Annotated in this window: 47 protein-coding genes, 1 other RNA gene and 2 pseudogenes (1 of these 50 only partly in view); 25 read left to right on the plus strand and 25 right to left on the minus strand. The window is 39.9% G+C overall.

Annotated elements, in window-relative coordinates; all coding sequences use genetic code 11:
* The 7 genes from lptB to FTU80_RS03720 all read left to right on the plus strand — a co-directional run.
* Positions 1-91: the end of an LPS export ABC transporter ATP-binding protein gene (gene lptB, locus FTU80_RS03690; protein ID WP_078188759.1), read on the plus strand. 653 nt of this gene lie to the left of the window's left edge; the window shows 91 of its 744 coding nt (coding positions 654-744); its start codon lies beyond the left edge, outside the window; the stop codon is at positions 89-91.
* Positions 92-257: 166 nt separating this feature from the next.
* Complete coding sequence (locus tag FTU80_RS03695; RefSeq protein WP_180084350.1) at positions 258-1,781, plus strand: TolC family protein; 1,524 nt, start codon at positions 258-260, stop codon at positions 1,779-1,781.
* Positions 1,778-3,904, plus strand: a complete 2,127-nt coding sequence (locus tag FTU80_RS03700; protein ID WP_180084284.1) for a type I secretion system permease/ATPase — start codon at positions 1,778-1,780, stop codon at positions 3,902-3,904. Before FTU80_RS03695 ends, FTU80_RS03700 begins: the two co-directional genes overlap by 4 nt.
* Positions 3,905-3,907: 3 nt before the next feature.
* Positions 3,908-5,098 (plus strand): HlyD family type I secretion periplasmic adaptor subunit, encoded by a 1,191-nt coding sequence (locus tag FTU80_RS03705; protein ID WP_078193562.1) that lies wholly within the window; start codon positions 3,908-3,910, stop codon positions 5,096-5,098.
* 102 nt (positions 5,099-5,200) lie between these two features.
* On the plus strand, positions 5,201-5,800 hold the full coding sequence (locus tag FTU80_RS03710; RefSeq protein WP_180084285.1) for a YigZ family protein: 600 nt from the start codon (positions 5,201-5,203) through the stop codon (positions 5,798-5,800).
* Positions 5,793-6,410, plus strand: coding sequence for a DapH/DapD/GlmU-related protein (locus FTU80_RS03715; protein WP_180084286.1), 618 nt, complete (start codon positions 5,793-5,795; stop codon positions 6,408-6,410). The genes FTU80_RS03710 and FTU80_RS03715 overlap by 8 nt, the downstream gene beginning before the upstream one ends.
* A gap of 130 nt (positions 6,411-6,540) precedes the next feature.
* On the plus strand, positions 6,541-7,383 hold the full coding sequence (locus tag FTU80_RS03720) for a universal stress protein (RefSeq protein WP_078193559.1): 843 nt from the start codon (positions 6,541-6,543) through the stop codon (positions 7,381-7,383).
* Between the two features lie 211 nt (positions 7,384-7,594).
* Here FTU80_RS03720 and FTU80_RS03725 read toward each other — a convergent pair whose 3' ends face one another.
* From FTU80_RS03725 to FTU80_RS03785, 13 genes are all read right to left on the minus strand, one after another.
* Positions 7,595-8,260: an O-methyltransferase gene (locus FTU80_RS03725; protein ID WP_180084287.1), complete on the minus strand. Its 666-nt coding sequence runs from the start codon at positions 8,258-8,260 to the stop codon at positions 7,595-7,597.
* A 131-nt stretch (positions 8,261-8,391) separates the two neighbouring features.
* On the minus strand, positions 8,392-9,114 hold the full coding sequence (locus FTU80_RS03730) for a D-Ala-D-Ala carboxypeptidase family metallohydrolase (RefSeq protein WP_180084288.1): 723 nt from the start codon (positions 9,112-9,114) through the stop codon (positions 8,392-8,394).
* A gap of 138 nt (positions 9,115-9,252) precedes the next feature.
* Complete coding sequence (gene fdxA / locus FTU80_RS03735; protein WP_004651686.1) at positions 9,253-9,576, minus strand: ferredoxin FdxA; 324 nt, start codon at positions 9,574-9,576, stop codon at positions 9,253-9,255.
* Between the two features lie 384 nt (positions 9,577-9,960).
* Entirely contained in the window at positions 9,961-12,591 is a 2,631-nt protein-coding gene (gene mutS / locus FTU80_RS03740) for a DNA mismatch repair protein MutS (RefSeq protein WP_180084289.1), read from the minus strand.
* Between the two features lie 1,503 nt (positions 12,592-14,094).
* Positions 14,095-16,101 carry a triacylglycerol lipase gene (locus FTU80_RS03745; RefSeq protein ID WP_180023823.1) on the minus strand — a complete coding sequence of 669 codons (2,007 nt, stop codon included), beginning with the start codon at positions 16,099-16,101 and terminating at the stop codon, positions 14,095-14,097.
* 128 nt (positions 16,102-16,229) lie between these two features.
* Complete coding sequence (locus FTU80_RS03750; RefSeq protein ID WP_078193555.1) at positions 16,230-17,144, minus strand: ABUW_2363 family tetratricopeptide repeat lipoprotein; 915 nt, start codon at positions 17,142-17,144, stop codon at positions 16,230-16,232.
* Between the two features lie 105 nt (positions 17,145-17,249).
* On the minus strand, positions 17,250-18,059 hold the full coding sequence (gene cysE / locus FTU80_RS03755) for a serine O-acetyltransferase (RefSeq protein WP_111883774.1): 810 nt from the start codon (positions 18,057-18,059) through the stop codon (positions 17,250-17,252).
* Positions 18,052-18,894: an RNA methyltransferase gene (locus FTU80_RS03760; protein ID WP_180084290.1), complete on the minus strand. Its 843-nt coding sequence runs from the start codon at positions 18,892-18,894 to the stop codon at positions 18,052-18,054. The genes cysE and FTU80_RS03760 overlap by 8 nt, the downstream gene beginning before the upstream one ends.
* Before the next feature lie 51 nt (positions 18,895-18,945).
* Complete coding sequence (dnaE, locus tag FTU80_RS03765) at positions 18,946-22,518, minus strand: DNA polymerase III subunit alpha (protein ID WP_180084291.1); 3,573 nt, start codon at positions 22,516-22,518, stop codon at positions 18,946-18,948.
* A gap of 129 nt (positions 22,519-22,647) precedes the next feature.
* Positions 22,648-23,154, minus strand: coding sequence for a hypothetical protein (locus FTU80_RS03770; RefSeq protein WP_257221418.1), 507 nt, complete (start codon positions 23,152-23,154; stop codon positions 22,648-22,650).
* 361 nt (positions 23,155-23,515) lie between these two features.
* On the minus strand, positions 23,516-24,211 hold the full coding sequence (locus FTU80_RS03775; protein WP_078188742.1) for a methionine ABC transporter permease: 696 nt from the start codon (positions 24,209-24,211) through the stop codon (positions 23,516-23,518).
* Entirely contained in the window at positions 24,208-25,233 is a 1,026-nt protein-coding gene (locus FTU80_RS03780) for a methionine ABC transporter ATP-binding protein (protein ID WP_180084292.1), read from the minus strand. Before FTU80_RS03780 ends, FTU80_RS03775 begins: the two co-directional genes overlap by 4 nt.
* Before the next feature lie 75 nt (positions 25,234-25,308).
* Positions 25,309-26,181, minus strand: a complete 873-nt coding sequence (locus FTU80_RS03785) for a MetQ/NlpA family ABC transporter substrate-binding protein (protein ID WP_180084293.1) — start codon at positions 26,179-26,181, stop codon at positions 25,309-25,311.
* A gap of 656 nt (positions 26,182-26,837) precedes the next feature.
* On the opposite strand from FTU80_RS03785, the pseudogene FTU80_RS03790 reads away from it, so the two are divergent.
* Positions 26,838-27,157 (plus strand): annotated as a pseudogene (locus tag FTU80_RS03790) (pyrimidine/purine nucleoside phosphorylase).
* Between the two features lie 247 nt (positions 27,158-27,404).
* Here FTU80_RS03790 and FTU80_RS03795 read toward each other — a convergent pair.
* Positions 27,405-27,959 (minus strand): GNAT family N-acetyltransferase, encoded by a 555-nt coding sequence (locus FTU80_RS03795; RefSeq protein WP_180084294.1) that lies wholly within the window; start codon positions 27,957-27,959, stop codon positions 27,405-27,407.
* Positions 27,960-28,082: 123 nt separating this feature from the next.
* Between FTU80_RS03795 and FTU80_RS03800 the strand changes: the two genes are divergently transcribed.
* A complete protein-coding gene (locus tag FTU80_RS03800; protein WP_180084295.1) occupies positions 28,083-28,793 on the plus strand; it encodes a hypothetical protein in 711 nt (236 codons plus the stop codon).
* A 41-nt stretch (positions 28,794-28,834) separates the two neighbouring features.
* Here FTU80_RS03800 and purD read toward each other — a convergent pair whose 3' ends face one another.
* From purD to FTU80_RS03840, 8 genes are all read right to left on the minus strand, one after another.
* On the minus strand, positions 28,835-30,118 hold the full coding sequence (purD, locus tag FTU80_RS03805; protein WP_180084296.1) for a phosphoribosylamine--glycine ligase: 1,284 nt from the start codon (positions 30,116-30,118) through the stop codon (positions 28,835-28,837).
* A gap of 132 nt (positions 30,119-30,250) precedes the next feature.
* Positions 30,251-31,825: a bifunctional phosphoribosylaminoimidazolecarboxamide formyltransferase/IMP cyclohydrolase gene (gene purH / locus FTU80_RS03810; RefSeq protein WP_180041125.1), complete on the minus strand. Its 1,575-nt coding sequence runs from the start codon at positions 31,823-31,825 to the stop codon at positions 30,251-30,253.
* Positions 31,826-31,920: 95 nt separating this feature from the next.
* Positions 31,921-32,190 (minus strand): DNA-binding transcriptional regulator Fis, encoded by a 270-nt coding sequence (fis, locus tag FTU80_RS03815; protein WP_001086304.1) that lies wholly within the window; start codon positions 32,188-32,190, stop codon positions 31,921-31,923.
* 392 nt (positions 32,191-32,582) lie between these two features.
* The gene (locus FTU80_RS03820) at positions 32,583-33,467 is read right to left on the minus strand and encodes a DUF3426 domain-containing protein (RefSeq protein WP_180084297.1); all 885 of its coding nucleotides are present in this window, start codon (positions 33,465-33,467) and stop codon (positions 32,583-32,585) included.
* An 18-nt stretch (positions 33,468-33,485) separates the two neighbouring features.
* A complete protein-coding gene (gene prmA, locus FTU80_RS03825) occupies positions 33,486-34,388 on the minus strand; it encodes a 50S ribosomal protein L11 methyltransferase (protein WP_180021694.1) in 903 nt (300 codons plus the stop codon).
* Positions 34,389-34,514: 126 nt separating this feature from the next.
* Positions 34,515-35,402, minus strand: a complete 888-nt coding sequence (locus FTU80_RS03830; RefSeq protein WP_180084298.1) for a bile acid:sodium symporter family protein — start codon at positions 35,400-35,402, stop codon at positions 34,515-34,517.
* Between the two features lie 75 nt (positions 35,403-35,477).
* Positions 35,478-36,356, minus strand: coding sequence for a bile acid:sodium symporter family protein (locus FTU80_RS03835; protein WP_078188732.1), 879 nt, complete (start codon positions 36,354-36,356; stop codon positions 35,478-35,480).
* 148 nt (positions 36,357-36,504) lie between these two features.
* Entirely contained in the window at positions 36,505-36,855 is a 351-nt protein-coding gene (locus FTU80_RS03840; protein WP_180084299.1) for a hypothetical protein, read from the minus strand.
* A gap of 253 nt (positions 36,856-37,108) precedes the next feature.
* Between FTU80_RS03840 and mnmG the strand changes: the two genes are divergently transcribed.
* The 3 genes from mnmG (at position 37,109) to FTU80_RS03855 (ending at position 40,980) form a co-directional block, all read left to right on the plus strand.
* Entirely contained in the window at positions 37,109-38,989 is a 1,881-nt protein-coding gene (mnmG, locus tag FTU80_RS03845) for a tRNA uridine-5-carboxymethylaminomethyl(34) synthesis enzyme MnmG (RefSeq protein ID WP_180003879.1), read from the plus strand.
* Positions 38,990-39,333: 344 nt separating this feature from the next.
* The gene (mhpT, locus tag FTU80_RS03850; RefSeq protein WP_180010134.1) at positions 39,334-40,539 is read left to right on the plus strand and encodes a 3-(3-hydroxy-phenyl)propionate transporter MhpT; all 1,206 of its coding nucleotides are present in this window, start codon (positions 39,334-39,336) and stop codon (positions 40,537-40,539) included.
* 114 nt (positions 40,540-40,653) lie between these two features.
* Positions 40,654-40,980 (plus strand): hypothetical protein, encoded by a 327-nt coding sequence (locus FTU80_RS03855; protein ID WP_078193710.1) that lies wholly within the window; start codon positions 40,654-40,656, stop codon positions 40,978-40,980.
* Between the two features lie 70 nt (positions 40,981-41,050).
* Here FTU80_RS03855 and glnG read toward each other — a convergent pair whose 3' ends face one another.
* Positions 41,051-42,526, minus strand: coding sequence for a nitrogen regulation protein NR(I) (gene glnG, locus FTU80_RS03860; RefSeq protein ID WP_180084300.1), 1,476 nt, complete (start codon positions 42,524-42,526; stop codon positions 41,051-41,053).
* Positions 42,516-43,622, minus strand: a complete 1,107-nt coding sequence (gene glnL, locus FTU80_RS03865; RefSeq protein ID WP_078193537.1) for a nitrogen regulation protein NR(II) — start codon at positions 43,620-43,622, stop codon at positions 42,516-42,518. Before glnL ends, glnG begins: the two co-directional genes overlap by 11 nt.
* A gap of 352 nt (positions 43,623-43,974) precedes the next feature.
* On the opposite strand from glnL, the gene rimO reads away from it, so the two are divergent.
* The 12 genes from rimO to lpxA all read left to right on the plus strand — a co-directional run bounded on the left by rimO (position 43,975) and on the right by lpxA (position 56,309).
* Positions 43,975-45,318, plus strand: a complete 1,344-nt coding sequence (gene rimO / locus FTU80_RS03870) for a 30S ribosomal protein S12 methylthiotransferase RimO (RefSeq protein ID WP_111883759.1) — start codon at positions 43,975-43,977, stop codon at positions 45,316-45,318.
* Positions 45,319-45,363: 45 nt separating this feature from the next.
* A complete protein-coding gene (pyrH, locus tag FTU80_RS03875; RefSeq protein WP_078193535.1) occupies positions 45,364-46,092 on the plus strand; it encodes a UMP kinase in 729 nt (242 codons plus the stop codon).
* Positions 46,093-46,171: 79 nt separating this feature from the next.
* Complete coding sequence (frr, locus tag FTU80_RS03880) at positions 46,172-46,726, plus strand: ribosome recycling factor (protein ID WP_078188724.1); 555 nt, start codon at positions 46,172-46,174, stop codon at positions 46,724-46,726.
* A gap of 6 nt (positions 46,727-46,732) precedes the next feature.
* A complete protein-coding gene (uppS, locus tag FTU80_RS03885) occupies positions 46,733-47,488 on the plus strand; it encodes a polyprenyl diphosphate synthase (RefSeq protein ID WP_180041113.1) in 756 nt (251 codons plus the stop codon).
* A complete protein-coding gene (locus FTU80_RS03890) occupies positions 47,489-48,313 on the plus strand; it encodes a CDP-archaeol synthase (RefSeq protein ID WP_078193533.1) in 825 nt (274 codons plus the stop codon).
* Positions 48,314-49,510 carry a 1-deoxy-D-xylulose-5-phosphate reductoisomerase gene (gene ispC / locus FTU80_RS03895; RefSeq protein WP_180084301.1) on the plus strand — a complete coding sequence of 399 codons (1,197 nt, stop codon included), beginning with the start codon at positions 48,314-48,316 and terminating at the stop codon, positions 49,508-49,510.
* Between the two features lie 3 nt (positions 49,511-49,513).
* On the plus strand, positions 49,514-50,869 hold the full coding sequence (gene rseP / locus FTU80_RS03900; RefSeq protein WP_180084302.1) for an RIP metalloprotease RseP: 1,356 nt from the start codon (positions 49,514-49,516) through the stop codon (positions 50,867-50,869).
* Positions 50,870-50,954: 85 nt separating this feature from the next.
* Complete coding sequence (gene bamA / locus FTU80_RS03905; RefSeq protein WP_373423558.1) at positions 50,955-53,417, plus strand: outer membrane protein assembly factor BamA; 2,463 nt, start codon at positions 50,955-50,957, stop codon at positions 53,415-53,417.
* A 41-nt stretch (positions 53,418-53,458) separates the two neighbouring features.
* Positions 53,459-53,959: an OmpH family outer membrane protein gene (locus FTU80_RS03910; RefSeq protein ID WP_180084303.1), complete on the plus strand. Its 501-nt coding sequence runs from the start codon at positions 53,459-53,461 to the stop codon at positions 53,957-53,959.
* A gap of 3 nt (positions 53,960-53,962) precedes the next feature.
* Entirely contained in the window at positions 53,963-55,033 is a 1,071-nt protein-coding gene (gene lpxD, locus FTU80_RS03915) for a UDP-3-O-(3-hydroxymyristoyl)glucosamine N-acyltransferase (protein WP_180084304.1), read from the plus strand.
* 5 nt (positions 55,034-55,038) lie between these two features.
* The gene (gene fabZ, locus FTU80_RS03920; RefSeq protein WP_171263789.1) at positions 55,039-55,524 is read left to right on the plus strand and encodes a 3-hydroxyacyl-ACP dehydratase FabZ; all 486 of its coding nucleotides are present in this window, start codon (positions 55,039-55,041) and stop codon (positions 55,522-55,524) included.
* A complete protein-coding gene (gene lpxA / locus FTU80_RS03925) occupies positions 55,521-56,309 on the plus strand; it encodes an acyl-ACP--UDP-N-acetylglucosamine O-acyltransferase (RefSeq protein ID WP_180023806.1) in 789 nt (262 codons plus the stop codon). Before fabZ ends, lpxA begins: the two co-directional genes overlap by 4 nt.
* Before the next feature lie 59 nt (positions 56,310-56,368).
* Here the strand turns inward: lpxA and FTU80_RS03930 are convergent.
* Positions 56,369-57,230 (minus strand): annotated as a pseudogene (locus tag FTU80_RS03930) (YbgF trimerization domain-containing protein).
* A gap of 291 nt (positions 57,231-57,521) precedes the next feature.
* Between FTU80_RS03930 and ffs the strand changes: the two are divergent.
* Positions 57,522-57,618, plus strand: an RNA gene (gene ffs, locus FTU80_RS03935) — signal recognition particle sRNA small type.
* Positions 57,619-57,671: the final 53 nt, after the last annotated feature.

A 57,671-nucleotide genomic window follows, 5' to 3' on the forward strand; every position in this document is an offset into this window, starting at 1 on the left:
AGGTTCAGTGATTGCAGAAGGTACTCCAGAAGAAGTCCTTGCGGATGAAACTGTACGTAAAGTTTATCTTGGTGATGATTTTACCGTTTAATTGAATAATATAAGAAATTTCCCGTTGAATGGCGCTAGTTTCATTCAGCGGGTTTATGTTATTGTCTGAAATGACAAAAACTGAGCGATTAATCTAAAAAATTAACAAGAATTCAGTATACTTTAAACTAAAAATACGACCTGCAAAAATCATGCGATTACGAAAGATGAATGGTCCAGAAGTTGGGCGTCCGCGTAAAAATAAGTGCAATTTCTTTTGTATATTATTATTACCCTTTTCCATTGGTTCAGTGTATGCAGCAGATACCGGCACTGCACAAAGTACCATTCAAAAGACATTAGATAAGATTTTTTTACCTAATAAGCCGAAACCTTCTGCCGAAAAAATTAACATCACAGAACTCAGTAAATATAATTTAGATACCTCACGTGTCCAAGAAATGCCAGCCGTTGCTTATGGTCGAACGCAACAAGGCAGCTATAATCCAAACACAGTAGCGAAGAATCTAAGTTTTATTGATGCGATACATATCGCCGTCCAAAGACGTCCAGAAATCACGCAAAGTATTGCTACAGTCGCATCGCAAAACGCTAATATTGACCTAGCGAATGCTGCATATTATCCCCAAATTTCAGGTGGATTGAGCACTGCAGATCTGACTAAAGGCGAGCGTGGACGTCAGTTGGTATCTTTAAATGCGACGCAGATGTTATATGACTTTGGTAAAACCAAAAGTGCAGTAGGCATTGAAGAAGCAAAAATGTTACAAGAGCAGGCTAATGTACTTGTAAATTTAGATGAAGTTTCTTTTGATGTTGCAAATGCAATTATCAACATTAAACGATATCAAGAAGTGGCTAAAATTGCGCAGCAGCAAATTGCCGGTGTGAGTCGGATTGCTGAGATTGCTAATCTACGTGCAACCGCAGGGATCAGTAGTCAAGCAGACCCTATTCAAGCCAAGTCAAATTTAGAAGCTGCAGAATCAAATTTAATTGTGCAAGAAACTCAACTTCGACAGTACCAACAGCGACTTCGTACCTTGTTAGGTTTTGATGTAAGTCAGATCAATTGGGTGATACCCGATCGGATCTTAACTGCAGCGGCTTTATATGATGATCCTGACTTCAAGATGATTCCAAGCATGATGCAAGCGCAGGCTGGGGTTGAAGTTGCCAAATTGCAAAAGCAACAGTCAAAATTAAGTGCATATCCAACACTTAATGTCAAAGGCAGTCTGAGTCAGGCGGTGAATGGCCGTAATCCAAATAATGACGAAGATGATGGTTTGTATAGTTCAATCATGTTGGAAGCGACCAGTAATTTTTACCAAGGTGGAGCAATCGCAGCGCAAACACGTGCCGCAAGCTATGCTGAAGAAGCAGCTAAAGCACAAGTGAATACAGTGTATTTGGATGTGATTGATCAAGTCCGAATGATTCGAGAACAAATCGAAAATAAAAAGCGTCAAATGTCGATATTGGTGCAGCGCCGTGAAACAACGGTAAGAACCAAAGAGCTGTATCAAGAACAATATAAATTAGGAACTCGAACGGTTGTCGATCTACTGAATGCAGAGCAAGCCATACATAGTGCCGCACAAGAAATTGTGACATCGCAATATGATATCTACTCAGCACTTGCACAGTACATCCAAGTGACAGGGCGTTCACGAAATATCTATGAACTTAATAATATATCTATTCAGGGGTTTGAAGTTCAGCCATGAGTAATACAATAAATTATCAACCGTGGCTACAAGCGGTTCTGAATATTGCAAAGCATTATCGAATTGAACCCTCTGAAGAACGTATACGGTTGCAGTTGGATTGGGATCAACACAAAAATGCCGATGAACTGGTTGCAGTCATGGCACGCCAAATTGGACTAAGTGTTCGAAAAAATAAATATGACATAAATCTGCTCAATCCATGGCGCTTACCGGTATTGGTTGAGTTTATTAGTGGTGAAGTGGGTGTGGTAGAACGCATCGACGTAGACGGTAATGCCAGTGTTCAACTAAGCGGTGATGAAGGCCTATCTCAAGTCTTCTCTATTGAACGATTGAGCCATGGCGTTCGCAATATATATATTTTGCGTCCAGAGTCATCTGTACCCGATGCACGTGTCGATGAATACATCAAGCCGTTTGAAAAAAATTGGTTCTGGTCGATCGTTTTAAAAGACTGGAAACGTTATATAGACATAATGTTTGCTTCATTAATGGCAAATATCTTGGCCCTAGCCACTATTTTATTCTCAATGAATGTGTACGACCGTGTAATTCCATCTCAATCTGTGCCGACTTTATGGGTACTTGCGGGTGGGGTGTTAATTGCAGCGATATTTGAGTTTGCACTACGTGTTTCACGAATTTATTTATCGGATATTATTGGTAAACGTGCCGATTTGAAAATTTCCGATCGTGTATTTGGTCATGCATTAAGAATTAAAAATAGCGAACGTTCAAAATCAACGGGTACTTTTATTTCACAAATTCGTGAATTAGAAGGGGTACGCGAAATGGTCACTTCGACGACTGTTACCGCAATTGCCGATTTACCGTTTTTCTTCTTGTTCCTGTTCATCTTCTGGTTAATTGGCGGCAATCTATTTTGGGTCATGCTGTTGGTTGTTCCTTTGATGATTATTCCAGGGATTTTGGCGCAAAAACCATTGGCTAAACTTGCACAAATGGGTATGCGCGAGTCTTCGATTCGTAATGCATTATTGGTTGAATCTGTGCAAGGTATGGAAGATATCAAATTACTTCGTGCTGAATCACGCTTCCAAAACCAATGGAACCACATGAATGAAGTGTCTGCTGATGTCAGCATGCGTCAACGTAAAATCGTGGGCTTAATGTCGGCATGGACACAAAAAATTCAGGGTCTAACGTTTGCAATCGTCGTACTTGTCGGCTGTTTTGCTGTGATGAAAGGTGAAATGACCACAGGTGCTTTGGTGGCTTGTTCGATTTTGTCCTCACGAATGTTAGCACCGATTTCTGCATTGGCAGGGGTATTAGGTCGTTTACAACAGGCTAAAGTGGCAAAAGCCGGTCTTGATGAGCTCATGAAGAAACCTGTCGATCAACCGGATTATTCTCACCTTATTCATCGACCATCAATTAATGGTCATTATGAACTCAATGGTGTGTCATTTAAGTATGGTGAAGATGATCCACGTCCAAGTCTTTTAATTCCAAAACTGGAAATTAAGGCCGGAGAAAAGATCGCAATTTTGGGCCGTAACGGTGCTGGTAAGTCGACGCTACTCCAATTGTTATCGGGTATGCAAACGCCAGTACAAGGCAAAGTTAAATTAGATGGGATTGAACTGTCTTTAATCGACCCCGCAGATGTGCGTCGTGATATGGGGCTATTGAACCAAAATGCACAGTTATTCTACGGTACGATTCGTGAAAACTTGACCTTGGGTGCTCCGTTGGCTACGGATGAACAATTGATTGAAGTACTGAAAATTACGGGTGCAATTCACTTTGTTCAAGAGAAAAAAGAAGGGTTAGACCATATCATTTTAGAAGGTGGTGTAGGCTTCTCTGGCGGTCAACGCCAAGCTTTGTTGCTTGCACGCTTATTGATTCGTCAACCCAATATTCTATTGCTTGATGAACCTACAGCAGCGATTGATGACGTATCTGAGAAACAATTGATCGATCATTTAAAAGATTATTTACAAAACCGAACTATGGTGGTAGCAACACATCGCCGTGCGGTACTTGAGTTGGTTGACCGCATTATTGTGGTGAATGAAGGTAAAATTGTCATGGATGGGCCTCGTGATCAAATTCTGAATCAGAATGCTCAGAAAAAAGTAGCTGGGGCTTAAATCATGAGTGAAAATAAACAAGAAATACAACGCTCGACCAAAGTCAGCTTTAAAGAGCCACCATTACCGAAATCGAGTTTAATCATTTGGATTATTACGATTGGTCTGGCAATCCTTTTAGTTTGGGCTTGGTTGTTTAAATTAGAAGAAGTCTCTACAGGGACAGGTAAAGTGATTCCATCTTCGAAAGAACAAATTGTTCAGTCGCTTGAGGGAGGTATTTTAACCAAGTTGAATGTGAAGGAAGGTCAAATTGTTGAACAAGGTCAAGTCCTTGCGCAACTCGATCCAACACGCTTCGCATCAAATGTTGGTGAAACCGAGTCTTTACTTGTGGCATCTCGTGCGACAGCAGCACGTTTACGTGCAGAAGTGAATGGTACACCATTAACCTTTCCTGAAGATGTTCAAAAGATTCCAGCTTTAGTGAAGGAAGAAACAGCTTTATATCATTCACGTCGTGCAAACTTGGAAGAATCTGTTGCCGGCTTAAAACAGGCATTGGTGTTAGTTCAACAAGAATTGGCCATGACTGAGCCGCTCGTTGCTAAAGGGGCAGCAAGTGAAGTTGAAGTACTTCGTTTAAAGCGTTCAGCGAATGACTTACAAAATCAGTTAAATGATGTCCGTAACCAATATTTGGTAAAATCACGGGAAGAATTGTCGAAAGCCAATACTGATATTGAATCACAGCAACAAGTGGTGAAAGGCAAATCAGATACACTCAGCCGTACCGTTTTTAAATCTCCAGTTCGTGGTGTGGTCAAAGAGATTGATGTGATGACATTGGGCGGTGTGATTCCGCAAAATGGTAAATTGATGACCATTGTACCTTTGGATGAACAGCTTTTGGTAGAAGCACGTATTTCACCGCGAGATATTGCTTTTATTCGTCCGGGTCAAGAAGCCTTAGTGAAAATTACGGCATATGACTATTCGATCTATGGTGGTCTAAAAGGTAAAGTGACCGTCATTTCACCAGATACTTTACGTGATGAAGTGAAACAAGATCAGTTCTATTATCGTGTTTATATCCGTACAGATAGCGATAAATTAAGCAATAAAGAAGGTAAAAGTTTTAGTATCACTCCGGGTATGGTGGCGACAGTTGATATCCGTACCGGCTCGAAAACTGTACTTGAGTACTTAATCAAGCCATTCAATAAAGCAAAAGAAGCACTTCGCGAACGTTAATAGCGCAGTGCCAATCAAGCCTCCAGCATTGGGGGCTTTTTTGTGGATGTAAGTCTTTCAAAAAACGCTATAATATCCGCTGATACAGGATCTAAAGACGTTATGCCATTTACACTCGCCGCACAGTTTGAATATGAAGAAGACATTAAAAAAAGTCGTTTTCAAGCCATCGCAGTTCCTGTGGAAAATGAACAAGCCGTTAAAGAATTTCTCGAAGCCCATAAAGATATCTCAACAACACATCAGTGTTGGGCATGGAAAATTGGACATACCGTACGTTTTAATGATGATGGTGAGCCTTCAGGCACAGCAGGTCGGCCCATTCTAGCAACCATAGAAGGGAATGACCTAACCAACGTGTTGGTCTTGGTTAATCGTTGGTATGGCGGAATTAAGCTCGGGACAGGGGGATTGGTACGTGCCTATGGTGGCTGTGCAGGTCAATGCCTTTTACAAGCTGAAAAAATTGAACTCATTGAGAAGAAAAAAGTGCAATTTAGTTGTCAGTTTAATGAATGGGCAATTTTCCAATACGAACTCAATCAGCAGCAAATTGAATTTCAGGAAGAATATACAGCGCAGGGCGTAAATGTACTTGCATCATTGCAAATTCATCAAATCCAACCGCTACAGTTAAAGATTCAAGATGTAACTCGCGGACGTGAACAATTGCATATCGTTGAGGTTGCTGAAGATGAATGAACAAGATCCATTATTGAAATATCGAGAGCAACATAAGCATCGTCTGAATTATATGCCTTGGTTGTATTGGTCACTCAAACCGAAAAATCGTGGTTGGGCCGAAGCTTGGCAACAGGAATATCAAGACTATCTCAAATCGATGGAAACTGTTGAAATTGGTGAAAACTGTTTTATATCGCCATTGGCTCATATTTTTGCCGAACCGGGACGTAAGATTGTCATTGGAGATAACAGCTTTATTGCGGCGGATTGCACCCTGCATGGCCCAATAGAAATTGGCAATGAAGTGGCGATCAATCATCACTGTATTTTAGATGGTGGGCGCGTGGGCATCAAAATTCACAATCAAGTCCGTATGGCGGCGTATTGCCATTTATATGCTTTTGATCATGGAATGGATGTCAATCAACCGATCTATCAGCAAGCTGTACGATCACAAGGGATTGAGATAGAGCATGATGTTTGGTTAGGTGCGCATGTTGGAATCAAGGATGGTATTCACATTGCTGAGCAGGCTGTAGTCGGCATGAACAGTATGGTGACGAAAAATGTTGAAGCGCGTGCAATCATTGCGGGAAATCCTGCAAAATTCATTCGATATCGTGAATAAATAATCGCCAAATAGGTCATAAATATTTTTTATGCTTACACAAATGCATGCACAGTGAAACAGAGTTGTGATAAGTTAAAAATAACAAACAACATTTTATAGCCAAGCAATAATAAAACGAGGGCTAATCATGAAACGAGTTATCGCCTGTATCGACTCTTCTCCATGCATTAATGCACTAGCTGATGCTGCTGCTTGGGTTGCTAAACAAACTCACCGTGAGTTGGTTTTACTGCAAATACTTGATTACTATCCGGCAAGTTATCACTTAGGTGAAATTAGCGGCGTGATTGGGTTTGAAAGTAATGCCATGCTCTTAAAAGAACTCGCGGAGTTAGAACAAAAACAAAGTGATTTAGCGCTAGATTATAGTAATAACTTGCTCAAACACATTTCTGAAATGATCCAAGATAAGCATGGTATTCAAACCACCCATATTCAGGAAAAGGGTGACTTCTTAGAGCAAAGTTTTAATATTTTGCAAGATGACGATATTGTTTTAATTGGTCGCGTTGGTGAACGTTCAGCAGAGCGTAATAAGCCGCTGGGTAGTAATGTTGAAAACTTTATTCGTGGTGCAAGTTGTACAGTTATGACCGTAGGACCAACGTTTAAACCACCGACTCGCTTTATTTTTGCCTATGAATATTCGCCTAAATGCGTTGAGTTAATGAAGCGTGTGGCACAAAGTGATCTACTCAAACTCTTACAATGTCATTTGGTTTATGTTGGAGATCACCCACAAATCTTGGATGATCCAAAAAATTATTTAACCAATGCCGGTCTAGATGTGGTGACGGAATACCGTTATGGCGATGTTTCGGAAAATATTCTGGACTATCAACAAGAGCATGGCATTCAGTTAATCGTACTTGGCGCTTTTAGCCACAGTAAAATCCATCAGTTCTTCTTGGGCAGTATCACCACCAGTATTTTCAGAAATTCGAGTGTTCCATTGTTGGTTGTAAAATAAGTTGAGCAAACGAACAGAGTTGATTTAATAGACGGACAATTACGAGTAAATAAATAATAAGTTGTTGATTTAAAAATAATCAGAGTTATCCTCAAAAATTGTGGATAACTCTGTGTGTAGTATTCGTAGGTAATTGTTTTTAAAATAAAATATTATATTGATTGTTTTTTATACCTTTATTCGAGGTGTTTAAAAAACACCTCGATTGAGATTATTTAACGATTGCAATCGCAAAACCATCATGACCTTTACAACCAACAGTTTGAAGTGCTGTGCAAGATAAAATTTTTGGATGATTTTGCATAGCTTTGAACATATCACGGATACCTTCAATGCTTGGTTTATGGTTTTCAGCGTTCAGAATCTCGCCTGCACGAATCACATTGTCTAAAACAATCACTGTACCTGAATGAGATAAATTTAAACTTAATTCTAAATATTCAGGGTAGCTCTGTTTGTCTGCATCGACAAAAATAAAGTCAAAAGGTTCGGTATCTTCAGGAAGGGCACGTAAAATATTTGCTGCACGACCACATTTCAGTTCTATCGTTTGTGCAAGCTTTGCATTATCAATATTTTCTTGACCGAGGGCAGCATGTGTATCACGACCTTCAATGGTCAGAATATAACCATCATCAGGTAATGCGCGTGCTAGCCACATGGTGCTATAGGCTGCAAAAGTTCCAAGTTCTAAAACGCGTTTACACTTGTTCATTTGGATTAACATTTGTAGCAACATGCCTTGATTGGCCGCTACAGCAAGATGATCAGGAAAGCCACGTTCATCTGTATGTTGAAGTGTTTGAGTCAGTATTGGATCTTCAGGAATTAAATGTGAATCGATGTAAGCATCAATGTCTGTCCACATTTGTTGCATGTTGTCGCACCTCGTGATTGATGCAAGCATTTTAAACCTTTCCACCAACATCGCAATTTATTGTTCTATATTTGAATATTTTATGTACAAAAAAGACCTCCGAAGAGGTCTTGATATGATGATGTAATGTTTTAGTAATTACACATTGATGAGCGACTTGAGTGATCAGGCCCCCAAGTACGGTAGCCTTGAGTATCAATATGAATTTGTCCGCTGGCATATAAACCTAATCCCATATTGAGACTCTGCCCGTGTTGTGACCAAAATTGGCATAAACGGAACTTGGTATTTTCAATATAACTGTAGTCTTCGGGCTGCGGGTACGCAGGTCCAATACGGAAATCAATCGCCGAGTTATATAGGTGACGAGATGAACTTGCACCACCGGCACATTGGTTCAAAGGCAAATCACGATAAACCGAAGTCACTTCAAAGTCCGTTAAGATATTGGCCGCAACTAAATATTTAAAGACACGTAAGGTCGCAATTTGGTTTTGCCATAATTCACGGTTAGGCACCATATATTCTGAGCGACCACATTTTTGCCAATCACGTGCAGTACGCATCAGCTCAAATGATGGAATGATATTGCCTACACCATTTTTCTCTAAAAAGACTTCATAGTCTCGGACACGACGTAAATTATTGACAGACGCGACCCATGAGTTGTATGCATAAGGCACCACTTTAGGCGGGGCTTGTCTGATGGTCGTCACTTTTTCTTGAGGTATGTAAATACGTTTACCGTCGGGAGTTGTAATAGTGTGACCTTGTTTTTGTGGTGTAGTTGTACAACCAATGAAAACAAGAGGGAATATTGCAACGGACAATAATCCCTTGATTAAATGCTTCATTATAGAAATCAATTATTTATAAACTCGTTCTATTTTAATCCAATTTGATTGAGAAAATTTGAATAATTTGCAATGAAATGTGTGCTTTAAGTATAAAAAAAGATCAGCATGTGCTGATCTTTTCATGAAAGCGTAAAATTACTTTTCAAGATATTGTAATTTATCAGCTTTACCGTTCCATTCTTCACGGTCGGCAGGTTGATCACCAATTTGAGTGATGTTCGGCCATTTTTGAGAAAGTTCAGTATTAAGTTCGATAAATACTTCTTGACCTTCAGGTAACTCATCTTCAGAGAAAATCGCGTTAGCTGGACACTCAGGTTCACATAGCGCACAGTCGATACATTCATCTGGATTAATAACAAGGAAGTTTGGACCTTCATAGAAACAGTCAACAGGGCAAACTTCTACGCAGTCTTGATATTTACATTTAATACAGTTTTCAGTGACAACAAAGGTCATGGCGACAGCTACCTAAAAAATATGGTTCTAATAAACTAATGGTGTATTTTAGGCAAAAAATAGGGTAACTAACAATTCCTTTTATTGATAATTATTATATGCAGTGCTGTTAAAATCACTAAAAACTGAACAATTTATGTAAATTTCACAATGAATGAGAATCATACTCAAAAACTAATTAAATTACATCTGTTTATCGAACAATATTTTTATGTGCATTTTAAGCATGAAACATTTTAGAACATTAATTTTTTATCAATTTATTGCTGAATAGCCGCAGTGGTAGATAGCAAACATTCACTAATTTACGCGTTTGAATGGTGTCAATGCAAAGAACACCTTTATAGGTGCTCTTTGCGTTTCTTATCTATCGTTTCTGCTTAATTAGATCTTAAGTAAATCTTTCAAGGCGTAAAGTTGTTGTAGTGCTTCACGTGGACTTAAGTTATCGACATCTAAATCTGCTAAGGCATCAAGTACGGGCGATGTTTTTTCAACTTCAACTACGCGTTCGATGACTTCAGGCTCTGCGAGTGCCGAGAATAGATCGGTTTGTACAGCCGTATTGAGTTGCTGTTTTTGCTGAGTTTCTAATATACGAAGGCGATTTTGCGCTTCTTTGATCACAGCTGCAGGAATCCCCGCAAGCTTTGCTACTTGTAGACCATGACTTTGACTCGCAGGGCCTTGTTGAACTTTATGCAGTAAGATCAGGTTGCCATTAAGCTCACGAGCAGTTACATGATAGTTATCGATATTAGCGTCTTTACCTAATTCAGTGAGCTCAAAATAATGCGTTGCAAATAGGCATAAACATTTAATACGACGCGTGAGATCGAGCACACATGCCCACGCCAAAGATAAGCCGTCATAGGTACTCGTACCACGCCCAACTTCATCCATCAGTACCAGTGATTGATTGGTCGCATGATGTAGAATCTGTGAGGTTTCAGTCATTTCCACCATGAAGGTTGATTTGCCTGTAGACAAGTCGTCGGCAGATCCTATACGGGTAAATATCCGATCGATCGGCCCTAATACGGCAGATTGGGCAGGGACAAAGCTACCACAGTAGGCTAATAAGCTGATTAAGGCAGTTTGGCGCATAAAGGTCGATTTACCGCCCATATTTGGCCCTGTGATAATCGCCATACGGTGATTAAAGTCCAAACTAGTATCATTTGGAGTAAATGCTGATTTGCTCAGAGATTCCACAACAGGGTGACGTCCGGCTTTGATTTTGATACCAACTTCAGGGCTATATTCAGGACGTGACCAATTGCGTAATCGCGCTTGATGGGCAAAATTGGCCAATAAATCAATTTGCGCTATAGCGGCGCTCATCATTTGTAAGTTGCCAATATCTGCACGTAATTCATCGAGTAATAGTTCAAAAAGCATTTTTTCGCGCGCTAATGCACGTGACTCACTTGAAAGCACCTTATCTTCAAAGGATTTAAGCTCAGGGGTAATGTAGCGTTCCGCATTTTTAAGGGTTTGGCGGCGAATATAATGATCAGGTGCTTGTTCAGCTTGTGCGCGAGTCAGTTCAATATAGTAACCACTAACTCGGTTATAACCAATTTTTAAGGTTGCAATGCCGGTTTGTTCACGCTCTTTAATTTCAAGATCAATGAGGAATTGTCCCGCATGGTCACGAATTTTACGTAGTTCATCAAGTTCAGTGTCGAAACCCTCGGCAATCACATTTCCATCACGTAAAAGCACTGGCGGGTTTTCTACGATGGCAGACATGAGACGCTCATGTAAGCCATGAAAATCACCCATTTCATCATTTAACTGAGCGATCAGCTTAGATTGGTGTGACTGAATGATCGGTTCAAGTGCATGTCGAAGATAGGGAATTTGTGCACAAGTTTGACGTAACTGAACAAGGTCTCGTGGACGAGCACTGCCGAGAGCTACACGAGATAGCACACGTTCAATATCACCAATTTCTTTGAGAACTAAGCGGATCGGAGACTCATGATAGCCTTGCAGCATCGCTTGTGATGCATCTAAACGTGCATCCAATAAAGCGGTATCTCGTAAAGGCTGCATCAAGGTACGACTCAATAGGCGGCCGCCCATCGCAGTTTGGCAATCATTGATTAGTTGGAACAGGGAAGTACCATGTTCAAATAGGGGGTCAATCAGTTCTAAGTTACGACGAGTGACGGGGTCGAGCGCCACAAAATCACTACTTTGTTCGAGTTGAATGCTGCGGATATGTGGTAAAGCAGTTTTTTGAGTCACTTTTGCATAGTGAATCAAAGCCGCTGCGGCAGCTTTCGCCAAAGGTAAATGGTCAATACCAAAACCTGAAAGTGTGGCAACTGCAAATTGGTCACACAGCGTTTTTTGTGCGTTATTTAAATTGAAGTCGACGTTTGGACGTTTAGTGACAGGGCAGTCTAATTGACGTTTAATTTGCTCGACAATATTCGGATCAATAAGATCTTCATCAATCAAAATTTCGCTCGGCATTAAACGAGAAAGTTCGATTGCCAATTGTTCCAGTTGATAGTCCATTTGCTGAACTTTGAAAATACCTGCACTGAGGTCTAGTAAAGCAATCCCGATTTGATTTTGTTGTAAGCAGATCGCGACTAAATTTGAACTTTGATGGGAGGCAATCAGTGCATCGTCCGTTAATGTCCCCGGGGTAATGATACGGACAATTCCGCGCTCAACCGGCCCTTTGCCTGTCACTTCACCAATTTGCTCGCAGATCACCACCGTTTCCCCTTTTTTTACAAGGCGGGCTAAATAGCCTTCAGCTGCATGGTACGGGACACCCGCCATAGGAATAGGCTCACCATTGGCTTTACCACGATGTGTTAGTGTAATTCCTAAAAGTTTTGCTGCCTTATGCGCATCTTCAAAAAAGAGCTCGTAAAAATCACCCATCCGATAAAACATCAGTGAATGCGGATTTTGCATTTTGACTGACATGTACTGTTGCATCATCGGGGTCAGGGTTGAAAGGTCAACTTTGGAATTATCAGCTTGCATGAAACGAAATACCTTAAAATAAAAATTTGTGCGCTGCTAAACGAATAACACTGTTTTGATGAAAATTGGATTTAGAAAAAGTCCTTATATTTATATTGTCTCTTCATTCAAAACCACAGGTGTACGTTAACAAATCGTGTTGCTGATTCTAGCAAAAAAAGTGGTAGGAAAATGCCAGAAAAGGTTTGTCTGCATGTAAAAAAAGCAGACTTGAGTATTCTTTAAAACACTAAAATATCTCAGTATAAATTCAAAAAGCTTAGACTGACTCAAATACTAGGCTATGCTTCAGCCTGAGCTAATCGATATTGGTTGCGATCGCTACCTTATGCAAGGTAAAGTGCACGATCGGCAGCCTATATAAATTTCTGAATTTTATAAGATTTAGATGGAATGATCGTTTCCGTACCGATGCTAATCTTCACAAATTCAGACATATGGCTGGCTGGATGTGGAAGTTCGAGTGATTAAGTTCTGCATAATAAATCGGCTGCCAAAGGTTCAATTTTCAGCTTCAGTTAACACCCTAAAGAGGAGTAAAAACTATTCGCTGCCATTGTGTGCAGCTAACTCACTATTTCGATTGGTGATTTGAGCCAAAACCTCTGCAATTTGGGTCAGGCAGATGTCAACCGCCTGATGATCTAAATGATCAGTTTAATTTTCAAAAATTCGATATCGATCACCATGATGCTTAAAGGCTGTTGATGGCGTAGGGCATAATGCCATAGCTATTCTAAAGCTCCTTATAATGGACGACAGTCAGTGGTCATGTTCTACCAACCCGTAACCATGGCAATATAAAAACGCATACCAACAAAGGCATAGATGATGACCACGGCATACTTCATGGCTGCATGTAATAGCGCATCATTGTGATCATTACAAATCATAGTAAAGATGATAAATATGATCGCAACAGCGCACATCGAGCCTAGACAAGTATAAACATTAAAATAAGGGGTTAATGCGGAAAAAAAGAAAAATCCCATGCGATCAGAGTGATAAACACTACCCAAATATACAGAGGAATCTACAAAACTGCGTTATGGAATCACTTGATAAATCCCCGTACATGACAGGGCATACAGGAGAAAAATAATGATTCCGCGAAAACAAAATTTTTTCGCCGCTTCATCGCGGTAGAGCGGTTGATAAATGGATTATAAACTTGACGTAAAATATACTTAATTTTATATAGTTATGATTAGACCCTTAATTTCACAGAAGAAGTGACTTAAAGCCTTAAAATTTCATAATTCGATATGCTCATAAAAAATTAGGAAATGGGCACAATATTTTGAATTTATTTTACAATAATTTATCTCCAATATAAGGTTTATGTAAAGTTTAACGAGTGCCTTTGAGTTTTAAAATAATTAAAAAAAAGCTTATATAGTAATTACCTGAATAATGGCATATTCAAGTAAATGCAGAAATAAAAAAAAACCGATCCTGAGATCGGTTTTAAAATATGTAGATCGATTTAAATGCTGTATTGCCTTATGGTTTATAGAGGCCAAGTTCAATCAAATGCAAACGTAATATACGGCGTAGTTCGAGTACAGCTTCAGGGGTTTCTTGAATCGAATGACCCCCTTTAATGATTTTTTCTGAAACAGCACCCTCTAGATGAGCACTAGTGTATGGTACGATATCATCCGTCATAATATTTTTATCTTGACTGTTGGTGTTATTTCCCATAATTGAATGAAACTTCAAACCCTTACGCGGCTGAATATCTTCAGTGAGCGCGATAAATTTTGATTGATGACTTAAGTCACTTGGTCCATTTTGGATCAAGCCATGGTCAATTTCACGAAATAAATCTTTCAGGTCTTCTTCTTGAGTTAACACATCACCCATGGCCGATAAAAAAGCTCCTGGGAGTTTAATAATTTTTCGAGCGGCTTTGGTAAACCAGCGATCTGCATATTCTGTACCGCGATGAGGTGCAGCTAAAAAAATTGCGCGGCTGAAATTTGGAATATCTTCAATCACCATACGTTGCTTCACTACTGGAATATTTCGGTACTGATTTAATTGACGTGAATTCATCATTTTCAAAGCTGCTTGTGTGGTATCGGCTTGGCTGACCAGTAGTCGTGCAATAATGCCGCCCATACTATGACCGACTAGAACAGCATCTTTTTTAGCTGCGGCATTGGCGTCTACTTTGCTAAAGGTCTGAGTCAAAATGGAATAAATTTGGAAGCGGCTTTCAATAATCGGCATATTAGTTGAATAGAAGACTTGCCACACTTGATAATGTTCACGTAGCACTGAATCGCCCATAATATCGTTAGTCAGACGAATCCATGCTTCAGGGCTGCTAGCAAGGCCATGTACCAAGACGATAACTTTCTTGTCAGGATTATATGGTTCAAGCATGTAGAGATGCGGCATCGTCAGTTTTTCATCTCGGTCAATCAGTGATAAATAAGCTGCCTTACCCAAGTTATTTTGTGCTAACCAAAGACCATATGGAGCGGAAAAATTGGCAGCAAGCGCATAGTTTTTATTGGCAATATTGACCTGTTCATACTTATACGGGTCGTAAGCTTTAATTTGAAACTCATGTTGATTCAAAATTTGATCAACTGTAGTTGTAGCGCTTAGTGGTTCAGCCGTTAAGGTTGCAGCTAAATAGCGCGCTTGATGGATATTAGGATTTGAACCAGACGGATATTTAAAATCAATCGGGTTGATAATATATTTTGCTTTGCCTGTTTCAATCGTATGTTCTTCCGGTAAAACTACAAGAAATTCGGAGCCAAAACCATCTCGGCGGGTAATTGAACGTAAACCTGAGAAGTTAAGATTATAGGTTGACATCAATTGTTCAATTTTACGATTTTTGAGTTCTGGGTAGTGGCTGAAGTCTATGTGATAGGTGGTTTGTCCGACTTTAATCTGTTGGGTGACTTCTTGCGGCTTATAACGTAGTGCATAGCTGCTAACCAATTTGGCAATCCCTTGATTATAGAAATCACGGATTTGAACTTGACGGTTATCAAAAATACGATCAGCAGGCGCACGTTTGGTTTTAAACATGTACGCATAGCTATAGCGAATACTTTTATCGAGAAGTATCAATTGTTGATCTAAGCACTTATTATAAGTGTCTTGTTCAATTTTTTGTTTTTCTTCAGATTTGTGACTACTGAGCACACCTAACTTGCAGGCTGAAGAAGATTCATATTCTATAGCTTTAGCTAAATATAATTCACTTGCTGTAGAAAGTAATTGTTCATCTTGAATCTGAGGAATTTGTTGTAACTCATCAACACAGGCTTTCGGGTCTTCTGTGCAGGCTTTGGCTTCCCGACCTGTCATCGACAAGACATTTAAACTGGCTTCGCTAAGTTTGTTTCGAGAAATAATACTTTCACGTTCATTGGCAATCGAAACATTGAGTTTTTGATTTTTGACACTGACGACCTGACATCCACTCAGTACGCTTGTACTTATGATTCCAAGGAGCAGTATTTTTTTAATATTTTGCTGCATAAAGAGGCCGCGCATAAGGTTAGGTATCTTCAAATCATACGATAATTGTCAGGATTTTCAATTCACCTTAAATGAAAAAAGACCGTTAAAACGGTCTTTTTTCAAAAGAATTTTCTAAATCGTCAGATTTAAGACGCAGCTTTAGGTGGATTTAAAACTTGCCAAACATTCCAGCGACCTTGCTTTTCAATTTCTTGAATTAAACGATCAGCAACTTCTGCTTCTTGTGGATATTTAACTTTATAGTTCTTTAAAACCTGAATGGCGTTCTTTTTTTGTTCCATGGCAATATAGTTATTTGCTGCAGAAAGATACGCTTCTTGAACACCGGCTTTCATTGCTTTGTCTAAGTATGGAATCGCTTCACGTTGACCACCACCTTCAGATAAACCAAAACCGAACCAGAAGTTTGCTTCTGCATCATCTTGGTTGATTTTTAAAATACGTTGTGCGTAAGTTAATGATTTAGTTGTGTACACAGAACCCAAATCAAGGTTACGTGCCATCACACTGGCTTTAAATGCACGAACTAAAATATCAAAAGAAGCGTTGTCTTTAGACGCAAGCGTATCTAATTTTTGCGTAACTTCCTTGAGTTTAAGCTCAAACCCTTTGCGTTCTTGGCGTTGAACAAAACGTGGTGGATAGTGACGTGCTTTACCTTCAACAAGCTGTAAGAAATCATCAATTTCAGTAATGTCGATTTCATTGTCACCTGCTAAAGCAGCAAATTTCATCGAACGTTCTTTGCTGTCAACAGTGGGGATAATCAGGCGGTTTTCTTCAAGGGTTAATTGCTTAGATGGGTCGGTTGGGCTAGTTACCACCATCTTAGTCACAGGCTGTGCTGCAGCTTTTTGTAAATTTAATTCAAAAGGAGGTGGTGCATCGTAGTTAAATGGGTTGAGTGCGTAGAAAGGTGGAGTCAGTTCAGGCTCTACAAAAATCATGGCATCTTTAGGAGCATTATTTTTAGTTGGGGCGCTTCCACAAGCGGCAAGGGTTAAAGCAATACAAGCAACTGCCAAGGGCTTAAGCGTCATATGATTCATCCATTAAATTTATTTTATAAAAAAAGCATGTTGGTCAGTCTAAAAAAACTCTGAACAACATGCAAGTTAAAGGCAATTTATTCTGATTGCTTTTGGTTAAGCTTTAGATTGACTACTTTGAGCTTCGCATTCGCGGCGCACATCTTCAATGATTTTAAGTTCTTCCTGACTAAAAGGTTGTTCATTAAGCTGTTGCTTTTTGAACGTTGGGTCAAGGAGAGACAAACGCTGACACAAATTATTCATACGTTTTTCATTGTGCTGAATACGATCTAACAATACACGCATACCTTCTAACATCGGGTCAGTTTGGTCTTGGGTTGCAGCATAAGGCTGGAAACCAATACTTTCTGCATAGTCGCGACGACGTGTTTCCGCTTCATCTTTTGGTTTATCTTTGGTGATAAAGCGTGCTGGATTGCCCACAGCAGTAGTATTTGCAGGAACTTCCTTAGTCACGACGGCATTTGAACCGACTTTGGCATTTTTACCCACCGTAAATGGGCCCAAGATCTTTGCACCAGCGCCAACCACTACACCATCTTCCAAAGTTGGGTGACGTTTGCCTTTGTTCCAAGTCGTGCCACCTAAGGTCACACCATGGTAGAGGGTGACATCATCACCAATTTCAGCTGTTTCACCAATCACCACACCCATACCGTGGTCAATGAAGAAACGACGACCGATTTTCGCACCCGGATGAATCTCAATGCCTGTGGCAAAGCGGCTAAAAGAAGACAATAAGCGGGCTGAGCCTTTACACTCTTTTTTCCAAAGTTCATGTGCCATACGATGCATGATCAAGGCATGAATTCCTGGATAAGTCGTTAAGACTTCGAGTGTATTTCGTGCAGCAGGATCGCGCGCGAATACAGCCTGTATATCTTCTTTGAGCTGCTTAAGCATTAGATTGATCCTCATTGTCTGTAGATTTTTTCCATGTTCCGTTATTTAAAGCCTGTACTCGGCTAAAGATGCCACGTAATAAGTGGTATTCCATACGATCTAATTGTATACGTCCAAATAGGCGGCGCAAGCGTAAAGGTAATAATCTTGGATTTTTTGGATCCATAAATTCAATCTCTGCCAGCATTTTTTCAATATGCGGGTAGAACTGTTCCATCATTTCATGGGTCACCAAAGGTTCGTCCCATTCCATATCGATGTCATCGGTAACATGCATATTGGCATCAGGATTTGCAGTTAACTCAGTATGTGCAAGGGCGGCCATGCGCATTTCATAGCAAATGACTTGAATCGCTTGGGCAACGTTTAAGACGCCATATTCAGTATTTACTGGAATAGTGACGTGATAATTGGCCATTGCCAATTCTTCATTGGTCAAACCACGGTCTTCACGGCCAAACACCACGGCAATTTCTTGCTGTTGTTCACAGACCGCTTTGAGAGACATTTCGGCAGCAGGGCGAGCGTCGAGTAATGGCCATGGGATGGTACGACTACGCGCACTAGTACCAAAGACAATATGACAATCTTTAATGGCATCTTCTAATGATTCAACGATTTCAATTTGATCAATTAAATCGACAGCACCGGCAGCCAAAGCATTAATGTCAGGATGCGGGTGAGTCTTCGGTGCAACTAAGACCAACTTTGAAAGTCCCATGGTTTTCATGGCACGTAATGCACTACCAATATTTGCGGGTAATGTTGTATTCACCATGACAATACGCACATGAGAGAGATGTGCTGAAACCGCAGCATTGTCAGTTTGATTCATGATATTTCCAATATGTTTATTTAAAAAAGCAGTTCAAACAGCGTTTAAACTTTAAGAAAATTGATTGGCTTCTGCTTGGTATAAATCCATGGCATCATCCATGCTCATCCCATCTGGCGGTGGCGGAACCTGCGCAGGAATAGAGGCTTGTTCATAACTTACCGCTTTGGCAGCTTTGGATTTGACATGATATTCGACATGCAAAGATTCTTTGCCGAAGTAGTCACGCAGCTTAGACAGTAATTCATCTAGTGGGGCAACTTTCCAGTTTAAGCCCAAATGAATGTCGGCCGTCGCATATGGATAGTCAATATATAACTGCACAGGGATATGCGTACACATATCGACATTGCAAAAAGGCAGTAAAATATTTTGGATATCGCGTGATAGCGTTTTACTAAAATGTTCAGGTGTTAATTTAATTTGAATGGCATTGGCACGTTTTTGACGGATTTCATTCAAACTGAAGGCTTTAGTTAAGCGACCCATTGGCCGATCAAAACCTTCACGTTCGTAAATTTCACCTTCAATGACCACCACTTTTTCGTTTTGAATCACATCTTTGAAGCGGTTAAAACGTTCGTGATTCGCAGACACTTCTATACGTGCAGTACCATCATCGAGCGTCACCATCATGCGGTTCGGGAAGTTGGCAATATCGACGACTAGGCCTGCAAATACTGTAGTGACACCACGTCGTGTAGGCGTAAGCTCATTAATGCGCTGTGAAATAAAGGCTTTTAGCTCTGATCGATACACATCGATCGGATGACCTGTTAGATAAAGCCCAAGAGTATCTTTTTCACCTTTAAGACGAACTTCATCTGACCACGGTTTAACAGGTTTAGAAGGTTTACGTTGAACTTCTTCAACTTCACCAAATAAATCCATCATCCCTGTTTCGCGGTTTGTACGGGCTTGGTCAGCCGCTTGTACAGCTTCTGGCAATTGCGCCATCAAGTCAGCGCGTTCTAATCCTAAACAATCCAATGCGCCACCACGAATCAATGCTTCAAGCGTGCGCTTATTGATTTTTTTTAGGTCAATACGATGACAGAAGTCAAACAAATCTTTATATGGGCCATCTTGGATACGTGAGTCAATCACAGACTGCATGGCAGCTTCACCGACACCCTTGATCGCACCTAAACCATATACGATGGTTTTTGGATCGCTGGCATGGAAATTATATAAAGACATATTGACCGAAGGTGGCAAGACTTCAAGACCATTAATACGACAGTCATCGATCAAGAACACCACGTTATCGGTATTCTGCATTTCCGAGGTCATCACTGCTGACATAAATTCAGCAGGGAAATGTGCTTTTAACCAAGCGGTTTGATATGCAACAAGGGCGTAGGCTGCGGCATGGGATTTGTTAAAACCATAGCCTGCGAATTTTTCCATATAATCGAAGATATGGTTGGCCGTATCTGCATCAATACCTTTGGTTGCAGCACCTTCAGTAAAGATCTGACGGTGCTTAATCATTTCTTCGACTTTCTTTTTACCCATGGCACGACGAAGTAAATCCGCGCCACCCAAGCTATAGCCAGCACAGAACTGCGCTGCCTGCATTACCTGTTCCTGATACACCATAATGCCGTATGTCGGTTCAAGGACACTTTCTAGTAATGGATGTAAGTATTCAAACTCGCCACCATGCATACGGTAAATAAAGTCAGGAATCAGATCCATCGGGCCTGGACGATATAAAGACACGAAAGCAATAATTTCTTCGAACTTACTTGGACGTGCCTCTTTCAGCATTTTTTTCATGCCGACGGATTCAAACTGGAAGACCGCTGTGGTATTTGCATCTGCGAACACAGCATAGGCAGGTTTGTCATCCAAAGGAATCAAGGAAATGTCGACAGGTGTAGTGATATCTGGACGGGCATTAATGTGCTTAATGGCATCTTCAATTACCGTTAAGTTACGTAAGCCCAAGAAGTCGAATTTAACTAGACCTGCAGCTTCCACATCGTCTTTATCGAATTGGGCTACACGGTTAGTTCCATCTGCATCACATAGGACAGCCGAATAGTCAGTTAACTTAGTTGGTGCAATAACCACACCACCGGCATGTTTACCTGTGTTACGGGTAATGCCTTCAAGTTTGAGTGCCATTTCCCAAATTTCGGCTGCATCGTCGTTATCTGGGTTAGATGGATTAGTGACAATGTCTTTGAGTTGTGGTTCGGCCTCAATGGATTCTTCCAAACTTAAACCTAAAGGCTTGGTCGGAATCATTTTAGAAATACGGTCAGCCAAACCATAAGATTTACCCAAGACACGGGCTACGTCACGAATTGCACCTTTTGCCGCCATGGTACCGAAAGTTGCAATCTGAGAGACCGCATCTCGACCATAAGTGCGTGCAACATAGTCAATAACACGGTCACGACCTGCAATACAGAAATCGACGTCAAAGTCGGGCATTGATACACGTTCAGGGTTTAAGAAACGTTCGAACAGTAGGTCATAACGCAGTGGGTCTAGGTCAGTAATTTTTAAACTATAGGCAACCAAGGAACCTGCACCCGAACCACGGCCTGGACCAACAGGGACGCCATTACCTTTAGACCATTGAATAAAGTCCATGACAATTAGGAAATAACCTGGGAATTGCATGGTCAGGATGATCCCAACTTCATAAGCCAAACGTTCATCATAAGGCTTACGAATTTCTGGCCAGTCGTCACCACGTTGTTCGACAGGGTACAAATGCGCTAAACGTTCTTCTAAACCTTCTTTTGATAAATGTTCAAAATAGGTGTCAATTGTATGACCTTCAGGAATTGGATAATCGGGAAGGTCATGGAAGCCTAAACGTAATGACACATTACAGCGTCGTGCAATGTGATAGGTATTTTCTATAGCCGTTGGAATGTCTGCAAACAGCTCCGTCATTTCCTCGGCAGTTTTAAAATACTGTTCAGGACTGTAATTTTTAGGGCGACGATTGTCACCGAGGACATAGCCATCGGCAATACAAACGCGTGCTTCATGTGCCTCGAAATCTTCTTTACGTATAAAATGCACATCGTTATGAGCAACCACACCAATGTTAAATTTCTTCGCAAGTTTTACTGCTTCGTGAATAAAGTCTTCTTCACCCGAGCGCTCAGTTCGTGTAATCGCTAGATAAACACGATTGCCAAATTTTTCGACCCATTCAGCTAACAGTGGTTCAGCTTTTTGCGGGTTGGAAGAGCAAAGCATTTTGCCGACATCACTTTGCATACCCAGTAAAACAATCAAGTCTTGGTGTTGATTTAAAATCCAATCTTTTTTTACGCAAGGAATATCAAGCTGTTGACCAGAAATATAACCTTCAGAAACCAACTCTGTTAGACTGCGCCAACCTTTATTGGTCATCGCTAGAAGAGTAGCTTTGTGTTCAGCATCATTCAAACGAATGGTTGAACCAAATATGGGTTTAATGCCTTTATCTAAGCACTTTTTATAGAATTTTACAGCAGCATGTAGATTTGAAAGGTCAGTAATGGCCAGAGCGGGCATTTCATCTGCAGCTGCAGCTTTTACAAGATCAGGTATACGTACAATAGATTCAGTAATGGAAAATTCTGTAAAAATACCAAGATGTACAAAGTGCATAGATGAGTCCCTGCGAAAACAGCTGATGATTTTAGCATGCTCTGAGATCAAACTTGCGTTTATTGCATGGCTTTATGCAGATTTATAAATTCACTGTTTAAGCAATAAACGCTGTATGACAAGCACCATTTAGCAAGCAATACCTTGATTCACTGAAAAGGCAGGTAATTTGCCATTTTTAAAGTTGAAGGCTAGATTGCCAATATAGGGTAAATCATAGTTATGCGGCTCTTTCAGTACGGATTTTGCATGAGTCGGTGAGAGTAAAATCACATATGCAACTTCATTTGGATTGGCTAATTTTGCACTTTTGGGAAAGTCTTTTACAAATTGTTGATAGTTATATTGGCTTGTCAGATGTTTTGACCCAATTTGAATTTTATCGCGTATTTGAGTGGATTTATGCCATTCCATCCAAACATCCCCTTTGGTCTGTCCAAGTTGGGCGAAGCTGCTTTTATTTTTATAGAATGAATCATTCTTAACTTGAGGATTGTCCTCTGCATAAATTTCAAATTTTAGAAATTTACCTTTTGATGTGACATGAAATTCAGTATTGCCGGTACATTCTGAATATTCATATTTAAGCTTTACTGGATTTTTGCTGATTAATGCATTTGCTTTTGATGCAGGCAAGGGTCAGGCTAAGTCAACATCATTTACCTTAATACTAGTGACATAGTCATAATCAGCAATGGATGCAGATGCTGCTGAAGTGATCAATATCTCAGTTGTGAAAAAAGTTAAGCGGAAAATTTGTGCTGGCAGTGTAGTTTCCATAGGGAATATAAAATCCTGTTCTTTTGATGTTTTGTCGTAATTCAAGTTTTTGGAAACGTAATATTGAAGGTTATATTTTAAATTTTATGGTGTTGCTAATTTGCCGTCAAAGTAATTTAGGGTCAAAGAAATCTTGGTTTTAGTTCTGCATTAAAAACTAAATTTTAAACACTAAAAAGCCCTCCGAGGAGAGCTTAAATATATGAATTATGCAGGCTTAGCGCAGTTTTGATAACCAGTCCCCCAGACTTTGAACAATTTGTACTAAAATCAACAATACAATGACGGTCATGATGACCACGCTACTATCAAAACGTTGATAACCATAAGAAATGGCAAGATCACCGATACCGCCTGCACCTACTGCACCCGCCATGGCTGTTGCACCAATTAAGCTAATGGTTGCAGTCGTTAAGTTTAAAATTAAAGAGCTACGAGACTCTGGTAGGACAAATTTAGTAATGATTTGCAGCGGAGATGCACCCATCGCTTGAGCAGACTCAATGATGCCGTCATTCACTTCAAGCAACGAAGTTTCAATCAAACGACCAATGTAAGGACCAACATAGATTGTGAGAGGAACAATTGCAGCCCAAGTACCAATTGAAGTACCCACAATGACTTTGGTCAAAGGGATGACCGCAATCAGGAGGATAATAAATGGCAATGAACGCAGCGCATTCACAATCGGGTTCAAACCATGGTAGATGACACGGTTAGGCAAAATGCCTTGTGGACGTGAGACATATAAAATCACGGCCTGGATAAAACCCCAAATACAGCCAAAGAGCATGGCAAAGAACACCATGTGAAAAGTTTCTTGTAGGGCAGTGACGAACTGATCCATAGACAAAGAACTTTTCCAAAAGGGTGCTGTAATTTGAGTCAGCCATTGAACAATTAAATCTCTCATTGCTGAACTCCTGCTTGAGTGACTTCAACGCCATGTTGTTCTAAGAACGCCACCGCTTGTTGAATCAATGCTGCATCACCTAATAGCTGAACGAACATTTGTCCAATCACCGCACCATTAATTTCAGTCATATTGGCAAACAAAATATTCAGGCTAATATCAAACTGTTTAATTACCGCTTGAATGACGGTTTCCTGTGCCGAACTGCCCAGAAATTTTAAACAATAAATACTGTTATGGTTTTGATTTTCTAGATTATTTAAAATATTAACAGGAAGCTGTTGCTGCAATACAGTTTGAATAAAGTTTTTGGTTGTATTGTGTTTTGGCTGACTAAAAATCTCTAAGGTTGAGCCGTGTTCGATGATTTTCCCTTGTTCCATCACCGCAACATAATCACAAACAGATTCAATCACATCCATTTCATGGGTGACCATCACAATAGTAATGCCTTGTTCTTGATTGATTTTCTTTAATAACGCCAATACCGATTTGGTAGTTTGCGGATCGAGAGCTGATGTTGCTTCATCACACAGTAAAATTTTAGGATGATTGGCAAGCGCACGGGCAATCCCGACACGTTGTTTTTGACCACCAGAGAGCTCATCTGGATAGGCATTTTTCTTATGTTTTAAGTCAATAAATTCGAGCAACTCTTCTAAACGTTTATGGCGTTCAGCTTTAGAAACACCTAAAAGTTTAAGCGGCATTTCAATATTTTCTGCAACAGTTTTGGTTTGCAGTAAATTGAAGTGCTGGAAGATCATGCCAATATTGGTTCTTTCTTGACGTAGCTCTGCCGAATTTAAAGCAGTAAAGTCTTTATCATGAATAATAATTTGCCCTTCACTAGGACGTTCTAGCAAATTAATTAAACGGATTAAGGTACTTTTGCCTGCACCACTGTAGCCAATTAGACCGAAAATACAGCCATCTGGAATGTCCAGATTAATCTGATCCAGTGCTGTAACGGTTTGGCCTTTTAGCTCAAAATGCTTGGAGATATTTTTAAATTGGATCATAGCGTCAAAAAAGGGTTCAAAAATGAAAAAACAGGCAAAGTAAACTTTGCCTGTTTATTTGAAGAAATTATATTACTATTTTGCTTCAGTGAGGTAGCTAGTTGGTTTGTTTACATCAATTTTAGTACCACCAAAATGTTCATCGATGTAAGCTTTAACTGCTGGAGTGTGATAAAGCGCGCCTACTTTTTGTAGAACTGGGTCATTTTGACGGTCAGCAGCAACAGCAAGAATGTTCACGTTCATTTTTGTACTTTGGTCGATTGGCTCATAGTAAACCGCATCTTTCAGTACGTTTAAACCACCTTCCATCGCAAGGGTATTACCCAAAACAATCGCATCAACTTCGTCTTTAACACGAACCGCAGTCGCCATTTGAATTGGTTTGATTACGATTTTCTTCGCATTTTCAGTTACGTCAGCAGGTGTACCTTTTACATCGTCAAAATCAGCTTTAAGTTTGATTAAGCCAGCAGATTGAAGTAGTAACAATGCACGTGATTCGTTTGCGCCATCATTTGGAATCGCGATTGTTGCACCTGTTTTGAACTCTTCAAGTTTTTTGACTTTGCTTGAATAGATACCCATTGGCTCTAAATAAGTAGTCGAAAGCGGTGCGATTTTATCTTTATTGTTGTCATTAAACGCAACCATATAGGCATATGACTGGAATGCATTAACATCAATTTCTTTGTTCGCTACAGCAGTGTTCATAGACACATAGTCAGTAAAGTTTTTCACTTCAAGTTTAATGCCAGCTTCTTTGGTTTCAGGAAGCGTAGCAATATAGCGCCAAATATCAGCATCTGAACCAGTCGAAGCCATGGTAACAGTTTGCACTTCTGTAGTGTCTTTTTGTTGTGCGGCGTCAGTTGCAGGAGCTTCTTGTTTACCACAGCCTGAAAGGCCAACAGATAAACCGAGAACTAATCCTAGGAGCTTTTTCATATATTCACCCGAGTAAATTTATAAAATTAATAAATTCACAAATCATATTATGGAGAGATTTACTTAAGTCTTTTATCAGACAGGCTGATAGATGCTTAATAATTTAAAATGCTACACAGACTTATACAATTAGATCTGAGTCTATTTCCAAATGGGAAAAGATAGCCATTGCAAGCTGCTGTAAACAAAAGATTTAATAAAGCAAATCTCTATATTTCGCTAGGCATCATATCAATTTTTTATTATTCAATATAGTGATTTAAAAAGTTATGCTTAGCACCAAAATTGTATATGGAATATGTTTAATTAAATAATTTAATAAGTAAAAACAATATATTATTTATAATTAAACTATTTCAGTACATCATATATATAAGTTTAGGTCTATATAACAAATTTTAAAATGTATTGCTGAAAAAATGATAAAAATGAAATAAGTCCTGTCATACACAAAATTTGTAACATTCATATGTGAAAATAACGAAGTGCTCCAATCTAATCTGCATTGAAATCTTTATTGATACATTTACAGTTCAACTCTGATTCATGGTTTTTCAAAATCTTAGATCTAAATCTGAGGAAGATTGAATCCGCTACATTGTTTAATATAAGCTGCTTTATAATTGATCATAATAAATTGCTATGTGCGGCACGCTATGTTAAATCAGTTTGATTTCGTCTCAATTGTAAAAAGCCTACAGTACATTATGGCGGTAGATCGGTGAGCCATGTTTTAAAAGTGGAAGATGGTAGTCAAAAAACCATCGGTGTATTTTTACCTTCAGAGCAACCCATGACGTTTGAGGCGCATGTGAAAGAACGTGTTGAAATCACATCGGGGTAGTGTGTTGTGCAAATTGGGGAGCAGGGCGAGTTTGTTCAATATACGTCTGGCGAAAGCTTTATTGTTCCACAAGATTCTATTTTTAAAGTGCAATGTACTGATGTCGTTGATTATGTATGCCATTTTGATTAAGCATGCTCAGACAGGTTTACAGTTGCTTTAGCATTGTGACTTATGATTTTTACTTCCAAAGCCATAGTAATTGATATGTTTAGAGTTTAAACCCCGCACTTAGCAGGGTATTTTATATGATTCAATGAATGATTTAGCTTTCTTATACGAAATCCTACGGTAACTATATTTAAAGTATTTAACATCACCTATAACCACTGTTTGGCAGAGTTAATGTGCTTTGGTTTTGCCGTGAATAATTATTGAATTAGCAAAATGGAATGTGCAAATAATCACTGCGCTGAATTTCATAGAGTACATGACGGTTTAATGGATGATCCGCTGGTACAAGCGGATGATTGAACTCGTGGACTTTTTGCATGCCAATGCGCTGCATCACACGTTCTGATGGTGTGTTCAAACTTGCAGTGAAGGAAATAACTTTATCTAATCTTAAGTTTCTAAAAGCATGTTTGAGTACAGCTTTTGCTCCTTCGGTGGCATAGCCTTGATGCCAGTATTGCGGCAGTAAGCGCCAACCAATTTCTGGTGCATCGGCCATTTCAAACTCAGGGGGATGTACATGTAAGCCGATAAAACCAATAAATTCGCCTGTGGCTTTCAACTCAACGGCATATAAACCCCAACCGCGTGTTTCGATTGCATCACGTAGGCGTTGCATAAATGCAGTGGCTTCGGAAGCATCAAGTTTGTTAGGGAAATAGCGCATGACGCCATCATCTGCACACAAGTGGATGAATGGAGCAGTGTCGGAGTCTTGCCATTGGCGGAGGATAAGGCGAGGGGTTGTTATTATGATCATTCTAAATAAATTGAATTGAAAGTTGCTAATTCGAAGATAATATTAAATATGGAAATTAGAGTATAAGTGTTTTTATTACATTATTGCCTCCTTTTTTATTATGAATTATAGAGATATAAAATTATGAACGCAAAAGTCATGATGTGTAATCAAAAAAAGAATATTTATAATTTAAGTTTCGAAAATTATTGTTCATTAGCTAATCCTACAGATTTACAGTGTAAAGATACCGAGAAAGCTTTTTACAATGTACAAGAGCTCTTAAGGATCAGAGAGTGGAGTGCATTAGTTGGGGATAGGTATAGTTGGTATTTCATTGAAAGTTTAGTAAAACTTAGAAAGAAGAAGGAGTTTATATCTGAAATAATAAATGAAATAGAATATTTAGAAGATTCTGTTAATAAAAAAACATCGACAAAAATCCAAACTCAATTTAAATATGAGCCGCTACTAGGTCTTTGGCATAAACATTATCACATAGGTAATTTTGACAATATTAATCACCTAATAATAAAACCTCTTTTAAAAACAAAAAAATGGAATAGAGTCAAACAGGAGTTGAGAGTTCGTGAAAAGCAGATTGGAAGTAATGCTAGAAATGTTAAAATGGTCATTTCAGTTTTGAAAAAATTCACAATTGATGAATATGATAGGAAATTAAATAATAGTGAATTAACAGGTGAATGGATAATTTATCACGAATATAAAGGTCAGAAATATTATCTAGGATTATGGCATCACCAAGATGATGAAATGGCAATTGCTAACCATATTATTAAAATTTTTAATGATGAATTTCCTGAATTTGCATATCAATTACCTATATTTAGTTAAAAAAACCCCGCACTTAGCGGGGTTTTTATTCTTAAATCTAATTAAGCATTTTCACGTGCAATTGCGCGGTAACCAATATCTTTACGGTATTGAACGCCGTCAAACGTTACTTTTTGGCACAGCTCTAATGCTTTCGCTTGCGCTTCGCCAATCGTGTTGCCTAACGCAGTCACACAAAGAACACGACCACCTGCAGTCACAATGTCACCATTCTCAAGTGCTTTAGTACCTGCATGGAATACTTTCGCATCTGCCATTTCTGTGTCTAAGCCAGAAATTACATCGCCATTGCTAGACGTTTCTGGGTAGCCCTTAGACGCAAGTACGATCCCTACAGTCTTACGCTCATCCCATTCAGCTTCCGCAGGTAAATTGCCTGCAATACCTGCTTCAACGAGGTCAACTAAAGATGACTTTAAACGCATCATAATTGGCTGAGTTTCAGGGTCGCCAAAACGACAGTTGAACTCGATCACTTTTGGTTGACCTTGTTCATCAATCATTAAGCCTGCGTATAAGAAACCTGTATAAACGTGACCGTCTTTTTTCATACCTTCAACGGTAGGACGCATCACTTCATTCATGGTTTTTTCAAATACATCAGCTGTCACAACAGGAGCAGGAGAGTAAGCACCCATACCACCCGTGTTTGGACCTTGGTCGCCTTCAAAGATACGTTTGTGATCTTGTGAAGTCGCCATCGGCAAGATGTTGTCGCCATCAATCATACAAATGAAAGATGCTTCTTCACCCGCAAGGAATTCTTCAATCACCACACGTGAGCCAGCATCACCAAATTTGTTGCCTGCAAGCATGTCATCAATTGCATCAAATGCTTCTTGATTGGTCATGGCAACGATTACGCCTTTACCTGAAGCAAGACCATCAGCCTTAATTACAATTGGCGCACCATTTTTTTCTACAAATGCTTTCGCTGCATCTACTTCTGTGAACACGTCATAGAAAGCAGTTGGAATATTGTGGCGTTTTAAGAAGTGCTTGGCAAATGCTTTAGAACCTTCAAGCTGCGCAGCAAATTGAGTAGGACCCCAAATTTTTACACCCGCTTCACGGCAAGCATCTACAACGCCATTTACAAGCGGTGCTTCAGGACCAACCACGATTAAATCAACGGCATTGTTTTTTGCAAAGTCGATAATCGCTGCATTGTCCAAAATGTTAAGCGCAACATTTTCGCATTTATTTTCAGTTGCAGAACCTGCATTGCCCGGTGCTACAAATACTTTTGCGACTTTGTCATCTTGTGCGATTTTCCATGCCAATGCATGTTCACGACCGCCATTACCCAAAACTAAAATATTCATCGGTTCATACTCCATGAATCGAAAATGACATAAAGTCCTCAACCTGAAAGCAGGAGAGGACTTTATGCAAGATTAGAAATCTAATGTATTAAGCAAAAGACTGTGCTTAATTGTCATGATCAAGTCGCCAACTTAGTGACGGAAGTGACGCATGCCAGTGAAGACCATTGCAATACCCGCTTCATCAGCAGCAGCAATCGTTTCTTCATCACGCATAGAACCACCCGGTTGGATAATGCATTTGATACCCGCTTTCGCAGCGTTATCAATACCATCACGGAATGGGAAGAATGCATCAGATGCCATAACAGCGCCTTCAACCACTAAACCAGCATGTTCAGCTTTGATTGCAGCAATACGAGCAGAGTTCACGCGGCTCATTTGACCTGCGCCGACACCAATCGTTTGACGGCCTTTCGCATAAACAATCGCGTTAGATTTAACGTATTTCGCAACTTTCCAAGCGAAGATCAAGTCATCAATTTCTGCTTCAGTTGGTGCACGCTTAGTCACAACTTTAAGGTCATCTTTAGTGATCATACCTAAGTCTTGGTCTTGAACCAATAGACCGCCATTTACACGTTTGTAGTCAAGCTGTGCTTTACGCTCAGTGATCGCAGGAAGCTCGCCGCATACAAGTACACGTACGTTTTTCTTCGCGCCAGTCACTTCAAGCACGCCTTCAGCAACGCTAGGAGCAATGATTACTTCAACGAATTGACGGTCAACAATGGCTTGAGCAGTTGCAACGTCTAATTCACGGTTGAATGCAATGATACCGCCGAATGCAGATTCAGGGTCAGTTGCGTACGCAAGGTCATAAGCAGCTTGGATGCCATCTAAAGATACTGCAACGCCACATGGGTTTGCGTGCTTAACGATTACACAAGCAGGTTTAGCGAATGATTTTACACATTCTAGTGCTGCGTCAGTATCTGCGATGTTGTTATAAGATAATTCTTTACCTTGTAACTGTTTTGCAGTTGAAACAGATGCTTCAGTCGCTGTGTCTTCTACATAGAAAGCAGCAGATTGATGCGGGTTTTCACCGTAACGTAAGTCTTGAACTTTGTTCAATTGAGTATTGAAAGTACGCGCAAATTTATCTGCTTGACCTTCTTCCTTACCTACGCGAGCGCCTAAGTAAGATGCAATCATGCCGTCATACTGTGCAGTATGTTCAAATGCTTTAACCGCAAGGTCAAAACGAGTTGCATGTGATAATGCGCCTTCAGCTTTTAACTCTTCAACAACAGTTCCATAGTCAGATGCATTTACTACGATACCTACAGATGCATGGTTTTTCGCAGCAGCACGAACCATAGTCGGACCACCGATATCGATGTTTTCAATCGCATCAGCAAGTGAACAGTTTGGTTTTGCAACAGTTGCAGCAAACGGATAAAGGTTAACAACAACTAAATCGATTGCATCGATGTTGTGTTCAGCCATCACAGCTTCGTCTAGACCGCGACGAGCTAAGATACCACCATGAATTTTCGGATGTAGCGTTTTTACACGGCCGTCCATCATCTCTGGGAAACCTGTGTGCTCTGAAACTTCAACTACGGCAACATTATTGTCTTTCAACAATTTGTATGTTCCGCCAGTAGATAAAATTTCTACCCCTAGAGCAGCAAGTTCTTGTGCAAATTCAACAATTCCAGTCTTGTCAGACACAGAGATTAAAGCGCGTTTAATAGTCATGATCTTCGTCACAGTTTTCAAGGAACAGATTAAAACAAAATTAGCAAAATGCAGGTTAAAAAAAATGCCTGCGGAAGCCGCAAGCATTTTATCATTTATTCACTCATTAAACCGTGAGCTTTCAACTTTTTACGTAAAGTACCACGGTTTAAGCCGAGAATCTCAGCAGCACGGGTTTGATTACCACGTGTATATTCAAGAACTACAGATAGAAGAGGCTTCTCCATTTCCGCCAGCACCATATCGTATACCTGAGATGGTTGCTCGCCTTGCAATTGTGCAAAGTAATGGCGAACTGCGCGATCTACGTGAATACGAAGAGCGACATCAGATTGTGCAGTAAAAATAGGAGATTTGCTATTCATGCGAATTAATCCGAAAAATCAAATATCACTTGGGTAAAGTGATTTGTTAAAAGTGGTCTATAAACTTGAATGAACTCCGTTTTAGTTCCTAATGCGGAGTTCTAAAACTTGTACATTACTTGTAGCTTGACACAACTCGCAAAATTGTTCGAAAAATAAGCGTAACAATAGATTAATAATTGTTACAGCCTAAAAAACAAACAAAAAATCTACTCAATACGCAATAAATATTAAAGCGCACGGTTGGGATTGTATTTGTTGTGAAAAATTAGCGAGGAGTTTGCAGCACAAAGCTTTCGTGGCGCGTATCATACCATTGTCTAGGAAAAAGTGAGCAAGAAAACTGCATTTTTTTTATGTTTTTTTTACTTTTTTAATAGTTTTTTCCAATATTAGGGGCGAATCAACTCAATTGAATAATTATCGAAGCTTTTGCGTGCAATTGGTAGACTAAATTGGAATTTAAAAGGACTACTTTTTGGGATCCGTTGGATGCCATGCAGACTTTTGTCCAAATACTCTTCAGGTAAAAGCGTATAGTTTGCTATTTCAGTACCATTTTCTTTTAGTGAAATTTTCATATTGGGTAAGGCAAGGCTACGGTCATGAAAATTGATCATTTCACCTGTAAAACGTGTTTCATTATTTCCAATGCTACGAATTTTGACTTTTTTGGTACTAATTAAACTGTAATGTTCCTCTAGACGTGAACAATTGAATACATCACAGACCGCAGTAAATGCAGCACCCATCACTGGACTATTTTTTAAATATTGAGGATTGAACCAGAAAAACTGGAATATAAGTGCACCAAATAAGAAAGCATTAATACAGAACCACATAAAATAATTCAGTGGTGTACGTTTTTTATCTTTTTCAGCCTGTTCTGCCCAATTTACAGCAGGCAGGTTGCCGATCGGTTCGGTGCTGAAATAATTTAAGTTATTTAAATAAGTTTTTAGATCGATATTAGAGTTTTCGACTTTTTGATCAAATAGTTTTAATAAATGGTGGGTTGGTGTTTCTTCAATAGTCACTGGTGTAAGCGTATTATTAAATTCGCTGACATTAATAATAGTATTGGAGTTTTTCTGCGGTGCATTTTCTTGCTCAGGGGGAGAAAAAGACAACGCTTTATCTACCACCAAATGAGACAGTGCATTAAAAGATGTAGAGCACTTTGGGCAACAAACCATGCCCTGAGCGACAGTAAGCTGCGGAACAGTTACTTTATATGTTGTAAAACAAGTTGGGCAGTTAGTTAATTTGTCGCTCATAAGTACACATTTTAAATTTTAATACTGTTGGCGTTTACCCGAAATTCGGCACCATGTTTCGTCACGTTTTTCTACGTCTAATATATCAAAAAATTCAGAATAAACACTAGAAACATCAGAAACTTGCTCTTCAATTACACCTGCAAGTGCGAACTCGCCCTCAGATTTAATTAAAGTTGAGAATTCTGCAGCCAAGGCCATTAGAGGGCCTGCAAGAATATTAGCAACAAACACATCGGCTTTTTGTCCAGCAAGCTCTTGGTTGAACTCTTCAGGTAGGCCTACATACAAATTCTCGAGCACACCATTCAATTCGGCATTTTGTTGTGTTGCTAAAACCGCTTGTGGGTCAATATCAGTGGCATAAACTTTTTTTGCACCCAAAAGTAAAGCGGCAACACCTAAAATACCAGAACCACAACCGTAGTCGATTACGATTTTATCCTTTAGATCAACTTTACCTAACCATTGTAGGCATAAGAATGTTGATGCATGGTTGCCAGTACCAAATGCCAGACCTGGGTCTAGTTTGATGTTTACGGCGTCTGCTTCTGGCGCTTCCATCCATTCTGGTACGATCCAGTATTTTTCACCAATTTGGATAGGCTCGTAAGCATCCATCCATGTGCGTTCCCATTCTTGGTCTTCAATGAATTCGCTACGCATTGGCGCATCAGGAAGTTGAGCTTTAATAAATGTTTCTAATGCTGCAACATCAATTTCTTCATCATCTTCTTGTGCATATATACCAGTTACGATCACTTTATTCCAAAGTGGTGTTTCACCTGGAAGTGGTTCAAGTAAATCCTGATTTTCTGCATCATCTAGCGTGACACTGACTGCACCTAAAGAACTGAGCAGCGTTTCAGTGTAATCAACTTGAGCTTTTTCAACAGTAATATGAATTTGTAACCACTTCACGGACATAACCTAAATGAGTTTTATAAAAAGCTATTGTAACGGAACTCGGCAACTTGCAGCTAGCGATTATCAAAATTGACAAAAAATAAAAGGATGCACGTGGCATCCTTTTAACTTTTCAGTGCCTTAACTTTTAATTGTTTCGGTTGTCGTTGTCGAGATTGGTGCAAAACGTGTAATTAGGAAGCCAAATACAGCGGCAAAGATGTACATAAAGATTGAATATACTGCCGCAGGCATTGCAACTGCAGAGCTGGCCATCACTGTTAAGGCAATGGTCATGGCCAACGTGCTGTTATGAATCCCGATTTCAAATGCACATGCACGTGCCTGAGCACTATTGATACCGAAAAGTCGCGGAACAAAATAACCGATACATAAGCTGAAGATGCAGAATAGAACCGTTGCTAAGCCAACTTGAGTTAGATAAGCCGCAATATTTTGTCGTTCAGAGTAAATAGCACCGATAATAATTAAGATGAGAAAGACCACAGCAAAGATACGGAGTGGTTTATGCAGTTTCTCAGTCAGTTTAGGTGCATAGTGACGAAGCAGCATGCCTATACCGACAGGGATGATAATGATGCCGAAAACTTGGAGGATTTTTCCAAACTGCAGACTGATTTGTTGCCCTTCTTGCATGAAGTGCATGATCGAAAAATTCACGATCAATGGAAGGGTTAATGCTGCAATGACAGAGTTGATGGCAGTCAGGGTAATATTTAATGCCAAATCACCTTTAAATAAATAACTAAATAAGTTAGCTGTACTACCACCGGGTGAGGCTGCGAGTAGCATCAAGCCGACTGCAAGGAGTGGTGGCAAGGCCAGCAGTTTACATAATAAAAAGGCAACGCCGACAAGTAACACGAGTTGGCAGAATAAAGCGATTAACACGGCTTTAGGATGTTTGGTGACACGTGCGAAATCTTTGGGGGTAAGTTCTAGCCCAAGCCCGATCATAATAAAGGCCAGTGCTAATGGCAAAAGAACCGTAATAATTCCAGAATCCATCGTATTTATTCTCCTTGAGCATATTTAATGGTTTTTCACCAAAGTCCTTATGGTGATTGCGTTAGAAAAAATAGTTTATGTTTTCACTTGTTGAATCAGGTGGCTGCCACGGCGCGTCAAAATAAAACCAAATAAGGTCGCCAATAAATACATAAAAATAGAATAAACACCGGCAGGTATCGCCACTGTGGTGTTTTCAAGCACACTCAGTGCGATAGTTAACGCGATACTGGTGTTATGAATGCCGATCTCAAAGGTACACGCACGTGCCTGCTTTTCCGGTACACCTGCGAGGAATGGAATTAAGTAACCCAAAAATAAGCCACTGAAACAGAGTAAACAGGTCGCAATGCCGACGCTGGCAAAATACGTAATGATGTTGGATTGTTCACGCAAAACTGCGAGTGTAAAGATAAGAATTAATAAGAAAATAGACAACATTCGCATCGGTTTGTTGATGTGATACGCAATGGTCGGAAAGGAGTTGCGAATAAACATACCGAAACATACCGGTATCAAAATAATCAGAAATACATGGGTGATCTTGTCGATAGGCATACCAATGCTAGTGCTTTCACCAACAAAATGCAAAATGGATAGGTTGACGATAAAAGGCAGTGTAAAGCACGAAACAACTGAGTTGATGGCTGTTAAGCTAATGTTTAATGCAACGTCACCTTTATATAGGTAGCTAAAAAGGTTAGCAGTGGGGCCGCCGGGTGAAGCCGCAAGCAACATGAGCCCGACCGCGAGTAAAGGGGGTAACTCAAGCAACTTACACAGGAAAAAAGCAATACTGGTCAGTAGAATAAGCTGAGTAAATAAAGCGATGAAAATAACTTTTGGATAGCGTCCAACGCGTAAAAAGTCTTTGACTGATAGTTCAAGCCCCAAACCCATCATCATGATGGCTAAAGCAATGGGCAGAAAAAATGCAAATAATCCCGAATCCATGGAATTTCCTGATATTTTTATCCTTATAGTATTTTTTGAGTTTATCTCAGTTTAATAAATAAGCAATAAATAAAAGCGAGTAAAAACTGATGTTTTACCCGCTTTATTTTTGATCTGTTAATTGGTCGATATTTTCATTGACAACTGTTTATTTAGGACGAGGGGGAGTGAACCCTAAAGCACATTTTCCTTTAATTTCTTGTCCATTAATCGTTGCAGTAGTTGCTTTTGCATCTGCACTACATGTGCTTAATAATTCGGCTTCTTCGCCATGAAGATTTGCATTTTTGGAAGAGCTAAAAAATTGTGGTTCGCAGGTACCATTCCAGATAATACCGCGATAGGCAAATGATACTTGAGCGCCTTGGCTTTTACCTTTACAGACTTGTTGATATCGCTGTGCATCATACACTTTCTCAACTTTATCATTGGCTGAGGCAGCAAATGGTGATAAACATAAACCGCATAAAACCGTGGATAGCAAAATATTCTTATTCATGCTTATGGTCCTTATGATTCTCATGGGATCTATAACAGAATAAAAAATCATCAGAATAAAACAACAATCTTCGAGTAACATTTGCTTGAGAAATGTATATTTTTATGTGGAATATGCAAAGTATGTATGTTCATAAAGAAATATATAGGCATAAAACAGTAGCCAATAACAATAAAATCGAGTTAATCAGTCAACTTATCGGTGAATTTTTGCTATAATCTTCCGTCATCCTTTTTTAATCTCCTTTACCACTATGCATTATCCTAAAGTTTACGATGTCATTGTTATCGGCGGCGGTCACGCGGGTACTGAGGCAGCTCTTGCTGCGGCACGTATGGGTCGACAGACTTTACTCTTAACTCATAATATTGAGACTTTAGGGCAGATGAGCTGTAATCCAGCCATTGGTGGTATTGGTAAATCACATTTAGTACGTGAAATTGATGCGCTTGGCGGTGCAATGGCATTGGCTGCCGACAAAGGTGGTATTCAATTCCGTATTTTAAACTCACGTAAAGGTGCGGCTGTTCGTGCGACTCGCGCACAGGCTGACCGTATTCGTTATAAAGCTGCGATTCGTGAAACCTTAGAAAATCAAGCGAACTTGGATATTTTCCAACAAGCAGCTGACGACTTAATCGTTGAGGGCGATACTGTAAAAGGTGTGGTTACTCAGATGGGTATTCGCTTTGATGCGAAAACTGTTGTATTGACTACAGGTACATTCTTGGGTGGTGTAATCCACGTAGGTCTAAATAATGCGTCAGGCGGTCGTGCGGGCGATCCTCCTTCAATTTCATTGGCTGCGCGCCTTCGTGAATTGAACTTACCTGTAGGTCGTTTAAAAACAGGTACACCGCCACGTATCGATGCACGATCAGTTGATTTCTCTGTGATGACGCCACAGCCGGGTGATTTCCCATCTCCGACTATGTCGTTCATGGGTGATGCATCGATGCATCCTGAGCAAATCAATTGCTATATCACACATACCAATGAAAAAACTCACGATATCATTCGTGGCGGCTTAGACCGTTCACCAATGTATACCGGTGTGATTGAAGGTGTGGGTCCACGTTACTGCCCATCGATTGAAGATAAAATTCATAAATTTGCCGATAAAGATTCGCATCAAGTGTTCTTGGAACCCGAAGGTTTGGACACACATGAGCTTTATCCAAACGGTATTTCGACTTCTTTACCATTCGACGTTCAATTTGAATTGGTTCGCTCGATTCGTGGTATGGAAAATGCGCACATTTTGCGTCCAGGTTATGCGATTGAGTACGATTATTTCAATCCACAATCATTGAAATTCTCTTTAGAAACCAAATCGATTAATAACCTGTATTTTGCAGGTCAAATTAACGGTACAACGGGTTATGAAGAAGCGGGTGCGCAAGGTTTGCTTGCAGGCTTAAACGCAGCACGTCGTGCATGGGATCAAGAGCAATGGACACCAAAACGTGATGAAGCGTACATGGGCGTGTTGGTTGATGACTTGATTACTCTCGGTACTAAAGAACCATACCGTATGTTCACGTCACGTGCGGAATACCGATTGATGTTGCGTGAAGATAATGCAGATCAGCGTTTAACAGCAATTGGCCGTGAAATGGGTCTTGTGGATGATGCGCGTTGGGATTCGTTCTGCCAAAAAATGGAAGCAGTTGAAACTGAAAAAGGTCGTTTACAACACCTTTGGGCAGCGCCAAACAATCCACTAGGCAAAAAATTCGTTGAAATGACTGGTGATGACCTGTCTAAAGAAACCAATGCGATCGATTTGCTCAAACGTCCAAATATCAACTTTGCGCAAATTGCTGAATTGACTGGTTCAGAAGTTTCAGCATTTGTTGGAGAGCAAATTGAAATTGCTGTGAAATATGCGGGTTATATTAACCGTCAGCAAGAAGACGTTGCGCAAATGAAACGTTTGGAAGATACACGTATTCCTGCTGATTTTGATTACGATGTAGTTTCTGGTCTTTCACGTGAAATCACCATGAAGCTGAAAAATGTATTGCCTGAAACATTGGCACAAGCAAGTCGTATTCCAGGTGTAACACCTGCGGCTGTTCAATTGGTGATGATTACGATTCGTAAGAATAACCAAGCGAAAAAATCTGCATAAGATTTTGAGTTAAATAAAAAACCCGCTCAGTTGCGGGTTTTTTTATTGCTTAAAAATTATTGGCTGTTGGTATTTGATCGGATTAAATGAATATTTTGATCATCATTAGTTTTAGCTATGGTTTGATTATTAAAATCTTTCATAAACCTAAGTGATTGATAATTAATTATAAATACAAAAAATAAGATCTAAAAACTATTGATATACAAAGTTTTAGGTCTTAATGGTGGGCTTTTGGTCGTGTGAATTCCGACCTTTGTAGTGGTATTTATTCTACCCAATAAAGCCGAAACTTCAGGGCATGGCGTACAAGTGGGTTTACGCTACATGAGTGGAGTTCGATTATGGCAAATCAACAATCGGGAAAAATGCAAAAATTTCTAACGGTATTTTTGTGTTTCTGGGTAGCATTTTTTGAAGGTTTTGACCTGCAAGCGCCCGGTATCGCAGCAAAAGGAATCGCAGCGACATTTTCCTTAGATCAAGTGCAAATGGGCTATGTGTTTAGCTTGGGTGTATTTGGTATGTTATTTGGCGCGTTCTTTGGGGGGCGTGTCGCTGACTATTTGGGACAGAAGAAAGTCCTGATGCTGTCGATTTTTATCTTCGGTGTATTTATGTCGATCACGGCAGTTGCACCAAGTATTGAAATTTTATATATCGCACGATTCTTTACAGGTTTAGGTTTGGGTGCTGCGATGCCAACGATGATCTCGGTGGTGGGTGATGAAGCGACGGATGCTAACCGTGGGCGCTTAAATAGTTTGATGTACTGTGGCTTACCCGTAGGTGCAATCTTTGTTGCTGGCTTGGGTATTGTCTTTAAAGATATCTCATGGCATACACTATTTTTAATTGGTGGTTTAACGCCTTTAATCTTGATTCCATTCATGGCGATTATCTTAAAAGATAAGCGTACAGAAAAAGTTCAGGCAGAAACCAAGGAAACGGTTCCACCGATGGGGCAAATCCTTTTTGCTGAACAGCGTTATAAGTATACATTGCCGCTTTGGCTGAGTTTCTTCTTTACCTTAATGGTGAACTATATTCTGATCAGTTGGTTGCCTAACTTGCTTATGGAACAAGGGTTGGAAAAGCAACAAGCTTTTATGATCATGTTGATGTTCCAAGTGGGCGCAGTGATTGGTACGCTGGGTTTAGGCTACTTGCTGGATCGCCTAAAATTATGGCAAATGGCAGTGATTATCTATTCAGGTTTGTTTGTGGCATTGTTTGTGCTGTTTACAACAAATTCCATTCCTGTACTCATTGCTGCAGGCATCATGGGCGGAATTTTCTCTACAGGTGGTCAATCGATTTTGTATGGGATCTCTCCAATTTTCTATACACCAGCTGGGAAAGTGACAGGTGTGGGAAGTGCAATTTCATGGGGACGTTTGGGTGCAATGACAGGTCCATTACTTACAGGCAAGATTTTGGCGCTAGGTCTAGGAACGACAGGTATTTTAATTGCAAGTGCGCCGGGTATTGCTTTGTCGGCTATCGCAGTGGCTGCATTATCTGCCTATAAGTCATCCCTTAAGAAATAATCGAAATCAGTCAAATTTAAAGGAGCTACGGCTCCTTTTTTATTGAATAAATATCTTTAGCTGAAACTAAGTTTTGTTAGAATAAATCTAATATTTATGAATAAATTTACTTCTATGTCTTATCAATTGATCGAACTTGATATTTCTCCTTCAGATAACATTCAGTGTCCACATTGCCAGCAGCAAGTGATTGATTGGTCAGAAGAGCAGTATGTGCAGCCATGTGAGCATGTGCTGTTTATTGCAATGGATATTGGTTTTGAGTTTATTACCGATGAATTTGAGCAAACCATGCAGCATACAGTCGATGACTTGCATGCTAATGATGATCAGTATCATATGTTTACTGAAATTACCGCCTCAAGTTTCCCTGAGTTTCTGATTTATAAGTCTGATTTAGGGGTGGAAGGTTATTCACGTTATGTCGGCTTTACGGCATAAAATATTGCTAAAAAATCTCAAAATAAAAAAGCCAGTCAAGTGACTGGCTTTTTTAATGAAAATCAGAAAATTAACTTTCTAATTCTTCTTCGACATCATCTTCGGTACTGTCCATACCAAGTTCTTTGAGTTTACGGGTTAAAGTGTTGCGACCCCAACCTAAAAGTTCTGCTGCATGGCGCTTACGCCCACGTGTTTGCTGTAGTGCAGCATTGATGAGGGTGCGTTCAAACATAGGTGTGGCAATGTCGAGAATTTTCATCTCACCATTTTTAAGTTTTTGTACGGCCCATTGACCAAGTAACTCATCCCAGTGATGCACACCAATACGATCAATCCCTTGAGCAGCAGGATTGCCATCTATGCCTTGAATTGGAATCTGTTTTAATTCAGACGGTAAATCTTCTGGATAAACTTCACGGCCTGTGATCATAACCGTTAACCAACGACAGGTATTTTCAAGCTGACGCACATTACCTTGCCACGGCAGTTTTTGCATGTATTCTTGCGTTTCAGGACGCAGAATCTTCGGACTCACCCCAAGTTCTTTACCTGCACTTGCAAGGAAATGCTGTGCAAGCATCGGAATATCTTCACTACGATGTGCAAGTTTTGGAATATGAATACGAATGACGTTTAGACGGTGGTACAAGTCTTCACGGAAGCGACCTTCATGTACTAACTTTTCTAAGTCTTGGTGCGTTGCCGCAACGATACGGACATCCACCTTGACTGGGATGTGACCACCAACGCGGTAGAATTCGCCATCCGCTAAAACACGCAGTAAACGTGTTTGGGTTTCAAATGGCATGTCGCCAATTTCATCAAGGAAAAGAGTCCCGCCATTGGCTTGTTCGAAACGCCCTTGACGCTGTGTGTTGGCACCGGTGAACGCTCCTTTTTCATGACCAAATAATTCAGTTTCGATCAAATCCTTTGGAATTGCCGCCATGTTGAGCGCAATAAAAGGCTTGTTGCCACGTGGTGAATGCTTATGCAGCGCATGCGCAACCAATTCTTTCCCTGTGCCTGATTCACCATTAATTAATACAGTAATGTGTGATTGAGAAAGACGACCAATGGCACGGAACACTTCCTGCATAGCAGGTGATTCACCAATAATCTCTGTAGATTGAATCGGTTGAACGGTTTTAGCAGATTCTTGTTGTTGTAATTTGGCAATATGCAAAATTGCACGGTTTACAAGTGCTAAAGCTTCATCAATATCAAAAGGTTTTGGTAGATATTCAAAAGCACCCGTTTGATAGCTCGACACAGCAGATTCTAAATCTGAATGTGCGGTCATGATAATTACAGGTAAGTCAGGGTAGTTGCCTTTGACTTTGCCTAAAAAGGTCAGTCCATCAATACCCGGCATACGGATGTCCGTCAAAATAACATCTGGCGCATCGACACTTAACTGATCTAAAGCGGATTGTGCTTCTTCAAAACTGGTAACATCAAAACCTTCTTCTTTGAATGTTTTTTCCAGCACCCAACGCATGGCGCGATCATCATCGATGACCCAAATCTTATTACGCGACATGATCTGACTCCCAAGGTAAATATAGGCTAAATACTGTTTTTCCAGGAACTGATTGGCATTCAATCATTCCGTTATGTTGATGCATAATATTTTGTGCAATGCTTAGACCGAGACCTGTGCCTTTCGCTCGTCCTGTCACTAATGGGTAAAATACGGATTCTAATATTTCTTGTGGGACACCTGGTCCATTGTCCTCGATATCAATGCGTACCGCAGAGCGTTTTAATACACCGTTGATGGTGACTAAACGTTGAATACGTGTGCGCAAAGTGAGTTCTGGTTGGTGCTCAACAAAGAACTCTTTGTTTTCCGTCATTGCCTGAACGGCATTAACACTGATATTCAGCATGACCTGAATCAATTGATCACGATCTGCGAAAACATCCGGTAAAGAAAGGTCGTAATCACGGGTGATCTTAATTTTCTTCTTGGTTTGGTTGACGATCAGTGAACGAACACGTTCAAGGGGTTCATGCACATTGACTGGCTCGTAACTTGGCAATTGTCTTGAACCCAGCATGGTGTCAGCAAGATTTCTTAATCGATCCACTTCACTAATAATAATGTCGGTGAATTCACTGTACTTCGGATCATTTAAGCTACGCGCTAAAAGTTGTGTCGCCCCACGGATACCACCGAGTGGATTTTTAATTTCATGGGCAACACCACGAATCAGTTGTCGTGCGACTTGATGCTGTTGAATTAGGTTTTCTTCTTTAGAGATTTTCAACATCCGGTCGATTTGATTGAGTTCAATCAATAGCAACGGGTGGTAGGGTTTGCCAGAGTTGAGCTGTGACACGGTGTAATCAACATGAATGTCTTTAAAGTTGACATTAATCGTTGCTTCTCGGCGCGTATAGTGCTGGCCAGAAGTTAATGTATTCATTAATGCATCATGCGTATTGAATTCATCATCGGGCATATGGAGTAAATTTAATACAGGCTGACCTGATGCACGAAGTAAGCTGATGTCAAAAAGCGCTTCACAAGATGAATTTAAATAAAAAATATTCAGGTTGCTATCGACCAATAAAATGGCAGTGGTTAAATTATCCACTAAAAGCCGGTAATCAATCGTCATAGTCTGATCCATTAGCGAGAGGTTCCTGTCTTAAAATGGCGCAATGGCATCTTCATAAAGCAAATCGTTCAATCTAATAAGGTTCGAATTGATGCAAGTTATGCAAGATATAAGCCAACTATTTCAGAAATACGCTAAGTTTTGATGCTTATTTGAATAAATGCGCTTATTTAAGACTTTAAATAAAGTGTATAGCCGATTAAAAACAGGCTGTAAATCTAAAATGCATTAAAATGGTGCAAATGAAATTATATGGATGAATTTATAGCATTATTTTGGTGCGTGATATAAAGAGTGGCCTTTTCACCTGTTTTTATGTTTTGAAAAGACATACAATACGCGGATTATAGTGGAGCGCAGATTCATGAAATCCCCCAAAGTCGGTTTTGTTTCTTTAGGTTGTCCTAAGGCATTGGTAGATTCCGAACGAATTTTAACTCAGTTAAAGACTGAAGGTTATGATGTAGCATCAGATTATGATGGTGCCGATTTAGTAGTTGTTAATACCTGTGGTTTTATTGAATCTGCAGTACAAGAGTCGCTAGATGCCATTGGCGAAGCGATGAGTTCAAACGGTCGCGTAATTGTGACTGGTTGTTTAGGTAAAGACGAAGACAAAATTCGCCAAATGCACCCAAATGTCTTAAAAGTGACAGGTGCTGCGGCATATCAAGAAGTGATGGAAGCTGTGCACGAATACGTGCCTGAGCCACCGAAACACAATCCGTTTATTGATCTAGTACCTGAACAAGGTATTCGATTAACACCAAAACATTATGCTTATTTGAAGATTTCAGAAGGTTGTAACCATCGTTGCACATTCTGCATTATTCCGAGCATGCGTGGTGATTTGGTTTCTCGTCCAGTAGGTTCGGTATTGACTGAAGCTCAAGCGCTGAAAAAAGCAGGCGTAAAAGAAGTCCTTGTGATTTCTCAAGATACATCGGCTTACGGTGTTGATACTAAATACAAATTAGACTTCTGGAACGGTCAGCCCGTTAAAACCAAATTCTATGACATGTGTGAAGCATTGGGTCAATTGGGTATCTGGGTGCGTCTGCACTATGTATATCCATATCCACATGTGGATGCTGTGATTGACTTAATGGCACAAGGCAAAATCCTGCCGTATTTGGATATTCCATTCCAACATGCAAGTCCTAAGATTTTAAAACTCATGAAACGTCCTGCGCACAGTGAAAATACACTAGAGCGTTTAAAAGTTTGGCGTGAGAAATGTCCTGATCTTGTGATTCGTTCTACATTTGTTGTGGGCTTCCCGGGTGAAACTGAAGAAGACTTCCAAATGTTGCTTGATTGGTTAAAAGAAGCGCAGCTTGATCGTGTGGGTTGTTTTACTTACTCACCAGTTGAAGGCGCGACTGCAAATGATTTGCCAGATCATGTGCCTGAAGAAATCAAACAAGAGCGTTATGAACGTTTCATGCAAGTTCAGCAAGAAATCTCTGCTGCGAAATTGCAAAGCCGTATTGGTCAAAAAATGACAGTACTTGTGGATGATCTTGAAGAAGAGTTCCCAGTTGCTGTTGCGCGTTCTTATGCAGATGCACCTGAAATTGACGGTAATGTTTTTGTTGAGGATATCGATAAGTCAGTGATTAAAGCAGGTGATTTACTTGAAGTGGAAATCACAGATGCAGATGAATATGACTTATTTGCAAAACTAATCTCGGTTAAGTCTGCTTAAACGATTCATTAAAAATAATTGAAATTAAATAATTCGGAGTTGATGATGCTTGATTCTAAAAAACCACGTTTTGGTCGCATCCTGCTTAAGCTTTCAGGTGAAGCTTTAGCGGGCAATAAAGAGATGGGTATCGATGCACAAGTGCTCGATCAAATGTCACTCGCAATTGCGCACCTTGTTGGTTTGGGTGTTCAAGTGGGTATCGTTGTCGGTGGTGGTAACCTTTACCGTGGTAGCCAATTACAAAAAGATGGTTTGGTTGGCCGTGTAACAGGTGACCAAATGGGTATGTTGGCTACTGTGATGAACGGTTTGGCACTTCGTGATGCTTTGGTACGTCGTAATATCAAAACTCGTCTAATGTCAGCTTTACCTATTGGTGCTGTGGTTGAATCATATTCTAGCCGCGATGCAATTCGTCATTTAACTCGTGGCGAAGTTTGTGTATTTGTTGCAGGTACGGGTAACCCATTCTTTACGACAGATACAGCAGCATGCTTACGCGGTATCGAGATTGAAGCCAATCTTATCCTTAAAGCGACGAAGGTTGATGGTGTATACAACAAAGATCCAAGTAAATATGAAGATGCAGTGAAATACGATGCATTAACATTTGACCAAGTTTTAGATGAAAAACTGGGTGTGATGGATTTAACTGCGATCTGCTTATGCCGTGACCACAACGTTCCACTTCAAGTATTTGATATGAACAAATCAGGTTCATTGCTTTCAGTGGTAATGGGTGAAAAAGAGGGTACTCACGTTACGAACTAATGTACGTGGGCCCTAAAGCTCTTTATACTACAAGCTATTTTAGAATTTACATCTTTTCGAATTAAGTAAGGAAGATCACATGATTAACGATCTTAAAAAAGACGCAGAAGACCGTATGAACAAATCTCTAGATTCTCTAGAGCATGGTTTTGCTAAAGTTCGTACAGGGCGCGCGCACCCATCAATTTTAAATGGTGTTATGGTTCCTTACTATGGCTCTGATGTGCCATTAAACCAAGTAGCGAACGTGGGTGTAGAAGATTCTCGTACTTTACTTGTTCAGCCTTTTGAACGTTCAATGGTTGCTGCAATTGATAAAGCAATCCGTGAATCTGACTTGGGCTTAAACCCGATTACTGCTGATGCCATCCGTGTTCCTATGGCCGCATTGACAGAAGAAACACGTAAAGACATGCAGAAAGTTGCACGTAACGAAGCTGAAAATGCAAAAGTTGCGATCCGTAACATCCGTCGTGATGTTTTGGGTGATATCAAAGCATTGTTGAAAGAAAAAGAAATTTCTGAAGATGATGAGCGTCGTGCGGGTGATGACATTCAAAAAATCACAGACAAATTCGTTGCTGAAGTTGAAAAACGTCTGGCTGCAAAAGAAGCTGAATTGATGAAGGTCTAAGTTTTAATGACCTCATCTGAAGAAACTTCCCGTCTTCCAAAACATGTTGCCATCATTATGGATGGCAACAATCGTTTTGCCAAAAAGAATCAAATGCAAAAAGGTGAAGGGCATCGTTCTGGAAAGGACATCCTAGATCCCATCGTTGAACATTGTCGTAAAAGAAATATCCAAGCACTGACGGTTTTTGCTTTTTCGAGTGAAAATTGGAATCGTCCTCAGTTTGAGGTTGATTTGTTGATGGCTCTTCTTGAAGAAACCATTCATGAACAGTTGCCACGCATGGAAAAATTTAACATTTCCCTACGTTTTATTGGTGATCGTTCTCGTTTATCTCCTAACTTACGTGACTTAATGTTGCAAGCTGAACAAAGGACTGCTAATTTCGACAGCATGACTTTAACTATTGCAATTAGTTACGGTGGTATGTGGGATATGACACAGGCTGCAAAAAAAATCGCAGCAGATGTTTTAACTAACAAAATAAATCTTGAAGCAGTGGATGCTGAAGTCTTTGGTCAATATGTCAGTTTAAGTGATCTACCTCCGGTAGATTTGTTAATTCGTACAGGTGGTGATTTCCGTCTCTCGAACTTCTTGCTTTGGCAAGCTGCGTATGCAGAACTTTATTTTACCCAGACATTATGGCCTGAATTTACCATTGAAGAATTTGACGACGCACTAGCGGTATTTGGTGGTCGTGAACGTCGTTTTGGTAAGACTTCAGAGCAGATTCAACAAGAGCAGTTTGAGAATAAATAAATGTTAGAGCGGATAATAACCGCATTGGTACTGGTTTCAGTTGTACTGAGTTGCATGTTTGCAACCGAGTCTAAATACCCAATGCTTGTGCTGATGATTATTGCATCAGCTGTCGCGGGTTATGAGTGGTTCAAACTCATGCCGCGGAATACACAAAATGTGATTAAACCTTTCGCTTGGGGCTATGGTCTAGTCACTGCTATTCTTTCAGCACTAGCATTGCATTTTACAGATGTTGCATTACTGCTTTGGGCGGCTTCGATCTTTACTTGGATCTTAAGTGTCTATTGGGTGAAGTCTTATCCTGATTACGATAACTGGTATAACCCGAGTCTGAGTGGTATTGGTTTAGTCTTAGTTCCTGCTGCGGTAACTGCTATTTTTTCTGTGTGGATGAACTCACCTTGGTGGCTCATGTATCTGTTCCTGTTGGTATGGGGTGCAGACAGTGGTGCATACTTCGTGGGACGTAAATTTGGTAAGAAAAAACTTGCACCAGATGTGAGCCCAAATAAATCGATCGAAGGTTTATATGGCGGTCTATTCACTGCAATGCTAATTGTTATTGTTGTTGAAATTATTTATCTTGATTTAAGCATCGCTGAACATATTTTATTTTTAATACTTTCAGTAATAACAGTATTTAGTTCAGTACTTGGTGATTTATTTGAATCGATGATCAAGCGTCGTGCAGGGATCAAAGATTCTGGTCGTATTCTTCCCGGACATGGTGGTGTGCTGGATCGTATTGACTCGTTGCTTGCTGCAGCACCTATCTTTGCGGCAGGTATGTATGTTTTAAAATTAATTGGCGTAGATTTATAGATGTCACAATCTGTTTGTATATTGGGTGTAACAGGATCCATTGGTCAAAGTACTTTAAAGATTCTGCAACAGCACCCCGAAGAGTATTCAGTTTTTGCAGTCACTGCACATAGCCGAATTGTAGAACTTGTCGAAATATGCAAACAATATCGACCGAAAATCGCAGTTGTTCCATTCAATAAAGTGGATGAACTGCGCCAATTACTTGTAGCTGAAAAATTAACTGATATTGAAATCCTGCATGATGAAGCAGGATTAATCGCAGTAGCAGAACATCCACAAGTTGATGTGGTCATGGCAGCTATTGTGGGTGCGGCAGGATTGCTACCGACATTGGCTGCTGCGAAAGCAGGTAAGCGTGTCTTACTGGCAAATAAAGAAGCGCTGGTGATGTCGGGTGACATCATGATTCAGAGCGCACGTGAAAATAATGCTTTGTTACTGCCGGTCGATTCTGAACATAATGCAATCTTCCAATGCTTGCCTGAAACTTATCTACAAGGTGAGCGTCATGGTCAGCCAAAATTGGGTGTAAAACAAATTTTACTTACCGCTTCTGGCGGTCCATTTTTACATCATAGTTTAGAACAATTGCAAAGTGTAACGCCGGCCCAAGCCTGTAAGCATCCAAACTGGTCGATGGGACAAAAAATTTCTGTTGATTCTGCAACGCTGATGAATAAAGGCTTGGAATTGATCGAAGCCTGTCATCTTTTTGCAGTTGAAGAACAATTTGTAACAGTTGTTGTTCATCCACAGAGTATCATTCATTCAATGGTTCAATATGTAGATGGTTCGACTTTGGCACAAATGGGTAATCCTGATATGTGTACGCCTATTGCTCATGCATTAGCATGGCCGAAGCGTATTCAAACACATGTTCCTCCATTAGATTTATTTGTTCATTCACAGTTAAACTTTGAACAGCCTGATATACAGCGATTCCCAGCGCTAAAATTAGCACGCCAAGCCATGAAGGCAGGTGGCTTAGCTCCAACGATTTTAAATGCAGCCAATGAAATCGCCGTGGCAGCATTTTTGCATGAGAAAATTGGCTTTACTCAAATCCCTCAAATTGTGGAACATGTGTTGGGGCAAGTTGAAAACTCAGCTGCAAATAATATTGATGTTATTTTGCATGCAGATAAATCGGCACGTATGGTTGCTGAAAAAGCAGTATTGAATTCAGGAAGTTAAGACATGAATGCCTTGTTTATGATTATTGCAGCAATATTGCTACTTGGACCGTTGATAGCGATTCATGAATTTGGGCACTATTTTGTTGCACGTAAACTGGGCGTAAAGGTTTTGGTTTATTCGATTGGTTTTGGCCCAACACTGCTCAAGTGGACGTCAAAGAAGTCGGGTATTCAATATCAACTGTCTGCATTACCACTGGGTGGTTATGTCAAAATGTTGGATGAACGAGAAGGTGATGTCGCAGCAGAAGACTTACCAAAAGCATTTAACCGACAACACCCTTGGAAGCGTATTGCAATTGTTGCGGCAGGGCCACTCATTAACTTGGCTTTTGCAGTAGTGTTGTTTTGGATTTTATTTTTACCAGCTCAGGAACAGCTGAATACGCGCGTAGGTAAAATTTTACCAAATACGCCTGCAGCAGCTGCGCAAATGCAGACTGGTGATAAAATTACTGCCGTAGATGGTACTCAAGTATCTACTTGGGAGCGCTTGAATTATGCCTTGGTTGATCGTGTGGGTGAGACCGGCAATATTCAAATTCAAGCTGAACGTGCAGGGCAAATTCAAAACTTCAGTTTACCGATACAGAGTTTCTTACGCGATCAAACTCAGTCACCACTCGATGTTCTTGGTTTTACGCCATATCGTCCTGAAATTCCTGCAGTGGTTTCAAAACTCAGTGAAGATGGTGCAGCGATTCGCCAAGGGATGCAAGTGGGTGATCGAATTGTTTCGATCGATGGCGTAAAAATGAAAGACTGGTTTGATGTTGTACAAGTTGTACAAGCTTCTCCAGAAAAGTTACTTAAAATTGATGTTTTACGACAAAATAAAATTGTGCATTTAAACGTGATGCCGCAAGGTAAGCGTGACCAAATGGGTAAAGTCACAGGGCTTTTAGGTGTACAAAGTGATCCGGGTAAAGTCAATATTCCAGCCGAATACAAACAAACCATTCAATACACGCCTGTAGAGGCGATGGGCAAAGCCGTAGAAAAAACAGGTCAGATCTCTAGTATGATCCTGAATTCTATTGTAAAAATGGTGCGTGGTTTGGTTGGTTTAGATAATTTATCTGGTCCGATTACTATTGCGAAAGTGGCTGGACAAAGTGCTGAGATGGGGTGGCAAACCTTCATTTCATTTATGGCACTGATGAGTGTAAGTTTGGGTATTTTAAATTTACTACCGATTCCTATGCTCGATGGCGGTCATTTAATTTACTATTTTATTGAATTAATTCGTGGTAAACCTGTTTCTGAACAAATACAATTGGTTGGATTAAAAATTGGTATGGTATTGCTGGGTAGCATGATGCTACTGGCTCTATTCAATGACATTATGCGTTTATAAGAACGTTATACGAAATAAATTAACAGCGGAAAAGACTGGCATGCAGCACAAACATTTATTTATGCCATTGGCACTGGTTAGTGCTATGGCCGTAGCACAACAAGTATATGCAGCAGATGATTTTGTAGTACAAGATATTCGTGTTGATGGCTTAGTGCGTTTAACTCCTGACAATGTAGCCGGAATGATCCCATTCTCCGCTGGTGATCGTGTCAATGATCAAATCATTTCAAACTCAATTCGTAGCATGTTTGCGTCGGGTTTGTTTGATGATGTGAAGTCTTCACAAGTCGGTAATACCCTTGTATATACAGTGGTCGAACGCCCAGTAATTTCTAAAGTTGAGCTAAAAGGCAATAAACTTATTCCTAAAGAAGCCTTGGAAGAAGGCTTAAAGAAAATGGGTCTGTCCGAAGGTGAAGTTTTAAAGAAATCATCTTTGCAAACGGTTGAAACTGAATTAGAACAACAGTACATGCAGCAAGGTCGCTACGATGCTGATGTCAAAGTGATTACAACCGCTCAACCGAATAACCGTGTCAATGTCTTAATTGAGTTTGAAGAAGGCCAATCTGCCAAAGTATTTGATATCAATATCATTGGTAATACAGTCTTTAAAGAAAGCGAAATTAAACAAATTTTTGCATTAAAAGAAAGTGGTTGGAACTCGATCATTTCTCGTAATGACCGCTATGCACGTGAAAAAATGGCTGCGAGTTTAGAAGCGTTACGTGCGATGTATCTCAACAAAGGTTACATCAACTTCAACATTACCAATTCAAGTCTAAATTTGAGTGAAGATAAAAAACACGTCTTTATCGAAGTTTCGGTGGATGAAGGTGAACAATTTAAGTTTGGTGAAACCCATTTCTTAGGTGATACGCTTTATACGCAAACTGATTTAAACGCTTTAAAACTCTATAAAGATGGCGATTTATATTCACAAGAAAAAGTGAATGGTGTGAAACAGCTTTTACTTCGTAAATATGGTAATGCAGGTTACTACTTTGCAGAAGTGAACATTGTTCCTGAAATCAATAAAGACACAAAATTGGTTGATTTAAATTACTATGTGAATCCGGGTCAGCAAGTCACTGTTCGCCGTATTAATTTCACAGGTAACTCGAAAACAGCTGATGAAGTTCTACGTCGTGAAATGCGTCAAATGGAAGGCGCATTAGCAAGTAACGAAAAAATTGATTTGTCTAAAGTGCGTTTAGAACGTACTGGTTTCTTTAAAACCGTTGATGTTAAGCCTGCACGTATTCCGGGTACCCCAGATCAAATTGATTTAAATGTAAATGTTGAAGAGCAGCATTCGGGGACAAGTACTTTAGCTGTTGGTTTCTCACAAAGTGGCGGTGTAACTTTCCAAGCAGGTTTGAGTCAAACCAACTTCTTGGGTACAGGTAATGCAGTTTCTATCGATTTGTCTCGTTCAGAGACTCAAGATTATTACAACCTCAGTGTAACTGACCCATACTTCACTATTGATGGTGTACGCCGTGGTTATAACTTGTACTACCGTAAAACCAAGTTAGATAACGACTATAACGTTAACAACTACGTCACTGATAGTTTTGGTGGTGGTATCAACTTTGGTTATCCGATCGATGAAAACCAAAGTATCAGTATGGGTTTGAATATTGATCAAACTGATGTAACTACAGGCCCATATGTATCTACGTATGTCCGTGACTACTTACTTGCTAACGGTGGTAAAGCTACAGGGAAAGGTTCTTACTGCCCAAAAGATGCTAATGGTGAGTCTCAAAATACTGTACCTGTTTATAATGATAAAAACGAAATAATTGGTTATAAATGTGCTGTTGAAGAAATTACTTATGATAATGAATTTAAAGGTGATTTCTTAACTTATAACCTTAACTTAGGTTGGTCGTACAACACCTTGAATCGCCCGGTATTCCCTACATCGGGTATGTCACACCGCGTCAATGCCGAAATTGCATTACCGGGCAGTGATGTTGAATATCAAAAAATTACTTACGACGCACAAGCTTATTTCCCACTAGGTAAAGACTTTGTGTTACGTGGTTACGGTAAGTTAGGCTATGGTAATGATTTACCATTCTATAAAAACTTCTATGCAGGTGGTTTTGGTTCGGTACGTGGCTATGACAACAGTACTCTAGGGCCGAAATATCCTGGTGTGTATTATGATGCGCAAAATCAGGTTGACTACGATCCAGAAGAAGTTGGTGGTAATGCTTTAATTCAATTTGGTACTGAATTGGCTTTACCTGTGCCATTTAAAGGCGATTGGGCGCGTCAAGTTCGTCCAGTATTGTTTGCTGAAGGCGCACAAGTATTTGACACCCAATGTGACGTTCCTAAATCTAGTGAAGACCGTCAATACTGTAAAGATAACTACGGCTTTGATATGAATAACATGCGTTATAGCGTTGGTGCAGGCTTTACTTGGATCACGATGATTGGCCCAATTTCACTGAGTTATGCATTCCCGCTGAATGACAAAGCTGGCGATGAAACAAAAGAAATTCAATTCGAGATTGGTCGTACGTTCTAAGTACGACCCTTCGAGGAATAACAAAATTACAGGTTGATAAGATGAATAAATTATTTGCTGGTTTGGCAGTATTGGGTATGTCATGTTCTGCAGTGGTACATGCAGCAGGTTACGGTGTGGTTGATTTAGAAAAGGTGGTTGATCAAAGCACTTATCTAAAACAACAAAATGCTCAAATTCAACAGCAGTTGAAACCACAAACCACTAAAATTGAATCACTGGCTAAAGAGCTGGAAGCAATGCAACAGAAAGCTCAGCAAGGTGGTGATAAGTTGACTGCTGCGCAAAAGCAGCAAATGGGTCAACAGTATCAAACTAAACTCAAAGAGCTGACTGATTTACAGCAAAAACTTCAAGCTTCGGTTCAAGGTAATATCCAGTCCTTAAATCGCACGATGGATACTCGAATCAAGCAAGTTGCAGAACAATTGCGCACAGAAAATAAGTTAGATGTTGTTTTGAATAAAAATTCAGCACTTGCGTATGACCCTAAGTTTGATTTAACTGATAAAATGATTCAAAAGGTTAATGCAATTAAATAATCAATGAATTCTCAAAAATTCAGTTTAGAAAAGCTTGCTCAACTTGTTCAAGGTCAATGTATTGGTCAGCTAGACTTGCAATTCAGTGGAATGGCAAGTTTGGAGAGTGCTCAACCGCATCAGCTTGCATTTTTAAACGCAGATAAATATCTGAATGAAGCTCAACAGTCTCAGGCTGGTGCGCTGATTGTGACTGCAGACATGCAGTCACAAATCCCTTCACAGCAAAACTTCATTGTTGTACCCAATCCGTATCTGGCTTTCGCTATTCTAACGCATGTTTTTGAAAAAAAATCTGTAGAAATAGGAATTGAAAGTACTGCTCAAATTCATCCTTCAGCAATCATTTCTGATACTGCTTATATTGGGCATTATGTGGTGATTGGTGCGAATAGTGTGGTGGGTGAAGGAACGCGCATTGAATCACAAGTGAAGATTGATCATGGTGTTGAAATTGGTAAAGATTGTTTTATCGATTCGCATGTGACGATTACTGGTGAAGCCAAGTTAGGTGATCGTGTACGTATCCATGCAAATACGGTGGTCGGTGGTGAAGGATTTGGTTTTGCACCTTATCAAGGGAAATGGCATCGTATTGCTCAATTAGGTTCTGTACGTATAGGGAATGATGTGCGTATTGGTTCAAATTGTAGTATCGACCGTGGTGCTTTAGATGACACAATTTTGGAAGATGGTGTCATTATTGATAACCTTGTGCAAATCGCGCATAACGTCAAAGTTGGTGCAAATACAGCAATGGCTGCGAAATGTGGCATTGCAGGTAGTACAACTATTGGCAAAAATTGTGTGCTAGCAGGGGCTGTTGGTATCGTAGGTCACATTAATATTGCAGATAATGTGACAATTACTGGTATGTCAATGGTCACAAAAAGTATTTCCGTTGCTGGTAGTTATTCTTCAGGTACGCCAATGCTTGAAAGTGGTTCTTGGAAAAAGGCAGCAATCCGCTTTAAACAATTAGCAGATGTGCCATTGACCCAATTGGTCAAACGACTTGATCATATGCAGTCTCAAATTGAGTCCCTTGAATCAACATTTAAATTGCGTAAATAATTATGATGACAGAGTCGAATACCCCAGCTTTCACAAAACCTGAATTACCAATGACTATTCAGACTATTCGTGAATATTTGCCACATCGTTATCCGTTTTTATTGGTTGATCGTGTTGTTGAAGTGACTGACAACGGGATTGTAGGCTATAAAAATGTAACGATTAATGAAGAATTTTTACAAGGCCATTTCCCTGAATACCCAATTATGCCGGGTGTGCTGATTGTTGAAGCATTGGCGCAAGTATCGGGTATTTTAGGTTTCATTATGAATAATGAGAAACCTTCAGCGGGTTCGCTGTTCTTATTTGCTGGTGCAGAGAAGGTTCGATTTAAAAAACAAGTCGTTGCAGGCGATCAACTTGTATTAAAATCGGAATTAGTGATGCAAAAGCGTGGCATTTACAAATATAATTGTGTTGCCACTGTAGATGGCGTAGTCGCAGCAACCGCGGAAATTATGGTTTCGCATCAGAAAACAGAGACAGCATGAGCAATAACGAATTAATTCATCCTACCGCCATTATTGACTCATCAGCAGTAATTGCTCCGGATGTGCAAATTGGACCATATTGTATTATTGGTCCTAAAGTCACAATTGGAGCGGGCACTAAACTGCATTCACATGTTGTGGTGGGTGGTTATACCCGTATTGGTCAACATAACGAAATTTTTCAATTTGCCAGTGTTGGTGAAGTTTGCCAAGACTTGAAATATGCTGGTGAAGAAACGTGGTTAGAAATCGGTGATTATAACTCGATTCGTGAACACTGTAGTTTACATCGTGGTACTGTTCAAGATCAGGGTCTAACTAAAGTTGGTAGTCACAATTTATTGATGGTGAATACACATATTGCACATGACTGTGTAGTAGGTGATCATAATATTTTTGCTAATAACGTCGGCGTTGCAGGTCATGTCCACATTGGTGATTACGTCATCGTAGGTGGTAACTCTGGTATTCATCAATTCTGTAAAATTGATTCATACAGTATGATTGGTGGTGCATCGCTTATTTTGAAAGATGTACCTGCTTATGTCATGGTATCTGGTAATCCAGCCCATGCTTTTGCAATGAACATTGAAGGAATGCGTCGTAAAGGTTGGTCTAAAAATGTGATTCAAGGTTTACGTGAATCTTTTAAATTGATCTATAAAGATGGTTTAACGACGAATGAAGCGATTGAGCGTATTCGCATTGAAATTTTGCCTGAAGTGGCAGAAGCGCAATTGTTGATTGACTCACTTGAGCAGTCTAAGCGCGGTATTGTGCGCTAAATGCTGCGAATAAAAAAAGACACCTTATAAGGTGTCTTTTTTTGCATTAAAAAATAGTTCTATTTTTTAACAAAGCCTGCTTCTTCAGATTTTGGATACTTTTGGGTGAGCTTGGTTTTGAGCTGCGTTGCTAAATTGCTATTTCGATCGACATCTTTTGCAATGCTATACAGTTGATATAACGCTCTAGGCGCGCGGGTCGATTCAGGGTATTGATCTACCACGATACTATAGTTCTTTTTCGCTTCCGCGTAGTTGGTCGGTTCAACAGCAAGGTTGAACTCAGCTAGCCAAAAATATGCATTGCTAATATAGACACTGTTAGGATTATTCTTAATAAAGTTTTTCATCGGTGCAATGGCTTTTTTCGCACCACCTTGTTTGTATGCATCTAAAGCAACGGTATATGCCGCTTTCTCGAGCTCAAGTGAGTCACCACCTGCATTTACAGGTTGGTTTGCAGATGAGCTTAATGTTGCTTGGGTCGTAGGTTGTTTAATAGGTGTAGGCGCTGTATTAGCTGTTACTGGGTGCAGTACCTTGTTGGTTATCCTCCGCGGCCTCTGTGTCTCCACTTGGATCTACTTTTTGTTGGAGTAGTTCTAAACGTTGATCTAAATCTGCATAGCGGTTTGTAAGTTCACTTTTTAATTGTTCGATAATATTGTCTTGCTCTTCCATTTTACCGCGTAAGCTACGCAATTCATTTTCAAGCTGTTGGTTCTTCTGCATAAGCTGCCAATTCAAATTGGTTGGAATAGAGGTAGAGCCAGCACCTGTTTGAATGGCCGTATTATTTGCTGTATACACAGTACCATTATTAGCGCCACTCAAACCACGAGATTCAATTGGAATATTTGCAAATAATGCACCTGAGCAAGTCAATGTAAGGGCACACAATACATGCTGTTTAAACATCATAAAAATTCCATGTAGTTACAAGCATGTCCGTATAGAATAGTTTTATTACAGACAGCTTTAGATAAAACGATAACCACATTAAAAACGCCAAAGATCTGAATTGCAATAAGCTTTTACAATCTTGTTGTGTATTAAAGTAAAAATATAGTGATGAAGTTTCACGTTTTCTACATCATCGACCATCATATTGATTTATAAATAATCAAACAGTGTTTTCTACTCAGGAATTCTTGGTTTTAGGCTTGCATGTTTATTAAAAATCTCTATACTCTGTTCTTGCAATGGTAGCCCTGCCGGTTACTTCGCAATTGTACTCTACAAACCCCGCCAGGACCGGAAGGTAGCAACGGTAGTAGAAATATGATGTGCCGAAGTCTTGCTGGTAGGGTTGCCACCAGTTTCAATAATAATAAATTAAACGTCCTCTCATTTTTTCAATCC

It is taken from the genome of Acinetobacter sp. YH12145, from assembly GCF_013418335.1.
Classification (GTDB): Bacteria; Pseudomonadota; Gammaproteobacteria; order Pseudomonadales; family Moraxellaceae; genus Acinetobacter; species Acinetobacter amyesii.

What these genes read in the sequence shown, in the direction of transcription:
- FTU80_RS03695 (WP_180084350.1), top strand. Translation starts at nt 258, where the DNA reads ATGAATGGTCCAGAAGTTGGGCGTCCGCGTAAAAATAAGTGCAATTTC.
- FTU80_RS03700 (WP_180084284.1), top strand. Translation starts at nt 1,778, where the DNA reads ATGAGTAATACAATAAATTATCAACCGTGGCTACAAGCGGTTCTGAAT.
- FTU80_RS03705 (WP_078193562.1), top strand. Translation starts at nt 3,908, where the DNA reads ATGAGTGAAAATAAACAAGAAATACAACGCTCGACCAAAGTCAGCTTT.
- FTU80_RS03710 (WP_180084285.1), top strand. Translation starts at nt 5,201, where the DNA reads ATGCCATTTACACTCGCCGCACAGTTTGAATATGAAGAAGACATTAAA.
- FTU80_RS03715 (WP_180084286.1), top strand. Translation starts at nt 5,793, where the DNA reads ATGAATGAACAAGATCCATTATTGAAATATCGAGAGCAACATAAGCAT.
- FTU80_RS03720 (WP_078193559.1), top strand. Translation starts at nt 6,541, where the DNA reads ATGAAACGAGTTATCGCCTGTATCGACTCTTCTCCATGCATTAATGCA.
- FTU80_RS03725 (WP_180084287.1), bottom strand. Translation starts at nt 8,260, where the DNA reads ATGCAACAAATGTGGACAGACATTGATGCTTACATCGATTCACATTTA.
- FTU80_RS03730 (WP_180084288.1), bottom strand. Translation starts at nt 9,114, where the DNA reads ATGAAGCATTTAATCAAGGGATTATTGTCCGTTGCAATATTCCCTCTT.
- fdxA (WP_004651686.1), bottom strand. Translation starts at nt 9,576, where the DNA reads ATGACCTTTGTTGTCACTGAAAACTGTATTAAATGTAAATATCAAGAC.
- mutS (WP_180084289.1), bottom strand. Translation starts at nt 12,591, where the DNA reads ATGCAAGCTGATAATTCCAAAGTTGACCTTTCAACCCTGACCCCGATG.
- FTU80_RS03745 (WP_180023823.1), bottom strand. Translation starts at nt 16,101, where the DNA reads ATGCAGCAAAATATTAAAAAAATACTGCTCCTTGGAATCATAAGTACA.
- FTU80_RS03750 (WP_078193555.1), bottom strand. Translation starts at nt 17,144, where the DNA reads ATGACGCTTAAGCCCTTGGCAGTTGCTTGTATTGCTTTAACCCTTGCC.
- cysE (WP_111883774.1), bottom strand. Translation starts at nt 18,059, where the DNA reads ATGCTTAAGCAGCTCAAAGAAGATATACAGGCTGTATTCGCGCGCGAT.
- FTU80_RS03760 (WP_180084290.1), bottom strand. Translation starts at nt 18,894, where the DNA reads ATGAATCAAACTGACAATGCTGCGGTTTCAGCACATCTCTCTCATGTG.
- dnaE (WP_180084291.1), bottom strand. Translation starts at nt 22,518, where the DNA reads ATGCACTTTGTACATCTTGGTATTTTTACAGAATTTTCCATTACTGAA.
- FTU80_RS03775 (WP_078188742.1), bottom strand. Translation starts at nt 24,211, where the DNA reads ATGAGAGATTTAATTGTTCAATGGCTGACTCAAATTACAGCACCCTTT.
- FTU80_RS03780 (WP_180084292.1), bottom strand. Translation starts at nt 25,233, where the DNA reads ATGATCCAATTTAAAAATATCTCCAAGCATTTTGAGCTAAAAGGCCAA.
- FTU80_RS03785 (WP_180084293.1), bottom strand. Translation starts at nt 26,181, where the DNA reads ATGAAAAAGCTCCTAGGATTAGTTCTCGGTTTATCTGTTGGCCTTTCA.
- FTU80_RS03795 (WP_180084294.1), bottom strand. Translation starts at nt 27,959, where the DNA reads ATGATCATAATAACAACCCCTCGCCTTATCCTCCGCCAATGGCAAGAC.
- FTU80_RS03800 (WP_180084295.1), top strand. Translation starts at nt 28,083, where the DNA reads ATGAACGCAAAAGTCATGATGTGTAATCAAAAAAAGAATATTTATAAT.
- purD (WP_180084296.1), bottom strand. Translation starts at nt 30,118, where the DNA reads ATGAATATTTTAGTTTTGGGTAATGGCGGTCGTGAACATGCATTGGCA.
- purH (WP_180041125.1), bottom strand. Translation starts at nt 31,825, where the DNA reads ATGACTATTAAACGCGCTTTAATCTCTGTGTCTGACAAGACTGGAATT.
- fis (WP_001086304.1), bottom strand. Translation starts at nt 32,190, where the DNA reads ATGAATAGCAAATCTCCTATTTTTACTGCACAATCTGATGTCGCTCTT.
- FTU80_RS03820 (WP_180084297.1), bottom strand. Translation starts at nt 33,467, where the DNA reads ATGAGCGACAAATTAACTAACTGCCCAACTTGTTTTACAACATATAAA.
- FTU80_RS03830 (WP_180084298.1), bottom strand. Translation starts at nt 35,402, where the DNA reads ATGGATTCTGGAATTATTACGGTTCTTTTGCCATTAGCACTGGCCTTT.
- FTU80_RS03835 (WP_078188732.1), bottom strand. Translation starts at nt 36,356, where the DNA reads ATGGATTCGGGATTATTTGCATTTTTTCTGCCCATTGCTTTAGCCATC.
- FTU80_RS03840 (WP_180084299.1), bottom strand. Translation starts at nt 36,855, where the DNA reads ATGAATAAGAATATTTTGCTATCCACGGTTTTATGCGGTTTATGTTTA.
- mnmG (WP_180003879.1), top strand. Translation starts at nt 37,109, where the DNA reads ATGCATTATCCTAAAGTTTACGATGTCATTGTTATCGGCGGCGGTCAC.
- mhpT (WP_180010134.1), top strand. Translation starts at nt 39,334, where the DNA reads ATGGCAAATCAACAATCGGGAAAAATGCAAAAATTTCTAACGGTATTT.
- FTU80_RS03855 (WP_078193710.1), top strand. Translation starts at nt 40,654, where the DNA reads ATGTCTTATCAATTGATCGAACTTGATATTTCTCCTTCAGATAACATT.
- glnG (WP_180084300.1), bottom strand. Translation starts at nt 42,526, where the DNA reads ATGTCGCGTAATAAGATTTGGGTCATCGATGATGATCGCGCCATGCGT.
- glnL (WP_078193537.1), bottom strand. Translation starts at nt 43,622, where the DNA reads ATGGATCAGACTATGACGATTGATTACCGGCTTTTAGTGGATAATTTA.
- rimO (WP_111883759.1), top strand. Translation starts at nt 43,975, where the DNA reads ATGAAATCCCCCAAAGTCGGTTTTGTTTCTTTAGGTTGTCCTAAGGCA.
- pyrH (WP_078193535.1), top strand. Translation starts at nt 45,364, where the DNA reads ATGCTTGATTCTAAAAAACCACGTTTTGGTCGCATCCTGCTTAAGCTT.
- frr (WP_078188724.1), top strand. Translation starts at nt 46,172, where the DNA reads ATGATTAACGATCTTAAAAAAGACGCAGAAGACCGTATGAACAAATCT.
- uppS (WP_180041113.1), top strand. Translation starts at nt 46,733, where the DNA reads ATGACCTCATCTGAAGAAACTTCCCGTCTTCCAAAACATGTTGCCATC.
- FTU80_RS03890 (WP_078193533.1), top strand. Translation starts at nt 47,489, where the DNA reads ATGTTAGAGCGGATAATAACCGCATTGGTACTGGTTTCAGTTGTACTG.
- ispC (WP_180084301.1), top strand. Translation starts at nt 48,314, where the DNA reads ATGTCACAATCTGTTTGTATATTGGGTGTAACAGGATCCATTGGTCAA.
- rseP (WP_180084302.1), top strand. Translation starts at nt 49,514, where the DNA reads ATGAATGCCTTGTTTATGATTATTGCAGCAATATTGCTACTTGGACCG.
- bamA (WP_373423558.1), top strand. Translation starts at nt 50,955, where the DNA reads ATGGCCGTAGCACAACAAGTATATGCAGCAGATGATTTTGTAGTACAA.
- FTU80_RS03910 (WP_180084303.1), top strand. Translation starts at nt 53,459, where the DNA reads ATGAATAAATTATTTGCTGGTTTGGCAGTATTGGGTATGTCATGTTCT.
- lpxD (WP_180084304.1), top strand. Translation starts at nt 53,963, where the DNA reads ATGAATTCTCAAAAATTCAGTTTAGAAAAGCTTGCTCAACTTGTTCAA.
- fabZ (WP_171263789.1), top strand. Translation starts at nt 55,039, where the DNA reads ATGACAGAGTCGAATACCCCAGCTTTCACAAAACCTGAATTACCAATG.
- lpxA (WP_180023806.1), top strand. Translation starts at nt 55,521, where the DNA reads ATGAGCAATAACGAATTAATTCATCCTACCGCCATTATTGACTCATCA.